The organism is Exiguobacterium sp. s189 (genome assembly GCF_018617615.1).
Taxonomy (GTDB): domain Bacteria; phylum Bacillota; class Bacilli; order Exiguobacteriales; family Exiguobacteriaceae; genus Exiguobacterium; species Exiguobacterium aestuarii_A.
In genome coordinates this window covers 57,672-112,651 of sequence record NZ_JACSKM010000009.1, presented here as the reverse complement: position 1 = coordinate 112,651, position 54,980 = coordinate 57,672, and the positions used below count along the sequence as shown (strand labels likewise).

The 54,980-nt window shown below is 45.9% G+C and carries 71 protein-coding genes and 1 pseudogene (2 of these 72 cut by a window edge); 56 read left to right on the top strand and 16 right to left on the bottom strand.

The genetic code is table 11. The annotated features are described in order from the left end of the window. The 3 genes in view from rimI to KNO99_RS11920 are tightly spaced (at most 14 nt apart) and all read left to right on the top strand, a layout consistent with a single transcriptional unit that may run on beyond the window. On the top strand, positions 1 to 235 hold the 3' portion of the coding sequence (gene rimI, locus KNO99_RS11930; protein ID WP_214748854.1) for a ribosomal protein S18-alanine N-acetyltransferase. Its footprint begins 227 nt before the window's first position; the window shows 235 of its 462 coding nt (coding positions 228–462); its start codon lies off the left edge, out of view; its stop codon occupies positions 233 to 235. Further along, positions 232 to 1,254, top strand: a complete 1,023-nt coding sequence (tsaD, locus tag KNO99_RS11925) for a tRNA (adenosine(37)-N6)-threonylcarbamoyltransferase complex transferase subunit TsaD (RefSeq protein ID WP_214748851.1) — start codon at positions 232 to 234, stop codon at positions 1,252 to 1,254. Before rimI ends, tsaD begins: the two co-directional genes overlap by 4 nt. Positions 1,255 to 1,268: 14 nt before the next feature. After that, complete coding sequence (locus tag KNO99_RS11920; protein ID WP_214748848.1) at positions 1,269 to 1,835, top strand: hypothetical protein; 567 nt, start codon at positions 1,269 to 1,271, stop codon at positions 1,833 to 1,835. A 42-nt stretch (positions 1,836 to 1,877) separates the two neighbouring features. Here KNO99_RS11920 and KNO99_RS11915 read toward each other — a convergent pair whose 3' ends face one another. After that, positions 1,878 to 2,861, bottom strand: coding sequence for a zinc-binding dehydrogenase (locus tag KNO99_RS11915; RefSeq protein WP_214748845.1), 984 nt, complete (start codon positions 2,859 to 2,861; stop codon positions 1,878 to 1,880). A 113-nt stretch (positions 2,862 to 2,974) separates the two neighbouring features. Here KNO99_RS11915 and KNO99_RS11910 point away from each other — a divergent pair, with 113 nt between their 5' ends. Then, complete coding sequence (locus KNO99_RS11910) at positions 2,975 to 3,838, top strand: LysR family transcriptional regulator (protein ID WP_214697062.1); 864 nt, start codon at positions 2,975 to 2,977, stop codon at positions 3,836 to 3,838. 26 nt (positions 3,839 to 3,864) lie between these two features. On the opposite strand, the gene KNO99_RS11905 is transcribed toward KNO99_RS11910, so the two are convergent. From KNO99_RS11905 to KNO99_RS11885, 5 genes are all read right to left on the bottom strand, one after another. After that, positions 3,865 to 5,028, bottom strand: a complete 1,164-nt coding sequence (locus KNO99_RS11905; RefSeq protein ID WP_214748842.1) for an iron-containing alcohol dehydrogenase — start codon at positions 5,026 to 5,028, stop codon at positions 3,865 to 3,867. A 3-nt stretch (positions 5,029 to 5,031) separates the two neighbouring features. After that, positions 5,032 to 5,325, bottom strand: coding sequence for a putative quinol monooxygenase (locus KNO99_RS11900; RefSeq protein ID WP_214748841.1), 294 nt, complete (start codon positions 5,323 to 5,325; stop codon positions 5,032 to 5,034). Positions 5,326 to 5,411: 86 nt separating this feature from the next. Beyond that, the gene (locus tag KNO99_RS11895; RefSeq protein WP_214748838.1) at positions 5,412 to 6,074 is read right to left on the bottom strand and encodes a type 1 glutamine amidotransferase domain-containing protein; all 663 of its coding nucleotides are present in this window, start codon (positions 6,072 to 6,074) and stop codon (positions 5,412 to 5,414) included. A 155-nt stretch (positions 6,075 to 6,229) separates the two neighbouring features. After that, positions 6,230 to 6,637, bottom strand: coding sequence for a hypothetical protein (locus tag KNO99_RS11890; RefSeq protein WP_026824457.1), 408 nt, complete (start codon positions 6,635 to 6,637; stop codon positions 6,230 to 6,232). Further along, positions 6,634 to 8,535: an ABC-F family ATP-binding cassette domain-containing protein gene (locus KNO99_RS11885; RefSeq protein WP_214748835.1), complete on the bottom strand. Its 1,902-nt coding sequence runs from the start codon at positions 8,533 to 8,535 to the stop codon at positions 6,634 to 6,636. Before KNO99_RS11885 ends, KNO99_RS11890 begins: the two co-directional genes overlap by 4 nt. A gap of 150 nt (positions 8,536 to 8,685) precedes the next feature. Between KNO99_RS11885 and KNO99_RS11880 the strand changes: the two genes are divergently transcribed. From KNO99_RS11880 to KNO99_RS11855, 6 genes are all read left to right on the top strand, one after another. Next, the gene (locus tag KNO99_RS11880) at positions 8,686 to 9,342 is read left to right on the top strand and encodes a redox-sensing transcriptional repressor Rex (RefSeq protein ID WP_214748832.1); all 657 of its coding nucleotides are present in this window, start codon (positions 8,686 to 8,688) and stop codon (positions 9,340 to 9,342) included. Continuing rightward, positions 9,342 to 9,560 carry a twin-arginine translocase TatA/TatE family subunit gene (gene tatA / locus KNO99_RS11875; protein WP_034770678.1) on the top strand — a complete coding sequence of 73 codons (219 nt, stop codon included), beginning with the start codon at positions 9,342 to 9,344 and terminating at the stop codon, positions 9,558 to 9,560. Before KNO99_RS11880 ends, tatA begins: the two co-directional genes overlap by 1 nt. 3 nt (positions 9,561 to 9,563) lie before the next feature. Further along, positions 9,564 to 10,352, top strand: coding sequence for a twin-arginine translocase subunit TatC (gene tatC, locus KNO99_RS11870; RefSeq protein ID WP_214742996.1), 789 nt, complete (start codon positions 9,564 to 9,566; stop codon positions 10,350 to 10,352). Positions 10,353 to 10,479: 127 nt separating this feature from the next. Next, complete coding sequence (locus KNO99_RS11865; RefSeq protein ID WP_214748829.1) at positions 10,480 to 10,773, top strand: hypothetical protein; 294 nt, start codon at positions 10,480 to 10,482, stop codon at positions 10,771 to 10,773. 34 nt (positions 10,774 to 10,807) lie between these two features. After that, complete coding sequence (locus KNO99_RS11860) at positions 10,808 to 11,098, top strand: hypothetical protein (RefSeq protein ID WP_214748826.1); 291 nt, start codon at positions 10,808 to 10,810, stop codon at positions 11,096 to 11,098. A gap of 172 nt (positions 11,099 to 11,270) precedes the next feature. Continuing rightward, positions 11,271 to 12,617 (top strand): FAD-dependent oxidoreductase, encoded by a 1,347-nt coding sequence (locus KNO99_RS11855; protein ID WP_214748823.1) that lies wholly within the window; start codon positions 11,271 to 11,273, stop codon positions 12,615 to 12,617. A gap of 36 nt (positions 12,618 to 12,653) precedes the next feature. Here KNO99_RS11855 and KNO99_RS11850 read toward each other — a convergent pair whose 3' ends face one another. Beyond that, the gene (locus KNO99_RS11850; protein ID WP_214748820.1) at positions 12,654 to 12,836 is read right to left on the bottom strand and encodes a PspC domain-containing protein; all 183 of its coding nucleotides are present in this window, start codon (positions 12,834 to 12,836) and stop codon (positions 12,654 to 12,656) included. 160 nt (positions 12,837 to 12,996) lie between these two features. Between KNO99_RS11850 and KNO99_RS11845 the strand changes: the two genes are divergently transcribed. After that, positions 12,997 to 13,470: a hypothetical protein gene (locus KNO99_RS11845; protein ID WP_214697041.1), complete on the top strand. Its 474-nt coding sequence runs from the start codon at positions 12,997 to 12,999 to the stop codon at positions 13,468 to 13,470. A 3-nt stretch (positions 13,471 to 13,473) separates the two neighbouring features. After that, positions 13,474 to 14,052, top strand: a complete 579-nt coding sequence (locus KNO99_RS11840; RefSeq protein WP_214748817.1) for an NADPH-dependent F420 reductase — start codon at positions 13,474 to 13,476, stop codon at positions 14,050 to 14,052. A gap of 37 nt (positions 14,053 to 14,089) precedes the next feature. Here the strand turns inward: KNO99_RS11840 and KNO99_RS11835 are convergent, their stop codons facing one another. After that, entirely contained in the window at positions 14,090 to 14,425 is a 336-nt protein-coding gene (locus KNO99_RS11835; protein ID WP_214697039.1) for a TM2 domain-containing protein, read from the bottom strand. Between the two features lie 104 nt (positions 14,426 to 14,529). On the opposite strand from KNO99_RS11835, the gene KNO99_RS11830 reads away from it, so the two are divergent. After that, positions 14,530 to 14,688: a hypothetical protein gene (locus tag KNO99_RS11830; protein ID WP_015880595.1), complete on the top strand. Its 159-nt coding sequence runs from the start codon at positions 14,530 to 14,532 to the stop codon at positions 14,686 to 14,688. Then, the gene (locus tag KNO99_RS11825) at positions 14,685 to 15,083 is read left to right on the top strand and encodes a hypothetical protein (RefSeq protein ID WP_214748815.1); all 399 of its coding nucleotides are present in this window, start codon (positions 14,685 to 14,687) and stop codon (positions 15,081 to 15,083) included. The genes KNO99_RS11830 and KNO99_RS11825 overlap by 4 nt, the downstream gene beginning before the upstream one ends. A gap of 36 nt (positions 15,084 to 15,119) precedes the next feature. Here the strand turns inward: KNO99_RS11825 and KNO99_RS11820 are convergent, their stop codons facing one another. Further along, positions 15,120 to 16,355, bottom strand: coding sequence for an MDR family MFS transporter (locus tag KNO99_RS11820; RefSeq protein WP_214748812.1), 1,236 nt, complete (start codon positions 16,353 to 16,355; stop codon positions 15,120 to 15,122). Positions 16,356 to 16,457: 102 nt separating this feature from the next. Between KNO99_RS11820 and KNO99_RS11815 the strand changes: the two genes are divergently transcribed. Further along, positions 16,458 to 18,083: an ABC transporter substrate-binding protein gene (locus KNO99_RS11815; protein WP_214748809.1), complete on the top strand. Its 1,626-nt coding sequence runs from the start codon at positions 16,458 to 16,460 to the stop codon at positions 18,081 to 18,083. Between the two features lie 11 nt (positions 18,084 to 18,094). Next, complete coding sequence (locus KNO99_RS11810; RefSeq protein ID WP_214748807.1) at positions 18,095 to 18,463, top strand: hypothetical protein; 369 nt, start codon at positions 18,095 to 18,097, stop codon at positions 18,461 to 18,463. 47 nt (positions 18,464 to 18,510) lie between these two features. Here the strand turns inward: KNO99_RS11810 and KNO99_RS11805 are convergent, their stop codons facing one another. Further along, positions 18,511 to 18,720 (bottom strand): YdiK family protein, encoded by a 210-nt coding sequence (locus KNO99_RS11805; protein ID WP_015880600.1) that lies wholly within the window; start codon positions 18,718 to 18,720, stop codon positions 18,511 to 18,513. Between the two features lie 16 nt (positions 18,721 to 18,736). Next, positions 18,737 to 19,432 carry a CPBP family intramembrane glutamic endopeptidase gene (locus KNO99_RS11800; RefSeq protein ID WP_084156048.1) on the bottom strand — a complete coding sequence of 232 codons (696 nt, stop codon included), beginning with the start codon at positions 19,430 to 19,432 and terminating at the stop codon, positions 18,737 to 18,739. Positions 19,433 to 19,645: 213 nt separating this feature from the next. Between KNO99_RS11800 and groES the strand changes: the two genes are divergently transcribed. The 3 genes from groES to KNO99_RS11785 all read left to right on the top strand — a co-directional run bounded on the left by groES (position 19,646) and on the right by KNO99_RS11785 (position 23,117). Beyond that, the gene (gene groES / locus KNO99_RS11795; RefSeq protein ID WP_214748804.1) at positions 19,646 to 19,930 is read left to right on the top strand and encodes a co-chaperone GroES; all 285 of its coding nucleotides are present in this window, start codon (positions 19,646 to 19,648) and stop codon (positions 19,928 to 19,930) included. Positions 19,931 to 19,969: 39 nt separating this feature from the next. Continuing rightward, a complete protein-coding gene (gene groL, locus KNO99_RS11790; protein WP_214697033.1) occupies positions 19,970 to 21,604 on the top strand; it encodes a chaperonin GroEL in 1,635 nt (544 codons plus the stop codon). A gap of 217 nt (positions 21,605 to 21,821) precedes the next feature. Further along, a complete protein-coding gene (locus KNO99_RS11785) occupies positions 21,822 to 23,117 on the top strand; it encodes a competence protein CoiA family protein (protein ID WP_214748801.1) in 1,296 nt (431 codons plus the stop codon). A 155-nt stretch (positions 23,118 to 23,272) separates the two neighbouring features. On the opposite strand, the gene KNO99_RS11780 is transcribed toward KNO99_RS11785, so the two are convergent. Further along, a complete protein-coding gene (locus KNO99_RS11780; RefSeq protein ID WP_214748798.1) occupies positions 23,273 to 23,557 on the bottom strand; it encodes a hypothetical protein in 285 nt (94 codons plus the stop codon). A gap of 259 nt (positions 23,558 to 23,816) precedes the next feature. Between KNO99_RS11780 and KNO99_RS15375 the strand changes: the two genes are divergently transcribed. Genes KNO99_RS15375 through KNO99_RS11770 form a run of 3 tightly spaced genes read left to right on the top strand, consistent with a single transcriptional unit; the run spans position 23,817 to position 26,737 of the window. Further along, positions 23,817 to 24,167, top strand: coding sequence for a hypothetical protein (locus KNO99_RS15375; RefSeq protein ID WP_251131049.1), 351 nt, complete (start codon positions 23,817 to 23,819; stop codon positions 24,165 to 24,167). After that, positions 24,130 to 24,858: an HNH endonuclease gene (locus tag KNO99_RS11775; protein WP_251131048.1), complete on the top strand. Its 729-nt coding sequence runs from the start codon at positions 24,130 to 24,132 to the stop codon at positions 24,856 to 24,858. Before KNO99_RS15375 ends, KNO99_RS11775 begins: the two co-directional genes overlap by 38 nt. Continuing rightward, positions 24,845 to 26,737 (top strand): DUF2075 domain-containing protein, encoded by a 1,893-nt coding sequence (locus KNO99_RS11770; protein WP_214748795.1) that lies wholly within the window; start codon positions 24,845 to 24,847, stop codon positions 26,735 to 26,737. The genes KNO99_RS11775 and KNO99_RS11770 overlap by 14 nt, the downstream gene beginning before the upstream one ends. Before the next feature lie 6 nt (positions 26,738 to 26,743). Here KNO99_RS11770 and KNO99_RS11765 read toward each other — a convergent pair whose 3' ends face one another. Beyond that, positions 26,744 to 27,016 (bottom strand): hypothetical protein, encoded by a 273-nt coding sequence (locus tag KNO99_RS11765; protein WP_214748792.1) that lies wholly within the window; start codon positions 27,014 to 27,016, stop codon positions 26,744 to 26,746. 618 nt (positions 27,017 to 27,634) lie between these two features. Between KNO99_RS11765 and KNO99_RS11760 the strand changes: the two genes are divergently transcribed. The 9 genes from KNO99_RS11760 (at position 27,635) to KNO99_RS11720 (ending at position 33,765) form a co-directional block, all read left to right on the top strand. Further along, positions 27,635 to 27,865, top strand: a complete 231-nt coding sequence (locus KNO99_RS11760; RefSeq protein ID WP_214748789.1) for a DUF2188 domain-containing protein — start codon at positions 27,635 to 27,637, stop codon at positions 27,863 to 27,865. Positions 27,866 to 27,945: 80 nt separating this feature from the next. Then, on the top strand, positions 27,946 to 29,331 hold the full coding sequence (locus tag KNO99_RS11755; RefSeq protein WP_214748786.1) for a hypothetical protein: 1,386 nt from the start codon (positions 27,946 to 27,948) through the stop codon (positions 29,329 to 29,331). Positions 29,332 to 29,448: 117 nt separating this feature from the next. Further along, positions 29,449 to 30,396 carry a sugar-binding transcriptional regulator gene (locus KNO99_RS11750; RefSeq protein ID WP_214748783.1) on the top strand — a complete coding sequence of 316 codons (948 nt, stop codon included), beginning with the start codon at positions 29,449 to 29,451 and terminating at the stop codon, positions 30,394 to 30,396. A gap of 4 nt (positions 30,397 to 30,400) precedes the next feature. After that, the gene (gene rpiA / locus KNO99_RS11745; protein ID WP_214748779.1) at positions 30,401 to 31,090 is read left to right on the top strand and encodes a ribose 5-phosphate isomerase A; all 690 of its coding nucleotides are present in this window, start codon (positions 30,401 to 30,403) and stop codon (positions 31,088 to 31,090) included. Next, positions 31,087 to 32,055, top strand: a complete 969-nt coding sequence (locus tag KNO99_RS11740) for a Gfo/Idh/MocA family protein (protein ID WP_214748776.1) — start codon at positions 31,087 to 31,089, stop codon at positions 32,053 to 32,055. Before rpiA ends, KNO99_RS11740 begins: the two co-directional genes overlap by 4 nt. After that, positions 32,039 to 32,560 (top strand): VOC family protein, encoded by a 522-nt coding sequence (locus KNO99_RS11735; protein WP_214748773.1) that lies wholly within the window; start codon positions 32,039 to 32,041, stop codon positions 32,558 to 32,560. The genes KNO99_RS11740 and KNO99_RS11735 overlap by 17 nt, the downstream gene beginning before the upstream one ends. Positions 32,561 to 32,738: 178 nt before the next feature. Then, positions 32,739 to 33,059 (top strand): nucleotide pyrophosphohydrolase, encoded by a 321-nt coding sequence (locus tag KNO99_RS11730; protein WP_214748770.1) that lies wholly within the window; start codon positions 32,739 to 32,741, stop codon positions 33,057 to 33,059. Further along, positions 33,056 to 33,250 (top strand): hypothetical protein, encoded by a 195-nt coding sequence (locus KNO99_RS11725; RefSeq protein ID WP_214748768.1) that lies wholly within the window; start codon positions 33,056 to 33,058, stop codon positions 33,248 to 33,250. The genes KNO99_RS11730 and KNO99_RS11725 overlap by 4 nt, the downstream gene beginning before the upstream one ends. Positions 33,251 to 33,300: 50 nt before the next feature. Further along, on the top strand, positions 33,301 to 33,765 hold the full coding sequence (locus KNO99_RS11720; protein ID WP_214748765.1) for a hypothetical protein: 465 nt from the start codon (positions 33,301 to 33,303) through the stop codon (positions 33,763 to 33,765). A 6-nt stretch (positions 33,766 to 33,771) separates the two neighbouring features. On the opposite strand, the gene KNO99_RS11715 is transcribed toward KNO99_RS11720, so the two are convergent. Then, complete coding sequence (locus tag KNO99_RS11715; protein ID WP_074032549.1) at positions 33,772 to 33,996, bottom strand: hypothetical protein; 225 nt, start codon at positions 33,994 to 33,996, stop codon at positions 33,772 to 33,774. A 128-nt stretch (positions 33,997 to 34,124) separates the two neighbouring features. Here KNO99_RS11715 and KNO99_RS11710 point away from each other — a divergent pair, with 128 nt between their 5' ends. Further along, on the top strand, positions 34,125 to 34,895 hold the full coding sequence (locus KNO99_RS11710; protein ID WP_251131047.1) for a nucleotidyltransferase domain-containing protein: 771 nt from the start codon (positions 34,125 to 34,127) through the stop codon (positions 34,893 to 34,895). Here the strand turns inward: KNO99_RS11710 and KNO99_RS11705 are convergent. Further along, on the bottom strand, positions 34,892 to 35,176 hold the full coding sequence (locus KNO99_RS11705; RefSeq protein WP_214748762.1) for a hypothetical protein: 285 nt from the start codon (positions 35,174 to 35,176) through the stop codon (positions 34,892 to 34,894). The two genes, KNO99_RS11710 and KNO99_RS11705, sit on opposite strands and share 4 nt — an antisense overlap. Before the next feature lie 73 nt (positions 35,177 to 35,249). On the opposite strand from KNO99_RS11705, the pseudogene KNO99_RS11700 reads away from it, so the two are divergent. Next, positions 35,250 to 36,296 (top strand): annotated as a pseudogene (locus KNO99_RS11700) (flavin monoamine oxidase family protein); the annotation flags it as partial. A 22-nt stretch (positions 36,297 to 36,318) separates the two neighbouring features. Here the strand turns inward: KNO99_RS11700 and KNO99_RS11695 are convergent. After that, positions 36,319 to 37,365 (bottom strand): Gfo/Idh/MocA family protein, encoded by a 1,047-nt coding sequence (locus KNO99_RS11695; RefSeq protein ID WP_214748756.1) that lies wholly within the window; start codon positions 37,363 to 37,365, stop codon positions 36,319 to 36,321. A gap of 138 nt (positions 37,366 to 37,503) precedes the next feature. On the opposite strand from KNO99_RS11695, the gene KNO99_RS11690 reads away from it, so the two are divergent. The 23 genes from KNO99_RS11690 to KNO99_RS11580 all read left to right on the top strand — a co-directional run. After that, positions 37,504 to 38,007, top strand: a complete 504-nt coding sequence (locus KNO99_RS11690; protein WP_214748753.1) for a heme-degrading domain-containing protein — start codon at positions 37,504 to 37,506, stop codon at positions 38,005 to 38,007. Further along, positions 37,973 to 38,734: a DeoR/GlpR family DNA-binding transcription regulator gene (locus KNO99_RS11685; protein WP_214748750.1), complete on the top strand. Its 762-nt coding sequence runs from the start codon at positions 37,973 to 37,975 to the stop codon at positions 38,732 to 38,734. Before KNO99_RS11690 ends, KNO99_RS11685 begins: the two co-directional genes overlap by 35 nt. A gap of 257 nt (positions 38,735 to 38,991) precedes the next feature. Further along, positions 38,992 to 40,080 carry a PTS fructose transporter subunit EIIC gene (locus tag KNO99_RS11680; RefSeq protein ID WP_214748748.1) on the top strand — a complete coding sequence of 363 codons (1,089 nt, stop codon included), beginning with the start codon at positions 38,992 to 38,994 and terminating at the stop codon, positions 40,078 to 40,080. A gap of 30 nt (positions 40,081 to 40,110) precedes the next feature. Further along, positions 40,111 to 41,016: an SDR family oxidoreductase gene (locus tag KNO99_RS11675; RefSeq protein WP_214748745.1), complete on the top strand. Its 906-nt coding sequence runs from the start codon at positions 40,111 to 40,113 to the stop codon at positions 41,014 to 41,016. Further along, positions 41,000 to 41,521, top strand: coding sequence for a PTS sugar transporter subunit IIA (locus tag KNO99_RS11670; protein ID WP_214748741.1), 522 nt, complete (start codon positions 41,000 to 41,002; stop codon positions 41,519 to 41,521). Before KNO99_RS11675 ends, KNO99_RS11670 begins: the two co-directional genes overlap by 17 nt. Before the next feature lie 15 nt (positions 41,522 to 41,536). Then, a complete protein-coding gene (locus tag KNO99_RS11665; protein ID WP_251131046.1) occupies positions 41,537 to 41,860 on the top strand; it encodes a PTS fructose-like transporter subunit IIB in 324 nt (107 codons plus the stop codon). A 61-nt stretch (positions 41,861 to 41,921) separates the two neighbouring features. After that, entirely contained in the window at positions 41,922 to 44,213 is a 2,292-nt protein-coding gene (locus KNO99_RS11660; RefSeq protein WP_214748739.1) for a formate C-acetyltransferase, read from the top strand. 12 nt (positions 44,214 to 44,225) lie between these two features. Beyond that, positions 44,226 to 45,050: a [formate-C-acetyltransferase]-activating enzyme gene (locus KNO99_RS11655; RefSeq protein WP_214748737.1), complete on the top strand. Its 825-nt coding sequence runs from the start codon at positions 44,226 to 44,228 to the stop codon at positions 45,048 to 45,050. 17 nt (positions 45,051 to 45,067) lie between these two features. After that, on the top strand, positions 45,068 to 45,748 hold the full coding sequence (locus tag KNO99_RS11650; protein ID WP_214748734.1) for a fructose-6-phosphate aldolase: 681 nt from the start codon (positions 45,068 to 45,070) through the stop codon (positions 45,746 to 45,748). Positions 45,749 to 45,872: 124 nt separating this feature from the next. After that, complete coding sequence (locus tag KNO99_RS11645) at positions 45,873 to 46,610, top strand: IclR family transcriptional regulator (protein ID WP_214748732.1); 738 nt, start codon at positions 45,873 to 45,875, stop codon at positions 46,608 to 46,610. Between the two features lie 17 nt (positions 46,611 to 46,627). Further along, entirely contained in the window at positions 46,628 to 47,803 is a 1,176-nt protein-coding gene (locus tag KNO99_RS11640) for an MFS transporter (RefSeq protein ID WP_214748728.1), read from the top strand. Next, positions 47,803 to 48,264, top strand: a complete 462-nt coding sequence (locus KNO99_RS11635) for a heme-binding protein (protein WP_214742961.1) — start codon at positions 47,803 to 47,805, stop codon at positions 48,262 to 48,264. The genes KNO99_RS11640 and KNO99_RS11635 overlap by 1 nt, the downstream gene beginning before the upstream one ends. 99 nt (positions 48,265 to 48,363) lie before the next feature. After that, entirely contained in the window at positions 48,364 to 48,813 is a 450-nt protein-coding gene (locus KNO99_RS11630; protein WP_214748725.1) for a hypothetical protein, read from the top strand. A gap of 13 nt (positions 48,814 to 48,826) precedes the next feature. Beyond that, a complete protein-coding gene (locus KNO99_RS11625; protein WP_214748722.1) occupies positions 48,827 to 49,285 on the top strand; it encodes a hypothetical protein in 459 nt (152 codons plus the stop codon). 9 nt (positions 49,286 to 49,294) lie between these two features. Beyond that, the gene (locus KNO99_RS11620; protein ID WP_214748718.1) at positions 49,295 to 49,798 is read left to right on the top strand and encodes a hypothetical protein; all 504 of its coding nucleotides are present in this window, start codon (positions 49,295 to 49,297) and stop codon (positions 49,796 to 49,798) included. Then, the gene (locus KNO99_RS11615) at positions 49,795 to 50,295 is read left to right on the top strand and encodes a hypothetical protein (protein WP_214748715.1); all 501 of its coding nucleotides are present in this window, start codon (positions 49,795 to 49,797) and stop codon (positions 50,293 to 50,295) included. The genes KNO99_RS11620 and KNO99_RS11615 overlap by 4 nt, the downstream gene beginning before the upstream one ends. Further along, on the top strand, positions 50,270 to 50,752 hold the full coding sequence (locus KNO99_RS11610; protein WP_214748712.1) for a hypothetical protein: 483 nt from the start codon (positions 50,270 to 50,272) through the stop codon (positions 50,750 to 50,752). Before KNO99_RS11615 ends, KNO99_RS11610 begins: the two co-directional genes overlap by 26 nt. Positions 50,753 to 50,820: 68 nt before the next feature. Next, positions 50,821 to 51,798, top strand: a complete 978-nt coding sequence (locus tag KNO99_RS11605) for a DMT family transporter (protein ID WP_214748709.1) — start codon at positions 50,821 to 50,823, stop codon at positions 51,796 to 51,798. Between the two features lie 12 nt (positions 51,799 to 51,810). Next, positions 51,811 to 52,236, top strand: a complete 426-nt coding sequence (locus KNO99_RS11600; RefSeq protein WP_214748705.1) for a DMT family transporter — start codon at positions 51,811 to 51,813, stop codon at positions 52,234 to 52,236. 12 nt (positions 52,237 to 52,248) lie between these two features. Then, on the top strand, positions 52,249 to 52,908 hold the full coding sequence (locus tag KNO99_RS11595; protein WP_214748702.1) for a Crp/Fnr family transcriptional regulator: 660 nt from the start codon (positions 52,249 to 52,251) through the stop codon (positions 52,906 to 52,908). A gap of 12 nt (positions 52,909 to 52,920) precedes the next feature. Further along, complete coding sequence (locus tag KNO99_RS11590) at positions 52,921 to 53,394, top strand: DMT family transporter (protein WP_214748698.1); 474 nt, start codon at positions 52,921 to 52,923, stop codon at positions 53,392 to 53,394. A gap of 650 nt (positions 53,395 to 54,044) precedes the next feature. Next, positions 54,045 to 54,515 carry a hypothetical protein gene (locus tag KNO99_RS11585; protein WP_214748695.1) on the top strand — a complete coding sequence of 157 codons (471 nt, stop codon included), beginning with the start codon at positions 54,045 to 54,047 and terminating at the stop codon, positions 54,513 to 54,515. Between the two features lie 58 nt (positions 54,516 to 54,573). After that, positions 54,574 to 54,980, top strand: the 5' portion of a protein-coding gene (locus KNO99_RS11580; RefSeq protein ID WP_214748692.1) for a hypothetical protein. It continues 85 nt past the right edge of the window; the window shows 407 of its 492 coding nt (coding positions 1–407); the start codon lies at positions 54,574 to 54,576; its stop codon lies off the right edge, out of view.

Here is a 54,980-nt window from a genome sequence, read left to right as displayed (position 1 = left end):
ACCTGAATTTCGTGGGCAAGGCATTGGTAATCAACTGTTAACGGAACTCGTCGCGTTCGCCAAGTCGAAAGAACTTGTCGGATTGACGTTAGAAGTCCGCGTGTCGAACGTAGGGGCGCAAAAACTGTATGAACAGTTTGGATTTATGCAAGCGGGACGAAGAAGACGCTACTATCAGGATAATAATGAAGACGCCTATATTTATTGGGCGAAGTTAGGAAGTGACTTAGAATGAACACATCACTGATTCTCTCGATCGAGTCGAGCTGTGACGAGACGTCTGTTGCGCTCGTCAAAGACGGAAAGACGTTATTGTCGAACGTCGTCTCTTCTCAAATTGAGAGTCATAAACGATTTGGTGGCGTCGTCCCTGAAGTGGCGTCTCGTCATCACGTGGAGCGCATCACGTATGTCATTGACGATGCGTTGAGCGAAGCAGGCGTGACGATGGAAGATGTCGATGCGGTCGCGGTCACACAAGGACCAGGTCTCGTCGGTGCCCTTCTCGTCGGCATCAGTGCGGCCAAAGCATTGGCGTTCGCCCATCAAAAACCGCTCATCGGCGTCCATCATATCGCGGGACACATTTACGCGAACGAACTCGTCGAAGAGATGGAGTTCCCACTCGTCTGTCTCGTTGTCTCGGGTGGACATACAGAACTCGTCTATATGCCAGAACACGGTGTCTTTGAAGTCATTGGTGAGACACGTGATGACGCGGCGGGTGAAGCGTATGATAAAGTCGCACGCACACTCAGCCTCCCATATCCGGGTGGTCCGGCAATTGACCGTTTAGCAGCTATTGGAGAAGATACGTACAACTTCCCACGCGTTCGCCTTGAACCGGGTAGCTTCGACTTCAGTTTTAGTGGATTGAAATCATCGGTCATCAACGCTGTACACAATGCAGAGCAACGTGGGGAGACGGTCATCCCGGAAAACTTGGCAGCGAGTTTTCAAGCAAGTGTCGTCGAAGTGCTCGTTGAGAAAGCGATTCGCGCCGTGAAAGAAAAAGGAGCGAAGCAATTGCTTGTTGCCGGTGGTGTTGCGGCAAACCGTGGACTTCGCGCAGCGCTTCAAGAAGCGACTGCTGCTGAAGGGATTCAACTTGTCATCCCACCACTCGATCTTTGTGGAGACAATGCCGGCATGATTGGGGTCGCGGCACATCACGCGTATGTGCGCGGGAAGCGCGATACACTAGCGATGAATGCGGTTCCTGGGTTATCCTTAGAAGAGAGCATGACAGTCTAGGGGGAAATAGAGACATGACGAAACGCATCATCATTGGAGGACTCATCGTACTACTCGTCGTCGCGACGTTTTTACAAGTACGAGAAATCATCCGCGCTTACAATATCGCCTATCAAGAGGAAATTGTGCCAGAAGAGACACGAGTGAAGTCGTTGACTGGAGAAGAGTCATTAGAAGGTATCGGTCGTGTGACCGGAGAGAATACGCTCATCGAGTCATTGTATGGTTACACGAGTGTCATCGACCAAGAACCAGAGCGTGTGATTGTCGTTGATCGCAATCTCGGTGTTCAGCCTAAAGCGAGCGATGCTTACTATGAAATTGAGCGTGGACGCGAGGCAACAGAAGAAGAGGCTGCGAAGTTTGATGATTTGATCGAGGAGCTCGACGAACAGCAACTGTTCGCACAAGTCATCTCGACACACGAAGCACGCTATGTGACGAATGACGAAAAGCCGATGACGTTCTATAAAGTGTTCACACGTGATGTCGACACGAACGAGGCGGTTTTCTTTATCGCTGAGGACGGGACGAAGCTCGATTTCCATACGGTAGGATTCCAACCGTTACGATACTTTTAAGATAAAGAGAGGCCAGCGTATTAAACACGCTGACCTCTTTTTTCATGCCTTCAAATTGGCAACAATCTTCCCGACGACATGTCGGTCCGAGAGTTCGACCAACTTCTTCGGGATATCCGCAAATGGAATTGTCTCTTGAATCATCGGTTGAATCTCACCCGCTGCAAGCAGTTCGAGCATGTGCGTACCGATGCGGACGATGTTTGCTTCGCTCACACGGTCTTGTTGATGATGAATCGCATTAAGTGCGACCTCATGGTAGGAGATGACACGTGTGAACGGTTTGATGACACTCATGTCAGGGGCTCCTGCGATATGGGCGATGTGTCCGTTGTAGGCGATGACTTGGAGGGAAGCGGTCGCCGTCTCACGACCGACGGGATCGATGACAGCATTGACACCATGACCGCTCGTCAGTTCCATCACCCGTTGTTGCCAGTCTTCTGTATTGTAGTCAATCGCCTCGTCGGCTCCGAGCTGTTTGACCCAGTCATGGTTACGCGCTGAAGCGGTCGTGATGACACGTTTTCCAAGATACTTCGCCAGCTGAATGGCAAAGCCACCGACACCACCGGCACCCGCGTGAATGAGGATCGTATCGATCGCATTCATCGGAAGTTTTTCAAAAATGGCTTGGTACGCTGTGAATCCAGCTGTCGGTAAAGCGACTGCATCAGCGAACGAAATCGATTCTGGAATCGGGACGACCATGTGCGCCTTGGCACGTGTGAACTCGGCGAAGCCACCCCATTCATTCCAGTTGCTGTGGTAGAGGACACGGTCACCGATCTGTACGTTCGTCACGTCATCCGCGACAGCGGCAATCGTACCCGCGACATCGAGCCCAAGGACGTGAGGGTATGACCATTCGGGTTTGCCATTGGTAGCCGTTTTGTAGTCAACGGGGTTGAGCCCTGCATATTCTCCCTCAATCAATACCTCACCGGAACGAAGCGTCGGTGTATCGACCTCCTCGATTTGCATCGTCTGCCACGTGTTCGGTTCATGTAGTAATAAAGCTTTCATCTAACATCCACTCCTTATAAATTTATTTATCGATTGATGATTTAAACGTTATTTGTCTTATGATTTACTGCCTTTTATACTGAAGGTAACGAATACAAAAGGAGTTTACACAGATGATTGATTTTGAATGGTATCGCAGTTTTATCCACGTGTACCAGCAACGTTCCGTGTCGGCAGCGGCGCGTGTTCGCTTTTTGACCCAACCGGCTGTCAGCCAACATATCGCCGCACTCGAAGCAGAACTCGAAACGTCCCTCTTCACACGAGCACCACGTCAGATGATTCCGACGGATGCGGGGAAGGAACTATACACGCAAGTGGTCGGCTTGATCGACCGTCTTGAAGAACTATCGCTTGAGATGAAATATGTCTCAGGGGAGCAACCGCGTCCCGTCCTCAAGTTCGGTGGACCGACCGAGTTCGTCACACATGAGATTATACCCGCTTTGCCGCTTGATGCTGCACAGTACATCGCAGATTTCGGGATGACAGCAGATTTAATCAAACGCTTAGCAGACGGGGAGCTCGACTTTGTCATCGCGACGAAGCGGATGGAGGAGCCTGGTATCCAATACGTCCCGATTGCCGACGAATCGTTTTTGTTAGTGGCGCCGAACGATTGGGAAATCCCAACCGATGAGTTAAAAGATTGGATGGATCGTCAGCCGTGGATCAGTTATGGACTGGAGCTTCCCATCATCCGTCGTTACTATCAGACACAGTTCGGGGAACGTCCAGACATCCGTCCGGAGATGATCTTACCAAACGTCGACGCGATCCTTGCGGCAATCGAATCGAAGTGTGGGATTAGTATCTTACCGAACTATTTGATTCGACACGCACTCGAGCGAGGAAGCGTTCAAATCGTAGCACCGGAGCGTTTTGCGACGAACGTCATTTATCTCGCGCATCGGACCGAGTCGAAGCATGACCCCGTCATCAACCAAGTCATCCAAGCGTTGCAGGATGCAAAATGAAGTAGGACCCACGTGGGCCCTACTTTTTATAATGCATTTTTTAGGATTGTCGCTACGTCTTGTTGACGGAGCGGGACGTATTGGCCAATTTGTTCGGCGACCATCGCCCGTTCTGCCATCAATTCGAGATGCGTGGCGTCAATTTCATAATCACTGAGACGTGACGGTGCACCGATCGATGTCCAAAAGTCTTGTAACGCCTGAACAGTCTCTTCGACGAGCACGTCATCCGATTTGTCGTTCATGTCAATGCCGAAGACGCGTTCACCGAGTTGAATGATGCGTTCAGGACGTCTCTTTCCGACATAGCGAAGCCATTCCGGGAAGAGAATCGCAAGTCCGCCACCGTGTGGGATATCGTAGACGGCAGAGACCGCGTGTTCAATCATATGAGTCGCCCAGTCCGTCTTCACACCCATCGATAAGGTCCCGTTTAAGGCAAATGTTCCGTTCAACAACATCGTTTCCCGTGCGTCAAAATCATTCAAGTTTTCAACGAGGCGAGGTGCCGTTTCCATCATGGTCCGTAAAATCGATTCCCCGAACCGTTCTTGGAGTAGGGCGTTCTCTGAAGCGTGGAAATATTGTTCGAAGACGTGCGACATGATATCGACGATTCCATATACGGTTTGGTTCGCCGGTACACTCAACGTATAGGTCGGGTCGAGTACGCTGAATTTTGGGTAAGTGAGGGGCGAGCCGAACGAGCGCTTATCTTGCGCCTCCCAGTTCGTGATGACGGCTCCACCGTTCATTTCCGATCCTGTTGCCGCCAATGTTAAGACTGTCCCAATCGGTAATGCATCTGTGACGGGGACTTGTCGTGTCACGATATCCCACGGATTCCCGTCATATTTTACACCGGCTGCGATTCCTTTCGCACAGTCGATGACGCTACCTCCACCGACAGCTAGGATGAGGTCGATTTGATGTTCATGGACTAAGTCGATCCCTGTTTGAACTGTCGTTAGACGTGGATTTGGTTCGACACCAGAAAGTTCGACGACGGTTACGTTCATGTCAGCTAATAGAGCGGTTACTTCCTCATAAAGCCCGTTCGCTTTGATGCTCCCTCCACCGTATAAGAGAAGGACGCGGTCCCCGTATCGTGGAATTTCGGTGCGGAGTGATTCAAGTTGTCCTTTTCCGAATAAAAGTTTGGTCGGGTTGTGATATTGAAAACGTTCCATTGGTTAATAAACCTCCTTGATTTCTTCTAAGTATTGAACGTCCCGACTAGCGAGAAGTGCCTCTGCTTCTTTGCGATACGTTTGATAGTGGGGTGAGGCGATATGCGCATCGAGTGCCGCCTTGTCGGTCCACTTTTCGTAAAAGACGAACGCGTCCGCGTTGCCTTCGACACGGTGTAACGTATAGAAAACACAACCTGCCTCCGCGCGTGATGGGGTGACGACTTGGCGTAAGTGTGTCTCAAGCGCGGACCCGAGACCGGGCTTCGCTTGAATCTGAGCTAAGATGGTAATCATCTTCATTCCTCCTCATCTATAAAACCCGCCTGTTCGAGAACAGGCGGGTCGTCCTCTTTCATCGATTGGCAACGAGAAAGAATTGATTAGTTTAACGTGTTGATGACGGCTTTTGCGACAGCAACGGTCGATTGTGGATTTTGGCCTGTTACCAAGTTTCCATCGACTTGAACGTTTTCTGTGAAGTTGTCTGCGAGCACGATGTTCGCACCGAGTTCGCGAAGACGCGTTTCAAGTAGGAACGGCATGTAGATATCAAGACCTGTCGCACGTTCTTCTTCATCCGTGAACGTCGCAATCGTTTTACCGTTCACGAGTGGTGTGCCGTCAGACAATGTCGCACCGACAAGACCAGCGGGACCGTGGCAGACGGCAGCAACCGTTTTGCCTGCTTCAAATAGTGAACGAATCGCAACATTCAACGCGTCGCTTTGTGGAAGGTCGAACATCGTTCCGTGACCACCTGGCATGAAGATGGCATCGAATTGATCGAAGTTTGTGATCGTCTTCAAATCGATTGTATCTTCGAGAAGGGGAGACGTCGCTTGAATGTCAGCCGGTACTTCTCCTTCTAAACTGCGTGCGTCGATTGGAGATTGACCACCGTTCGGGCTAGCGACCGTGATGTCATATCCTTGTTGTTTGAACTCGACGTATGCCTCACCAAACTCGGACAACCAAAGTCCAGTCGTGTGACCGTCCTTCATTTCTTTTGCGTTCGTCACGACCATTAATACATGTTTACTCATCTGTCATTCCTCCTAAGAAATCATCCGTTGTTTCGGTACGTGACTAGAATAACGCGCACTCTAACGAAAAACAAATTAAGAAAAATCACCTTATCTATAAATAAATTTATACATAAATGAAAAAACCGTCCCCTTCAAAAAAGAGGACGGACTGTTTACGCTTTCGGTTGTCGATAATTCTCCCGATGCCACGTATTGATACGGCTCACGATGAAGACGAGAAGGGCGAGGATCCACATGAAGAGCGTCTCTTCATAGAAGTGGGCCCACACGGATCCCGGCGCATAGAACGTATGAACGGTCACATCAACCGGCCAGACGACGATACGGATGAAGAGTGTGCTCATGAGCAGACCACTGAAAAGGCTGAGTAGAATCCCTGGCCACGTCTGAATGATGAAGCCGATCACGACCGGTAAAAAGTAAAAGAGAATAGACGGGACGATCGTTGGCTCCCCGCGGATGAGTTCAGATACGAACTCAGTCCCGGTTGGTACGATATAGGCCAGTCCCGTGAGAAACGCTTGAATGAACTCGATTCGCATGGCACGTGTACGCATCATGTATGGAGTTCCTCCCATTCCGCATAAAGTGCGGTGATGGATTCTTTCGCTGCGTCCGATTCGGTCGACAACTCCTGGGCACGGGCGAAGTCGTTGAAGACGTCCGGCTCACAAAGCAACTGTTCAATCTCGTCGAGGCGATTTTCATGTTGCTCGATTGCCAGCTCAATCTCTTCGATGCGCTGTTTGATGCGGCGCTCTTCTCGTTGTTGTTCTTTATCGGCACGCTGTTTTTTCACGACGACCTGCTTCGTCTCTTCACGGGCGAGTCGCGCGAGTTCTTCGAGTTCTTCTTTCTTCTCGACGTAGTACGAATAGTCACCGAGATACTCGTCGATGCCGTTCGGCGTGATTTCTAACACACGCGTCGCGAGACGATCGATGAAGTAGCGGTCGTGCGAGACGAAGAGAATCGTACCTGGATAGTCGAGAAGGGCGTTCTCTAAAATCATTTTCGAGTCGAGGTCCAAGTGGTTCGTCGGCTCGTCCAGGATGAGGAGGTTCGGTTGCTCGAGCTTCAGCTTGGCCAACGTGAGACGTGCGCGTTCGCCGCCTGATAATTCATGGACACGCTTCATGACATCATCGCCGCTGAAGAGGAACTGTCCGAGAAGACTCCGCACTTCTTGCTCGCGCATGAGCGGCCAGTCGTTCCAAATCTCGTCGATGACACGGTTCGCGTCCGACAAGTTCTGCTGCTCCTGATCGTAGTAGCCGATCTCGACGCCGGTCCCGTAGCGGATATCACCGGTAAGGGCGGCTTGTTGTTTCGTCAACACTTTGAGAAGTGTCGACTTCCCGACCCCGTTCGGACCGACGAGAGCGACGGATTCCCCGCGCTGTAGCTGGAAACGGAGATTTTGGGCAATCGGTTCTTCATACCCGATGGCGAGGTCACTCGCGCTCAACACATCGTTTCCGCTCTGTCGTTTGATGGAGAACGAGAGGACCGCACTGCGTTCGTCACCGTCCGGAGCATCGAGACGATCGACTTTCTCCAGACGCTTCCGTACGCTTTGCGCCCGTTTCGTCGTCGTCGCCCGGGCGATGTTTCGCTGAATGAAGTCCTGCATCTTGGCAATCTCTTCTTGTTGCGACTCAAACTGCTTCTTCTCTTGTTCGTAGAGAGCGGCCTTTTGTTCGAGATACTTCGTGTAGTTCCCGACGAAGCGGCGGCTCCGATGACGTGACAGCTCATAGACAACCGAGACGACGCGGTCGAGGAAGTAGCGGTCGTGGGAGACGATGAGGACGGCACCTTTATAGCCGCTCAAGTACTTCTCTAGCCAGGCGAGCGTCTCGATGTCCAAATGGTTCGTCGGCTCGTCCAAGATGAGCAGGTCGGGACTTTGAAGGAGCATCTTCGCCAAGGCGAGACGCGTCCGTTGTCCCCCGGAGAGCGTGTCGATCCGACGTTCGAAGTCGTCCGGATAGAAGCGCATTCCGTGAAGGACCGAGCGGATCGTCGCTTCATACTGGTAACCGCCGCGCTCTTTGAATGTGTGCTGTTCTTCATCGTAAGAGGAGAGGAGGCGTTCGTACGCAGCGGCGTCGTTTAGAATCCGTTCGGATCCCATGTCGGCCTCCATGCGACGGAGCGTCTTCTCTTGCTCGATCAAGTCCGTGAAGACGGTGAGCATCTCGTTCCAGATCGTCTCGTCGGATTCGAGCCCTGAGTCTTGGGCGAGATAGCCGATGGTGACGTCTTTTGGCTTCATGATGTCCCCGGAGTCATAGTTGTATTCACCGGCGATGACTTTCAAAAGCGTTGACTTCCCAGCCCCGTTTCGGCCGACGAGGGCGACGCGTTCGCCTTCTTGGATTTCGAGTTTGACGTTTTCTAAAATCGGCTCGACGCCGAAGGATTTGGATAAGTTATTGACTTGCAGTAGGATCAAGTGAAAAAACCCCTTTCTCTCTATTTAGTATACTGTATTTTTCAGCGATTTTAGGTATATTCGTTGAGTGGTCATGTGAATTCGTTTACAATCAAGGTGTATGAAATTCAGATTCGTTTGTAACGTGTCGTAAAAAGGAGGCTCTTTCCGTTGAGTCAAAACGAACCAAAGATTCCACAAGCGACAGCCAAACGGTTGCCACTATACTATCGATTTATTCAAAGCCTGCACGCGTCAGGTAAACAGCGTGTCTCTTCAGCAGAACTGAGTGAGGCGGTCAAGGTCGATTCGGCTACGATTCGCCGTGATTTCTCGTACTTCGGTGCGCTTGGTAAAAAGGGATATGGCTATAACGTGCAGTATCTGTTAGACTTTTTCCGAAAGACACTGAATCAGGACGAGATTACGAATGTCGCCTTGGTCGGGGTCGGTCACCTTGGGACGGCATTCGTCAACTATAACTTCCTTAAAAACAATAACACACATATCGTCGTCGGGTTCGACGCAGACGAGACAAAAGTCGGCACGACGATGTCAGGCGTCCCAATTCATCACGTCGATGAGATGGAAAAAATTATGAAGCAAAACAAGATTGACGTCGCCATTTTGACGGTACCTTCTGCCTATGCACAGTCCGTCGCAGACGACTTGGTCCGTTTCGGTATCAAGGGCATCTTGAACTTCACACCGGCACGACTTACCGTACCGGACACGGTTCGCGTCCATCACATCGATTTGTCGATTGAGCTGCAGTCACTCATTTACTTTATGCAACACTATCCAACCGCTGAGGGGGTCCATCAATAATGGAATTACTAGCATCATCACTCGTCGTCGGGATTCCGGGTGGGGCGAGTCTATTCATCATCGCCATCATCGCGCTCATCATCTTCGGACCGAAGAAATTACCGGAGTTTGGTCGCGCGGCCGGACAAACGCTTCGTGAGTTCAAAAATGCAACGAACGGCATGATGAACGAGCACGACGAGAACGACAAGAAAGCTATCGAAAAGAAAGAGCAGTAAGCCATGAATCATCAACCTGATCAAGAGCGGGAACTCACCGATCACTTGACAGAGCTGCGGAGACGACTGATGCTATCTGCATTTGTCGTCTTTGCCTTCTTTTTGATGGCTTTGCCGAGTGTCAAATATGTACTCGCGTACTTGCAAGAAGATCTCGTCGAACGCGGGCTCGAACTGAACGCCTTTGGGGTCGCGGACCCGCTCATGATTTACTTGAACTTGGCGCTCATCATCGGCCTGATTGCGGCGAGCCCATTCTTACTGTATCAAGTGTGGGCGTTTGTCGCACCCGGTCTGCATCCGAATGAACGGAAAGGTACCCTTGCCTATATCCCGATCATCTTCGGATTGTTCTTGATCGGCCTTGCGTTCGCCTACTACTGGTTATTCCCGCTCGTCCTCGATATCTCGACGGACCTCGGGCAAGACCTCGGACTCGAACAAATCATCGGGGCGAACAATTACTTCACGTTCTTGTTGCAACTGACGATCCCGTTCGGTCTATTGTTCCAATTGCCGGTCGTGACGATGTTCTTGACACGGATTGGTGTCGTGACACCATACTTCTTATCGAAGATTCGTAAGTATGCGTACTTCGCGCTATTCGTAGTCGCGGCATTCATCACACCACCGGATTTGACGTCGCACCTTATGGTGTCATTGCCACTCTTCTTCCTATATGAAATCAGTTTATCGATTTCACGCGTCGCCTACAAAGGGGTGTTGCGCCGGGAGAAAGAAGCGATGGTGCAAGAACAGATGGATTTAATGAAACAGATGAATGAGAAATGAGCATCGTTCCGTAAATGGGATGATGCTTTTTTTGTCGTGACGTATTGATAGAATGTGAGTGATTGAGATAAATTTCCATTTCATGTGCTACAATAAAATGAGTCACATATATGAGGGAGGATGCACGATGATTCGGGAGTATAGCGGAGAAGACCTTATAGTATTAGGCACGATGACAACCATCCTACTGCTTTTCTTATTTTTCTCTATCAAATCTCGATTGCGACGTCAATTCATCGTCTCGTCGTTGCTACTCGTAACTGGCTATATCTTGTTTCTTGTCGGAATGACAATCGTACGTGGTTGGGATGCACTCGGTTGGCTTGCATTAGGGTTGATCTTGTACGTACTTGGTATGATTCTTCACGTTGGCATTGTCATTTATCAGAGGCTGAAAAGTAGACGTGAGGGACAATCTTGAAAGCGTCTTTCCAATCAAGTTATGGAGGTAAAGGATGAATGACATCACCATTTTGCTCGTATTGCTGTTTGGACTCACACTGGGAGTCATCATTTCAACGTATCAAATGATCCGAACGAAAAAACAAAGGCCTTTTCCATTCATCTTAAATATAGTATTGGCCGTAAGTGGCTATATGCTACTAATTGGCAGTCTGACGTTTGGGTACGGCTGGGGAGCATTGTGGTGGGCGGTCGTCGGGCTTGCTATGAACGTCTTCGGTTTGATTGTGCATCTATTTCTCATAAGCTATCATCTATTGAAAAAGCGACGAGTCCGGTCATGAGAATGAGCGGATTTTTTCTGTTCAAACTTTAGACACTTATACGTGAAATAGTGAGCATAGTCGTTGAACCTTACATTGTGAAATAGTACACTAAGATCAAGAAATAAATGTGATATTTATCACAATATAAAAATGAAACGTACTGTCTAACATAAAAGGAGAGACGACTCATATGAAAATCGCAGTCATCGGATGTACACACGCAGGAACAGCAGCAGTCAAAGGTTTACTCGCCAAGCACGACAATCTCGACATCACCGTTTACGAGCGGAACGACAACGTCAGCTTCCTCTCGTGTGGGATTGCGCTCCACGTCGGTGGGGTCGTCCAACGTGCGGAAGAATTGTTCTACTCCTCTCCACGCGAGCTTGAAGAACTCGGAGCGACTATGCGCATGAAACATGATGTCTTGTCGATTGACGCCGAAGCGAAGACGGTCCACGCCAAGAATCTCGAGACGGGGGAAGACGTGCACGACACGTATGACCGCTTGATCGTCACGACGGGTTCATGGCCAATCGTCCCAACGCTCCCAGGAATCGAAATGAATGGAATCGAACTCTGTAAAAACTATGCGCACGCACAACGCATCATCGAGCGCGCGACAGATGCGACGAAGATTGCTGTCATCGGGGCGGGTTATATCGGAGTCGAACTCGTCGAGGCGTTCGAAACATACGGGAAGCATGTTACGTTCATCGATAGTGCCGACCGCATCTTGAACAAATATCTCGATAAGTCGTTCACGGATCCATTAGAAGCAGACATGACCAGTCGCGGAATCGACCTCGAACTCGGTCAGACGGTCGAAGCGTTCCGTGGTACAGATGGAAATGTCACACATGTCGTGACGGACAAAGGTGAATTCGAGGCGGATCTCGTGATCCTCTGCGTCGGATTCCGTCCGAACACAGGACTCTTAGAAGGACAGGTCGATATGCTCGGGAACGGTGCCATCATCGTCGATGAATACATGCGCACGAGCAACTCGGACATCTTTGCGGCAGGTGACAGCTGTGCCGTCTACTACAACCCGGCACGCACACATGCCTATATCCCGCTTGCAACGAATGCTGTCCGTATGGGAACGCTCGTCGCGGAAAACATGATGCAACCACGCGTTCGCTACCAAGGGACGCAAGGAACGTCAGGACTTCGACTTTATGACTGGAACATTGCGTCGTCTGGTTTGACGGAAGAAGCGGCATCCCTTTTCGGACTCGACGTAGAAAGTGTCGTCATTGAGGATGCATATCGTCCGGAGTTCATGCCGACCGCAGAGAAAGTCGAATTCAAACTCGTCTATGAGACAGGAACACATCGCATTGTCGGTGGACAAGTGTTATCAAAAGCGGATTTGACACAAGCGGTCAACACGCTCTCTCTTGCGATCCAAAACGAGATGACGATTGAAGAGCTCGCATACGTCGACTTCTTCTTCCAACCTCACTACAACAAACCATGGCACTTCTTGAACAGCGGAGCGCTTGAAGCGATGAAAGACAAAGTGAATGCTTAATAGAAAAACGCGGAAGCTAACGGCTTTCGCGTTTTCTTATAGATAGCGTGGTTCATCTTTCATCAAATTGGCAAGAAGGATGTAGATGAGAAAGTTAGCCGGCAAAAAAACGAATAGTAGCCGAATACCGAGTGAAGAGATGTTCACGTATTCAGCAATCCCACCGCATACTCCAGACAGAGAGCGGTCCGTCGCGGACTTACGAAGTGTACGTTGCATAGCAAAGCTCCTTTTGAGTTGATATGTAAATTTTACCATAATAAGTACATAAAACATCCTCACCGATTGATTTGTTAATGTAGATTATTTACAAGTTACTCGGGGAAAAAGGATAGGGTAAGTGCGCGTCATGTTTTCTACCTTAAAGGAGGAATGTTTCATGGCTAAAAAGGAAAAACAACCGTATCACATCGTCACGTTCACCTTTCCAGAAGAGGCGATCTCGTATCAGGCGTTCAGTAAGCTGAAAAAGTACCATTCGGATGGGCTCGTCGGTTTTGAACAATTGGTCGTCATCAAGCGTGAAGAAAACGGGGCGTTCTCGTTTGAGGATGCGGCGCAGCTTGCACCCGTCAACAAGTCGACGAAAGGTGCGCTCATCGGGATGGCGGTCGGAATCCTCGGTGGACCGTTCGGAATTTTGTTCGGGACACTCACAGGTGGTCTCATCGGCGGCACGAAAGACGTGAAGCATATGCAAGGCATTCAAGATACATTTAAACGGACGGTCGGTAACATCGAACCCGGTCAGACAGGTGTCATGGCTATCGGGGAAGAATTCGACCCATCGATTTTAGACGGGCTTGCAGAAGAGTATGGAGGAACGGTCACACGGACAGACGAGGAGTTGTGAGATATGAAACTCGGAATCTTAGGTGCCGGGAAAGTCGGGCGCACGCTTGGGGAGCAATTCGAACAGGCCGGTTATGAGGTGCTGTACGGGACACGGACGGAGCGGGAAGGGACGTTGACGTTACAAGAAGTCGCCTCAGCAAGCGATGTGCTCCTCCTTTGTACGCCGTTTGCGGCAGCGGTCGACCTGCTGCCGACACTTGATGGACTGAATGGGAAAGTGTTAATTGATGTGACGAATCCAATCGCCATCGAGTTTAACGAAGTTGAGCGACCGGACGGGGTGTCGGGTGCGGAGTATTTGCAGCGACTCGTTCCCGATACGAAAGTCGTCAAAGCGTTCAACCAGACGGGCGTCGAGAACTTAGGTAATCCGGATGGTTCTGTCATGTTCGTCGCAGGAGATGATGAAGAAGCGGTGCGACTTGTCGTCGAGCTATCGAACAAGATCGGTTTCGATACGCATCCGCTCCATGGGTTGAAGCTTGCCCGTGAACTAGAAGGGTTAGCGTGGCTATGGATTCATTATGCGGTGAAAGAACGGAAGACACGGGACTTCGCATTCTACTTAAAAGAACAGTGAAAAACGATCGGGGCGAGTAGCCTCGATCGTTTTTTGATTAGAACCCTGTGTAGCGGTCAGAGCGTGTTTGCAGTAGCTCGATCGTCTCACGTTCGATTTGTTCGACTTCGCGCTGTTGCCAACCTGGCATGAGGAACGCATCGACGAGTGCCCAGATTCCTGTGATGATGGCACCGAAACCGAGCGTCAAGACGACGAGGAGGACCATCGCAATTCCTGACCCAATCTTTTTGAAATAAAAGCGATGTGCACCGAGTGCACCGAGGAAAAACCAAAGTAAGTACGCGACGAGTAAGCTGCGCTTGCGCTTCTCGACTTCGCTGTTGACGAGCTGCATTTCTTCCGTCGTCAAATCCATGCGTGACACATTCATCGGATTTCAACTCCCTATCCATAATTGTTATAATAAGTTCGGACTCTAGTATATCGGAAAATGGATTTGTTTCCATGATTTCCTAAAAAGAAAAGAGGTTTGCTATGCTTTTTCCGATTTTGACGTTCATCGTCGCGTTTGTTCACGTCGTCGGTGGGGCGATTGCACTGTATCAGTATCCACAATATAAACGAATGGCCATCAGTGCCATCGTACTCGGATTCGTCTACGGTGGGTTGACTGTGGCTGTGATCGGGTTATGAAGTGGGGGGCAAATGGACCACTTCGTTCGCGTCTTCATATGCAGAGTGGCTATCAGTTGGGGACATATCTATTTTTAGGTCTGATCATCTTTGATTTACTTTTAGGTGACGTTCCGAGAATCTCATTTGCGATGTATGCCTTGTTCTTTTACTTTTGGCAACGAGAACGCGTTGAGAAAGAAGACAAGGCGCTAGCCGAAAAGATGAAGCAGCGGTCGAACGAGTGGACAATCACACTCGTCATCTTGCTTTGCTTCGTAGGCTATGCCGTCTCGCTCGGTTTACAAGAACCTTCTATTTCATTGCTCGAGCTGAGCATTTACGGCTTCTCGACAATCTTCTGCATCCGGGCGTTGACATTGATTTATGCCATGCACCAAGAACAGCTCGATTAAAACCCATCCCTTCGCATGAGAAAGGATGGTTTTGATTTAAGAAGCCGCTCGTCGTAGGACGAGCTTTTCTTTTACATAGATACCGCTATAGACGAGGAAGCAGCCGAAGCTGACCAACAGTCCGATATAGACGCTCATCATGAACGGTGTGAGAAGCGATCCGATCAAAATCGTCGAACGTGATAAGAAGTCGGCACCGGCGAACGACGTTCCGGCAAATGCTGAGTACGCACCACGTCGGTCTTCTGGCATCATGTTCGCCTTCTCCGTATTTAACACCGGAGAGTACAACAATTCCCCGAACGTGGCGATGAGCATGAAGCCGAGTAGAAGCAACATCGAGTTCGCACTCGTGATGACCGCGTAGCCGATCGTGTACAACGCGAGCCCGCCGAGAAGTGTGTACTTGTTCGAGAAGCGTGAAGCGAGACGTTGAATGAAGAAGGTCAACGCGACGACGATGAGCGTGTTCTCAATTTGGATGAGACTCATCATCCGTACCCCGTTGATCGTCCATGTTTCAAACGAGAGTGGTTCGAATGAATCGGCGAGCCTTACCGCGACATAACTGCCCATGGAGAACTCGGCAGCGAGAATACACATCGAGCCGAAGACGACTTTGACGAACGGGCGGTCACGCCAGGCGATTTGATAGCTTTGGAACACGTCGACGAAGACGAGCTTGAGCTTTTGTGAGGTCCACGTCCGTTTCGTGTCTTCAAGGAAAATAGCGTACGCAATCGGCAACATGCTCGATGTGAACGTCAAAATCCAAAACAGTAACAGCTGATTGCTGACATAGAGCCAGCCCCCGAGCGCCGTCCCAATCGTGATCGATAAGTTGATCAACCAGTAATCGAGCGCGTATACGGCTTTTCGGTTCTCCGGCGTCGTCGCATCGATGATGATCGCGCTCATCGCCGGCCGACCGAGGTTATTTGTGACCGTGAAGATTGTATAAGCAATCATGAAGATAATCATCTGGTCGAACTGGAGACTGAGCGTCATGACGAGAAACATGGATGCTGTGAGGCTAGCCGTCAACACAAGAAGTCGCTTCCGTGAAAATTTATCGGCGAGGTATCCCCCGATTAACCCGATGACGTATCCGAGACAGACGAGCGAGACTAAGAAGATGCCTGCAATCCATTCATTGAACGCTTTGACAAAGAGGAGTGCCATGAACGGCATGATGGCGAATGAGACCGAACGGTTGAAAAATGATGTCACGAGTCGAACTTTTATGGGTTTAGGTATATCTTTCCATTTCATATTGTCACCTTCCATTCTGTACCTGTATGATAAACAAGACAATGGATTTAAAAAATGGACGACATGGGGAAGTGATGTCCACTTTTAAGGGGGGAATGTGACGTGGATGCATATTTATTTCGATTGTGGAAAGAATGTCGGGACGGGGCTTACACGATTTCTGATATGGCGGAAGCCATCCATTTAAGCCCGAAACAGACGAAGCGCCATTTGGCACGATGGAAAGAGGAAGGATGGCTCACGTATACGAGCGGACGCGGTCGCGGGAATTTGACGCGACTTGAATGGCTGCGCCACGTGGAGCGCGACTTGGCGAAACAGCTACTCGAACGTATGGAGAAAGAGTCGGTCGAAGCGGTGACGAGTCAGTTGGAGTGGGACTGGTCACCTGCGCAGGCAGGCCGGTTCATGCGCCAGCTCGAGAAGAAGTTCGGTTACGTCCAAACATCGAGCGATGCGCTCATCATCCCGCGCCGTCGCAACTTTTTGACGACACATCCGCTCGAGGCGGCTGACATCCACAGTGCCCACCTCGTCCAGAACGTATTCAATCGTCTCTTCATGATTGACGCGACTGGAGAGGTCACGGGGGAACTTGCCCATCATTACGAATGGCAGGGAAGTACGCTCGTCTTGTTTCTTCGGAAAGGGGTCCGTTTCCATGACGGATCGCTCATGACGAGTAAAGACGTGACGAAAAGTCTGCGTATGCTCATTCAGTCGGATGCGTATCGCTATATGTACCGACACGTCCGTCATATCGCATCGAACGGCACGTATCGTGTCGATGTCACGCTCGACCGGCGCCGGAATTCCTACATCCCGAAACTGTCGATGATTCACACGAGTATCGCCAAAGGGAGCATCGGAACGGGGCCTTTTCAGCTTGACCGTCACGATAAGGAGAAAACGGTCCTCCTCGCGTTCGAGAATTATTTTGGGGTACGGGCGCTCTTGGATCGGGTCGAGTTCATCAAAGTGCCGGACGGATATGATCCGACGTATCGGATCTCGTCGCGGGATTCCAAGGAGACCGGACACATCTCAACACCGTCCGGGTTCGGACTTGTCATCTTAAACAGTCATCCGAATAGTGTGTTCGCCAATGAAGAGGCGCGGCATTATATGCATCGATTGATTGCGGAGATTCGTCCGGAAATCGGGACGTTGAATGAACGGAGAACGCCGAACGACCGAGGTTTTCTCGGAGCGATGAGCGAGACGTATCGCGTTCCTGAGGGAGCATCCGTCACGTTCGATCGTCCGATTCGAATCAAACAGACGGACTTCACGAACGATACGACCGACTGGATTGCGGAGATGTTGATGCGTCACGGCATTGCCTATGAGTTCGTGCCCATCAGTTTCAAAGATTCGATCCACGACAAAACGTATTATGAATATGTTGACTTGGTCGTTCACGGGGAAGTATTCGAGCGGAACGTCACGCTCGGGTTCGAACAATTTATGACGAACGAGTACTCGCCGCCGCATAAAGTGTTCCCTTACATGGAGGGGATAGCGGAACGGATCGAACAGTATGACGAGTTACCGTTTGAGGACTGGTTGCCCCTGCACCGCGAGATTGAGCGTGAGTTGAAAGAGAAGTCGTACTTCATCCCGCTCTATAACGAGGAGCGGACGATTCCGTTCCCGGTCGAGCTAAAGGACGTCTGTGTCGACTTGTTCGGTTATTTTGATTTTGCAAAACTATGGATTCCGTCGTAAGGAGGGGTATGGTGCGTAAGAAGTTACTCATTGGGTTCATGATCTTTTTTGTAGGACTGTTTTTATTCGCGCTATGGGATGGTGAGTTCGTCGCCTTGTCAATCACAGGTCTAGGGTTTGCGATTTATGGTTATCGACACGAAGAAATTGAAAAGCTTGAAGAAAAGGTGACGAAGAGAATCATGAGGCAAGTCGATGCGACACTCATGAACATCACGATTTACGGTTTGCTGGTCATTGGCGTGGTCATCAATTTCTTTATGGATGAACCACAAATCTCATTGATTGATGTCATTTATGTCGCATTAGGTGTGTTGTTCGGTCTGCGTGGACTGCTCATTCGGAGTGTCTATCAAGAGGAAATGCAGGTTCAATCGTAAGTGACAACGATAAGAAAAACCCCGAGTTCGTAAGACTCGGGGTTTCGTTATGCGGATTTGTCCGTGCCTTCTTTTTTGACTTTTCGGGCGAGTGCCAAGATTTGATACACTTTGAAAAAGTCGTAAGCGGCGACGGCGATGATGAAGTACGTCCAGAAGCTGAACCCATACTCTTGTACCGAGAAGTACGCGAGGACGGTGAACAACACACCGAACGAGAGACTGAAGAGCATCATCACTTTTAATTGTCGCGGCATAACTGCCACCTCATTTCTACATTAAAAATAGTACGAGCATCACGAGCGCGTTGTTGAACGCGTGGATGGCGATTGGCACGATTAATCGTCTCGTCTTCGCATACGCGTATGAGAACGCGAAGCTCATCGCGATATACACGAGGAACCGATTGTCTTGGTGGATGAGTGCGAATAGAATCGAACTGACCCCAAAAGCAATCCAGAACCCGAAGCGAGCGTTCAAGTTTCCGAACAAAATATGACGGAAGAGAATCTCTTCAATAATCGGTCCGAGCAAGACGACCGGCAAAATCATGAGTGGAATGACTTCCACCATCTCGGCGATATTTTGTGTGTTCATCGACTCGACCAGTTCACCAGAGATGGCCGTCTCAATCAAGTTCGCCACGATGACAAGTCCATATTGCATCAAAATCCCGAGCCCGATCCATTTGACCGTGTCGTTCAAGTTTGACTGGATGCCTTGCGCCTTGTATTGTTTCAAGTCCGGCCAGATGAGTAAAATCGACAGAACAATCGTCACACCGAATCCGATGGCGAGCCAGAGCCCGACGAACGTTTCTGTTAACCATTCCGGTCGCACTTCGCTAATCACGAGCGGGAACAGTTGGACGAACGCATATAGTAAAATCGGGGTGAGGTGCCGGAGACGAATGTTAGGCGCCATCGAAAAACGGGTATTTATCGATTGGTTTGAGTTTAATGTAGCCAATTCAACACGTCCTTAATCATAAGAATGAACCTACCTTTTTCTCATTGTAACAAATAAGTTCTCTTGACCGCGAGTAGGAGCATTTTTTGATGTTCCCCACTTGATTTTTTAATCGTCGCATACTACACTTATCAATGTTAGCACTCCTTTTAACTGAGTGCTAAAACCTTACGATACACATTACATCATTCATATTCGGAGGAGGGTTTTTCCATGTTAAAACCACTAGGCGATCGTGTCATCATCGAAGTCGTGGAGAAAGAAGAAAAGACGATCGGGGGCATCGTGCTTCCTGATACGGCGAAAGAAAAGCCGCAACAAGGGAAAGTCATCGCAGTCGGAACGGGCCGTGTGACAGACGAAGGCAAGCGTATCGCTCTCGACGTGAAAGAAAATGATTTGGTCATCTACTCGAAGTACGCAGGTACCGAAGTGAAGCATGATGGAAAAGAGTACTTAATCGTTCGCGAGAGCGACATTCTCGCAATCGTAGGCTAAGCACCATTATTCAAAAACTTTTTTAGGGGGAAATGAACGATGGCAAAAGATATCAAATTCTCAGAAGATGCACGTCACGCGATGCTTCGCGGCGTCGACGCACTCGCTGACGCAGTCAAAGTAACGATTGGACCAAAAGGACGTAACGTCGTCCTCGAGAAGAAATTTGGTTCGCCACTCATCACGAACGATGGCGTGACAATCGCGAAAGAAATCGAACTCGAAGACCGCTTCGAAAACATGGGCGCGAAACTCGTTGCTGAAGTCGCGTCGAAGACGAACGAAGTCGCAGGGGACGGTACGACAACAGCGACAGTCCTCGCACAAGCGATGATTCGTGAAGGGCTCAAAAACGTCACAGCGGGCGCGAACCCGATGATCCTTCGTAAAGGAATCGACAAAGCGGTGCGTCGCGCACTCGAAGAATTGAAATTGATTTCAAAACCGATCGAGTCAAAAGAAGCGATCGCACAAGTCGCAGCCATCTCGGCAGCTGACGAAGAAGTCGGCGAATTGATCGCAGAAGCGATGGAGCGCGTCGGTAACGACGGTGTCATCACCATCGAAGAATCACGCGGCTTCACGACTGAACTCGACGTCGTCGAAGGGATGCAGTTCGACCGTGGCTACCTTTCACCTTACATGATCTCAGATTCTGACAAGATGGAAGCGTCACTCGACAACCCGTACATCTTGATCACAGACAAGAAAATCTCGAACATTCAAGAAATCATCCCAGTGCTCGAGCAAGTCGTGCAACAAGGGAAGCCGATCTTGATCGTCGCAGAAGACATCGAAGGCGATGCTCTCGCGACACTCGTCTTGAACAAACTCCGTGGTACGTTCAATGCAGTAGCCGTCAAAGCACCAGGATTCGGTGACCGTCGTAAAGCGATGCTTGAAGACCTCGCGACACTAACAGGTGGTCAAGTCATCACAGAAGACCTCGGTCTCGATCTCAAATCAGCATCACTCGACATGCTCGGTCGCGCATCGAAAGTCGTCGTCACAAAAGACACAACGACTGTCGTCGAAGGTGCAGGGAACGAAGAAACAATCAAAGCACGCGTTCAAACGATCCGTAACCAAATCGAAGAGACAACGTCTGACTTCGACCGTGAAAAACTCCAAGAGCGTCTCGCGAAACTCGCAGGTGGCGTAGCCGTTGTTAAAGTCGGTGCAGCTACGGAGACAGAGCTCAAAGAGCGTAAACTCCGCATCGAAGACGCACTCAACGCGACACGTGCAGCAGTTGAAGAAGGAATTGTTGCGGGTGGTGGTACATCACTCATCAACGTCATCCCAGCCGTTCGTGCGCTCCTTGCAGAAGTGACAGCGGATGAAGCGACAGGTGTCAAACTCGTCCTTCGTGCACTCGAAGCACCGGTTCGTCAAATCGCGGAAAACGCGGGTGAAGAAGGTTCGGTCATCGTCGAGAAACTCAAGAACGAGTCAGTCGGTGTCGGCTACAACGCGGCAACTGGCGAATACGTCGATATGATCGCACACGGAATCGTCGACCCAGCGAAAGTGACGCGTTCAGCTCTTCAAAACGCAGCATCTGTCTCAGCGATGTTCCTCACAACTGAGGCTGTCATCGCAGACAAGCCAGAAAAAGATGCTCCTGCAATGCCTGACATGGGCGGCATGGGTGGAATGGGCGGTATGATGTAAGTCATGCGCCTTCACAGGAACCATTCATCAGCGAAAGCTGGTGGGTGGTTTTTTTGTTGTCAGTGATGATTCAAAATGATTAAAGTCAGTTAACTACTCTTCTCTGTCAATTATATTTTTAAAACACCCTATATGTTATATAATGGAATTAATAAAACTTAAAAGTAATATAATGTATTTTGTTAATTCATTTTAATTAATTAGGGAGGGATTGATTTTGCAGGAAGCGATATATGAGGGAAAGAGCGTAACTTTATCAGTTTTATTAGATGAAAAGCGAGAAATTCGTGAACTGAAAAAAAGTTCGGATAAAGGGGCGTTTAGCTGCCCGTATTGTAATGAAACACTTTTTATTAAGTCTGGAGATAAGCGAAAATATCATTTTTCTCACAAGAAATTAAAGTCATGTGAACTTTCTATTATCGATTCTGAAAGTGACAAATATCAGGAGCAGATTAAACGAGAGTCAAAACAGCATTCGGTTATAAAGAACTTTATTCATGATGAACTGAAAGCTCAACAAAAAATAAATAAGGAACTCGAAGTTGAATACGGTTTTGTTGCAAAAGCGATTGAAAAGTGGCGTTACTATCCTGATATTATCGTAAAAAATGTGGATAAAGAAATTGCGATTACGGTGCTTACCAATGTGACACAAAATCGAGATGAAAAATTGGCTAAGCAAATTATTAAACGGAATACATACTTCAAAGAAAAGGGACTTATACCCATTTGGTTCATTGAAAATACAGAACAGTCGATTGATTTAAGTCGTCATGTGATTCACCTTTGGGAAGCTGAGTTAAATCTGGCGATGAAAACTCCTGAAGACTTAATGTGGGAAACATTATTGAATGAAACAGCGCGTGATCAATCCTTATTCGAACTATTTGATTATCATCACCAAAATACTCCGAATTCTTATAAGGTTCGAAGTCTTTACTATATCCAATCTAAAGAAGATAGTATCCAATTCTCTGTTCGACGCTTTATTGAAGATGAGCACAAAAATCCATTCCGAGCATTTGCCTTAAATGGAGGATATGAAATCAGTCTATCTACTGCCTTGTTGACTACTCAAACATTACAACTAAGCGATCCTAAAATCGAAATGCAGCTAAGAGATTCCTTTCTACAAGAATTGAAGCAGAAGAAAAATGAATATATAGCGAAACAAAAAGAAATCGAAGACGCAAATAGAGCTGAATTACTAAACAAGCGTTACGATTCATCAAAACGCCAAGTTAGCTCGAAGAATTTTCTATCAAAACCCTATTTTCGAACGGCAATTTTAGAATATATCAAAACTTGTAGGTTAAGATTGATAAATGCTGACGATGTAGCAGAGTATCTAGTGCTCAATGGTGCTTCAAATGAGCCTTACAATACAGGACGCTACAAAATTTACTCAGACGTCTGTGCTTGTCTTGATCAATTAGTCGAAGAGAACGTAATTGAACTTTCGTCAACGGGCGGGCAACGAGATAGAACGTATGCTGTAAAAACTATATAAAATCATTAAAATGCCTAGAAAGAGCAAAGTATAGAAGCGAATCCGAAATGACGTGTTTGATAACAGACTCTGTTTGTTTGAGGGTATTAAATGAAAATTCAAATCACCTATACATTTCAATCTTGAGATGTATAGGTAACGTATTGTTTAAAACATTATTGGGCTTGTTTTCCTTCGAAAAGTCGTTGTAGAAAAAAGTTTTCCTTCTCTGAGCGAAGACCTTGAAGATACTCCAAATAGTCAATTTTTTGAATCGAACCAACGGAACGCTTTTTTGTTCCTGGCATTTCAGTGATGATTTCCATCACGTCGACCGTGGTCGAACCGCTAGGCATTACTAGATATCTTGCTACACTAATTTCTTTTCCTTTACCTACATGTCCATAGCGCACAACTGCTTTCCAATAGGACCATTCTGTAATCGCCTCATCAGTATTCATAACATCTCATCCCTTCTTCTAATGTTCATCGAATTGAAAACGAATATTTAACCAAGTCATTAAGTTGATTGTAGAAAAAGAACGATAATAAGGTATGTAATAAAATTGACTAAGGTTAATATTTTATGAGGTGTAGTCAAAAGTGCAACAGACAAAAGTTGAAAGACGAAAAATCAAGCAGTGGCCTCGTGTAGGATAAAGTTACGACGCACCTATATTAATTCATGATTTAATTTCTAACAGAGAAGGAGAGTTTGAAATGGCCACACCGATTACAATTTTTAAAAATAATCAGAGACTAAGGGAAGAGTCGAATATTCAATTAGCAGCAACATTCTTCTCAGACCTTTTAAATTTAAGTAAGTCGAAATGCTTTAACGCAATTGAGAGAGGCTATACATATAACATTCCATTTTTTGACCAAGAGGATGAGTATCGATTTATTGCTCCAAAGGATATTGCATTAAAGAGAAGGATTGAATTAGAAGAGAGAGACCATCATAATGCCCGTCGGATTTGGCTCATCCCAGCAAATCCGAATGAATATGACTTAGAGAGTGCTTTCGGTCGATATGATTTTTTTACATTGGAGACGGTCCTTCAACTATGAAAATGGGGACATCCTATTTATCAATCTGTCTGGCCATATTCAGAAAGTACGTTATAAAGTTGAAGTAATTGAAGGGGTTGTGCGCTCTTCAGATGTGAGTTATGATCGTACATTTCGGAAAGGTGAAGTTCAGTTTGAGGATTCTAAAGAATTGGACTGGTCTCGCATTCGTTTGTTAGACGAAGTAGACACTGACCTATTGTCTTTAGAATATTTGCGAGAATATGGGCTGAAAGGGAATATTCAAGGATCGATGAAGTTGACGGGAGAATTGAAAGACTACATCACTTCGTTTTTCGACAAAGATTTAACAGCTGGGTATTATGCAGACGAAGTACCAGAATCATTAGAAGAAAGAAAACGAAAAGTCGTTACAGTTAATACGTATGAACGTAATCCGCTTGCATGTAAAAGGTGCATGGAGTACTACGGGGTGAGCTGTCAGGTTTGCCAAATCGACTTCGAAAAAATATATGGTGAAGTCGGTAGAGATTTTATTCATGTGCATCATATTAAACCACTTCATGACATAGGACAGAATTATGTGGTAGATCCAATAAATGACTTAAGACCGGTTTGTCCAAATTGCCATGCGATGCTACATCGAAAAGAAGGTGGCGAGTACTTAACGATTGAACAGCTGAAAAATAGAATAAAATCTAACCTTGGAGGAAATCATGATCATTTATAACGAACCGAAGTACATGTTTGTAGAGCACATTTTAGAAAAAGAAATTAGTTATATCCTTAGCAAAAACATCGAAGAAAAAATGAATCGACGCGTTAGTGCTTCCGAGATGACTTCCTGGGAAAACTCACTTTCAGAAATGATGCGAGTCATTCGAGGAGAATCGATACCTGATGACGTTAATATTCTTCTTGAGTTTAATTTACCATCAACTCAAAAACGAATTGATTTCATTATTGCGGGGAAAGATGTGGATGGTCAAAAGAATGCGATTATTATAGAGCTAAAGCAATGGACGAAGGCTGATCTCGCTGAAGGAGATGGTATTGTTCAAACCGCATTTCACGGGAGAACCCAATCGACCGTCCACCCGTCTTATCAAGCTTTATCGTATCGCCGGTACTTAGAAAATTATCTCGAATCAGTAGATCCGATCGAGTCTGATATAACACTTGATTCATGCGCTTATTTACATAATTATATTCGGTCAAGGAAACATGAAAATGAACCTTTATTGAATGATCGATACAGCCATTATTATAAGGAAGCACCGATTTATTTCAAAATGGATGACCTTCGTTTAGCTGATTATGTAACGAAACGAGTCGGTGCCGGTCAAGGGTCAGAAATCGCGTCAGAAATTGAGACAGGAAAACTGAGACCTTCCAAAAAATTAGTAGAAACATTAAATCTAATGTTTGAGGGGAACGAAGAGTTCATTTTGTTAGATGAACAGAAAGTTGCCTATGAACAGATTTTAACGATTTATACTGAGCATGTGTTACATACGGACGAGAAGCATGTTGTATTAATTAAAGGTGGACCAGGGACTGGGAAATCTGTAATCGGTTTAAACGCTTTAAAGGCACTAGTGAATGAGCAGGCATTAGTCGAGTATATAACGCCGAATGCAGCTTTCCGAGAAGTCTTACGAAAAAAACTAGTAAGACAAAAGAGCATGATTGAAATTCGAGATATGTTTAAAGGTTCCGGCTCTTACGTAGATACTCAAATGAATAAAATTGACGTATTAGTTTGTGATGAGGCGCATCGATTAAAAAATCATGGACATATGCAACGAAAAATTAAAGGAGAGAATCAAGCGACTCAAATTATTCGGAGTGCGAAAATGAGTGTTTTCTTTATTGATGATGAGCAAATGATTTCGAAGAAAGATATTGGGTCATATTCATTGATTAAAGAGGAAGCCAAGAAGCAAAATGCTATTATTCACGAATTAACATTGGATTCTCAATTTCGATGCGGTGGATCAGGTAACTATATTGAATGGATAAATAGATTTTTTAATAATGAAGAGGATATTGAATTAGACGGGTCATATGACATTCAAGTGCTAGACTCACCACAGGAATTAATTGATGAGGTCGTGTCGAAACGTGACGGTCGCGTTACGGCAGGGTATGCATGGAGTTGGACGAAAGAACGATTAAACGGACAGCTTGTTGCAGATGTACAGATTCCCGAGCATGATTTCGCAATGCCTTGGAATGATTCAAAACGTTTAGACTGGGCTATTCATCCAGATGGACGTGAACAGATTGGGTGCATTCATACAGTACAAGGATTAGAAATGACATATGCAGGAGTAATCATCGGTCCTGATTTAGGTTATGATCCACAATCAAGACAATTGATTGTACGGCGAGAAGAATTCAAAGATAGTGGGGCTAGACCGGCAAAACCGAAGAAGAATGAAATGGACGCTCTTGAGCGGCTCGTGAAAAATACGTATCGCACATTAATGACTCGGGGGATGAAGGGGTGTTATGTGTATTGTTGTGATCCTGAACTTCAAAAGTATTTTAAGCAGCGGATAGCTTTTACGAGTAATGAATATGAAAATGTAACTAGAGAAGTTTGACTCTAGTTACATTTTTCTTTCGGTTAAAAAGTTAGAATGATCAATCAAGTAGACGTGGACAGGTTTTGATAATGACTCAAACGTATCACTATCAATAATAGTGTCTCTAGAAAGCAACACAATATATCTTCCATCACCATTTGGATACTCTGAGTAGTAATCCACAATATCTAAGGGATGGAATACATGTTTTATCTGACGACCATTTTTAAATTCAAAAGGAAAATTTATTTCGTTTGTAAATGAAAACGGAATCATTAATTTGTTGGCATTAAACATGAAGGAAGATCTCATTTCAATTAAAAGGACAAATTGAGCAAGCTACGTTCAGTCGATGAACTTGCTAAAACGTATTGCTTTATTTCAAGAAGAAGTACTATCTATGAAACGAAGGGTTATTTTTTTACAGGCAGCAAATGAAGGACGAAAACTAGAGACACTATTAATTACTGAATCAAAGAAGTCAAATCAATCATTATTAAGGATTGTGACACATTAGGATTTAGCAAATTTTGAATAGTTGTGTTCTTTAATAAACTATATATTGTGTTCAATTATATAATTTTATTTATTTTAAAACTATATATAGAATATCCGCTTTATTTTTTCTGGATATAGTGGTACGTTGATAATACGAACGAATGATCTGTTTTTATAGAAGGCGGTGATAGATTGAAACGTATCACGGTAAAAATTAATCGAAAAATTTTAAAAAGAAATATTCGGGCAGTTGAGAAAAAAATTAATCGTGAGATAAAAAAGAAATAAAAAAAGTCAAGTGAGTTTTGCAGAACTCGCTTGACTAGCTATAAAAAGACTAGTTTATTTTATCAGATAAAACTTTGAATATAAATAGATGATTCGTTCGTAATCTATTATCAAAGGAGATGATATTCAATGAGTAAAGGAAAGAATCAACATGTGACTCCACATAAGGATGGCGGCTATCAAGTGAAAGGTGCTGGAAATCAAAAAGCAACAAAGACATTTGATACACAGCGAGAAGCGATTAACTTTGGAAGAAATATTGCTATGAACCAACAGTCTGAGCTCGTCATTCATAACAAGCAAGGGAAAATTCGTGAAAAAAACACTTACGGATTTGATCCATATCCACCGAAAGGCTAAAAATAGTTGAACTTGAATGGTGTGTCTGATGGCACATCATTCTCTGTACAGTTAAGGGAATTTTATCATAGGAGGACTTTATGCAAACAAGTGAGTATATTTTACGGAACTTTCGCCGTGGAGAGTTAATTATTTTATATTACAGCGATGTGCTGAAACTATTTCCACATTTTGAATATAACGTTCAAAAGTCGATTAAAAAATACAATTTGCTTGAAAGTGAGAATACGTCAACCTCGCCTTCCTATACATGTGCAATCCCTTCTAATTTGGAAAAGTCTTTTGGACAACTATATAATGATGCACTTACTGAATTTAAGTTTGATATTCCAATCTCATTGAATTCTAATGAAGAATTGAAGTGCCATTTGTGCAATACGAAATTAAAGAGACAGAAAGTAAAGATGACAAAACGGAAAAATGATAAATTTTTCTTCATTGGAGTAGATTGTGCCAAGCAGTACGCGAATGAAGAGTATCGAAAATCGATTGATGCTGAGTATCGTCTACTACGAGAAGTTGAACTCAATGACATATTGGGGGACATTCTTATGAAAGTAAAATTGGCAGAACAAGAATATAAGTCATCTATTTATCAAATGCCAGTTTTTCTTCAAAATCAGCTAAGAGAATCACAGATAGCAGTATCAAAAAGAACGGAAAAGTTAAAATCGAAAAAACAGCCTATTCAAAAAGAAGAATCAGCTGTGAGAGTTATAGAAGATCATCTAACTCAAATACTGTTTATTTATGATGACTTTACAAAACATGTGCGATACGCACCACGTGCAAATACATACAAAATTACAAAAGCAATGCATCATGAGATGCAAAAGAATAAATTCTTTATAGACAAAATGTTAGATCATCCGATTACCAATGGTTATTTACCGATTAGGTATTGGTATCAAGTGAATGAACCCGAATTTTCTCAAGATATCATAAACCAATTGATGCAATCCGAGTTTTTAAAACACTATGATTTTCAGTACAACTTAACGAAACGTCTCTACAATTTGTTACCTAAGAGTAATCAGGCAAACCAATACGGTGAGGTCGAGATTACCCATTATTCTTTTGTAAACTTGTTGTTAAAAGGGAAGAAAAATCAATTAATCTTTAGTGATATTTTATCTGCTTCTCGCTTTTATAAGTTGAACAGTATCATTCGATTTTTGACTAAAATACAGCCACTACTTCATTCGAAAAAATATGAACTACTATTTTATTCAAAACGAGATCATGAGCTTTATCTCAAGAAAAGTGGTTCAAATTCCTATTATAAAATTGAATGGTCCATTAACGTAGAACGACAATTAAAGAAATTGTGGTTAAATCCTTCTAAGATGGATTTAGAAAGTATTTTGCCTGCAAAAATGCGAGAAAAGCAATGGCGCACAGCAATAGAATTTTTACTAGAAGCAGAAAGAAGAGAAGAGACTCAGTTGATCCGTTTTAATAAATAGATTAAGTACGAACCCCGCGTCACGACATCGATCGTGACGCGTTTTTTGTGTCTTTTTTATCTTGATTTGCACAATTGTTCATTAAATTGTACATTTGTGCAAAAGGGGTGTGGCTGAATGTCAGAAGAACTGAAAAGGCTTTACGAAGTAGCGCACTTGTATTACGAACAGAATCAAACACAACACCAAATTGCAGAGACGCTCGATGTCAATCGGGCGACCATCAGTCGTATGTTGAAACGGATTCGGGAATTAGGAATCGTGAAGTTCAAAATCGATTATGATCGCTATCAATCGATTGACGTGGCAGTCCAACTGAAAGAGCGGTTTGGTCTAAAACATGTCATCCTTGTACCTGAAAAGTTAGGACAACGTGAAGAGACGTTACAACGTATGGGGGAAGCGTGCGCAACATACGTCGAGTCGATGGTGACCGAGGACGATGTGATCGGCTTTTCTTGGGGAACAGCACTCGCTGCCGTTGTGGAAGCATTCACACCGAAAGAAGCGTATTCAACTATCCAATGTGTGCCACTCATCGGTGGACCGGACGGAAAGCTCGAAAGTCGTTTCCATGCGAACACGTTAGCGTATGACGCCTCACGGAAATGGCGTGGACGTTCTAAACTTATCGACGTTCCTGCTATTTTACCGAATGCCGCCATCAAACAAGCATTGACGCAGTCAACACATGCTCAGGAAGTCGTGGAGCTGTGGGGACGGATGAACATCGCCCTCTTTGGAATCGGTTCGGCCCAACTGAACCAGGAATCCAACTGGTTGGCCTTCTATGGTCAAACGTTTACCGAAGAAATGAACGAATTCCAAATCATCGGAGATCTTTGCTCGCACTTCTATAATCAAAATGGAGAGACCGTGACCACTTCGTTATCGGATCGAACAGTCCATATTGAGTATCAACAACTCGCTAAGGTGCCGCTTAAAATCGGAGTGGCCTATGGAAGTGAGAAAGTAGAGGCGATTCGAGTCGCCGCCGAGCATCGATTGATTGATGTCATCGTGACAACTGAACGCACGGCCCAACAACTGTTACAGGGGGAATGAACAGATGGATGTGAAAGAGAAGTGTGCGGAAGCCGCGCTCCCTTGGATTGAATCGGGGATGACAATCGGTCTTGGGGGTGGCAGTACGATTCAACACCTCATCAATATGATTTATGCGAATGAACTGGACGTGACAATCGTGACACCTTCTTTTGTCACACGACGTGCTTGTCTGGAAAAAGGGCTTCGGGTTGTCGAGACGGGGGATGTCTCGCTGATTGACCTTGCTTTTGACGGTTGTGACCAAGTTGATACACGACACCACGCCTTAAAGAGTGGAGGCGGGATTCATACGGAAGAAAAACTCATTGCGACAATGGCGCAGCGGTATGTACTACTAGTGGATGATTCTAAATTTGTTGAACGATTGACGTTTGATCATCCGGTTGTCTTAGAGGTTCTTCCACAAGCATTCACTTATGTGAGCGAGAAAGTCCGAGAGCTCCCATGGGTGGAATCTCTACAAGTTCGTCAAAGTTTGAACAGTGATGGGGCCTTGGTGACCATGAACGGAAACCGATTACTCGACGTGGTCGTCCACCCGTCTGAAGATCCAATTGAGGTGCATCACCAGTTATCTCAAGTACGTGGCGTGGTTGATACGTCCTTGTTCACAGATGTCGTCACGCACGTCATCGTTGCATCGGATCACGATACAGTCGTCTATTCAACAGAAACGGGGGAAGTGAAATGAAGCGATGGGGAATCATTGGACCAGGTGCGATTGCGACAGAATTCGCTCAAGCACTCGCACAATCAGATGGTATTGCCTACGGGGTATGGGGACGAGATGTAGAAAAAGCTGAACAATTTGCGCAAGAATATGGTGTGAGACATGTGTACCAAACGTTAGATGAGATGTTGTCTTCACCTGACATCGACATCGTCTACGTGGCGACACCTCATCACCTCCATTATTCGATGATGAAACAAGCCATCGCACATGGAAAACATGTCCTTTGCGAAAAAGCCATCACACTAAACAGTGAAGAGCTGGAGAACATTCAACGTCTGGCTGATGATCAAGGGGTGATTGTGCTCGAAGCGATGACGATTTATCATATGCCGCTCTTTGAAGAGTTGAGACGGCGTGTTCAGGAAGGTGCAATCGGACGAGTCAATATGATTCATGTGACGTTCGGCAGTTATAAAGAAGATGATCCGTCTAACCGATTCTTCAATCCAGAATTGGCTGGGGGTGCGATGCTCGATATCGGAACGTACGCCTTATCGTTCGCTCGAAATTTCTTAGACGAAGAAGTAGTGGACGTGTTGACGACAATGAAGCCATACAAAACCGGGGTCGATGAACAATCAAGTACGATCCTTCGTACGGATTCTGATCAAATGGTGAACATTACCCTTGCGATGCGCACGAAGTTACCGAAGCAAGGCGTAGTCGCTGGAGAAGACGGGTACATTACCGTCAATTCGTTTCCTCGTGCAACGGAGGCGACCATCACGTATACGAAAGATGGCTCGGTTGAGACCGTTCAGCTTGGGGAGACGGAGCAGGCATTACGCTATGAAATCGACGCGATGCATCGTGTCATTTCTGGTGAATCTGACGAGACGCGACTTTATTCACGGGATGTTATGACGTGGATGGATCGGATCCGTCAACAATGGAAGGGGACTCATCATGAACAGAGGAATTGATCACATCGGAATGACGGTGCCTTCTATTGAGGAGGCAACTACTTTTTTGAAAGATGCGTTCCACGCTGAGATTTGCTACGACGTACAACGTCCAGAAGATGAGCCGATGGAAGGGAAAGAGGCGGAGCAGCAACTGGACTTACCAGACGGACAACAAATTATCCATATGCGGCTGCTTCAAATCAAATCAGGACCGTCTATCGAGTTATTTCAAGTCGCAAGAGTAAATGAAACCGAACCGACAGGAATCTCATCGTACGGTTTACATCATTTCGCGATTTATGTGGATGATATGCAAGAGGCGGCTCAGCGCTTTGAACGTGCAGGTGGACAGTTGTTGTCGAAACCGCATCCGTTAGCCGGTGTCGAAGACAATGGGAATAACCAAGGTGTGTATGGGAAGGCACCATGGGGATCGCTCATCGAGCTGATTGCCTATCCGGATGGAATTGATTATCCTACGTCGAGTGAACAGGAGCGTTGGACACCGGCGGAACATAAATGAGTGTATATGAAAAGAATCGCCCGTTCTCAGGCGATTCTTTTTTAGTCCGTATTATTTATCATTTACAAAAATTATTAGGAGCATATGTGAACAGAAAAAAGCATAATAAAGTGCCATCTTTTGGTAATATGGAATTATGTTTAATGAGAGCAAAATTGTGAATGAGGACGTGGAGAACATGAACGAAGTGCAACGATTAATGGACGAGGTCATTAAATTCCGTGATGAGCGTGACTGGGCGTTTCATCATAACCCGAAAGACTTGGCACTCTCCCTATCGCTTGAGGCGAGTGAGTTACTTGAAGTATTCCAGTGGATCTCGAGTGAAGAAGCGCTTGAGACGAAAAAGATGGAGATGGAAGAGGAGCTTGCTGACGTGTTGATTTACGCGTTGACATTCGCTCATGCTGCTGACATCGATGTTTCAAAAGCGATTGAAGACAAGCTTGTGAAAAACGCAGTGAAGTATCCGATTTTGAGTGCAGAAGATTCACGATGAAGTCGAATCATCGATTGCTATTCGTCATGTATCTTGGAGCAGGCATATTGAGTTTGGTTCTCTTTCTTGCGATCCCCTTATTCCACATAGAACGTGCAAACTGGATGAACGTCATGTTCCCACTATTAACAATCATTTGGTTTGCGAATGCGTTTGTGCATTGGAGACGGATGAAGCAGAATAAAGCTTAATTAAATCGATTGTAGCCATAGAAAATCAATTGAGTGAAAAGGAGATAACGATGTCACACGAGGAACGTCTAGATGAGTTAAGTCGAAGCCATATTCATGCCATTCATTTGAGTTTCATTTTTTCCGTGATTTTTATTATGAGTGGATTGCTGGTTTGGTGGTTAGGGTGGCTCACCGCTATTCAAACATTGTTTGGAAGTGTATTGCTCGCTCCACTCCTTTTGATGCTTCCGATGTGGAAACGCACACAGACGTTGCTACGTTTCAATGAGGACGTTGCATATCGTCATATCGTGTGGCTTGAGTTGATTTGCGCGCTGATTGTCGTGCTTTTAAATATTGGGATTGCGATTGCAATCATCGTTACCGAAATATATAGCTTCACGATTATTTCGTTCTTATCGATGTTCGTTGTGTCGATGATATCCAGACATGTTGATCAGCGGATGAAGCAACATGACCCGGAACATGTGACCTATTCAGATATGGCTCGATATAAGACAAAACGCAGTTGACCTGAGTCAGCTGCGTTTTGTGTTCGAGTCCAATTGTTGTTCGATTCGATCGAGACGTTCAATTAACACTCGAAACTGTTCAGTGTTTTGACGCTCCAATTCAAGTTTTTCTGCTGCGCGTTTTTCAAATCGATTGACCACTTTGACAAGCCATACAATTCCGAAGACAATGGCGATGATGGGTAAGAAAAACGCAAGACTTGCGAATAATGAACTGATGATGATATTCACGAGAACTTCCTCCTTTACCTGTACACTCCATTATACTTCCAAATACATCCATCGTGACAGGGGCGACAGTAGCATTTTATATCAGACATTCGGTAGGCTAAGCACATAGAAAAGAGGTCTTGATCAGAATGAATTCAACAAATCGACAGCGTTCTTTGAAGTGTCCGACCCGACTTGGAACGGACGAGGCAGGTTACGTCATGAACCAAACATCCATCCATCACGTGCAACCTGAATTTGAAGTGGTGCTCTTCAAAGCAATCGAATTGGTGAAAGAAGCATTCGATGAACAGCTACATAGCATATACCTATACGGAAGCATCGGTCGCGGGACGGCTGTTGCTGGTAAATCGGATCTCGATTTGACGGTGCTCGTGCATGAGGATGTCGATGCAACGGAATTGGTGGAGCAGACGGAGCAATTACTAACGGAACATCCGGAAGTCATCAAAATCGACTACGATATCGGTCGTCTGGATGTGGCACTGGATTCAGCGAACCGTTTTGAATGGGGCTTTTGGCTAAGACATCTTTGTACGTGTGTTTACGGGGAAGATGTTTCGACTCAATTCCCACTCATGAAGCCGGACGCTCTTGTAAGTGAGGCATTGAACCAGGATTTAGTTTCCGCCATTGAAACAGCTAAGTCCAAATTACTTCGTGGACAGATGTCTCATCTGGAGAAGCGCTCCATCGTGAAGCGTGTCATTCGAGGTTGGTATTTGACCATTAACGTGAAGGACAAGAGTTTTGCGACGACTGTAGAAGCGTGCTTGGCGATTCTAAAACTCTATTTCCCGGAAGATCTGCGAGTAGAGGAAGGGGAAACACTATTGAGACAAGATGACATCACAAATCAACAGCTTCTAGACTATTTGAATAAAATAGACTGGAATTAACGATGTCTTTCCTCAATCGGGATGTAACCGTTCGGTCGTCTTCGCTTTACGTCCGTCTCAAAGTAGAGTTGGGGCGTGTATAGAGCGCTCATTACGTAAAGGACGATAACAGACTCGACTAAAATCGACCATTGAATGAAATCGAATAAAAATAGAAACCATATAGAGTGTGAAACGAGACACATCGCCCAAGTCATCCCATTCTCTGTCCGAATAAATCGGTACAGGATGCGCATCAATACGATATAAGGGAAGAAGAGATAATAGAACATATTTTTCAATTGATGTCGTCCTTTCTAGAACAGATCCAATCATCTAACTCAGTATAATCGAGGAGAGACGGACGACAAAGGAGAATTTACAATGAAATCAATCGCCATTATCGGAGCTGGTGTCAGCGGGCTTTATGCCGCGACCAAACTCCACCAAAAAGGATATGACGTCACAGTCTTTGAGGCACGTGAGCGAGTCGGAGGACGCATCTTCACGAAGGAAGGCTATGACCTAGGACCGACATGGTATTGGCCGGATACGGAGAAGACGATCTCGGAACTCGTAGATACACTCGGACTCGAGTCTTTCCTTCAACATACGACAGGAGAGATGGTGCTCGAACGCCAGACGACGACTGCGCCGGAACGACATGTGTTGCCGGAGGAAAGCATCGTCCGATCGAAACGTTTAGTCGGTGGGATGACGAGTTTAGTGGAAGCCCTATACGCGAAGTTACCCGCTGACATCGTACATCTCGGACATCGTCTCACGTCCATCGACCGACAGTCAGACCAACTCCAATTGACGTTCCAAAATGGGTCGGTGCATCACACGGATGACGTGATTCTTGCACTTCCTCCACGCCTTGTCGCCAATCTAACAATCGAGCCTGAATTGCCAGCTTCGACACGGAATGCACTCAAAACGACTCCGACGTGGATGGCATCTCAGGCGAAGGCGCTGATTGTATACGAGACACCGTTCTGGCGAGAAGAGGGTCTGTCTGGCTTTGGGATGAGCTGGGTCGGTCCGCTCCAAGAGATTCATGACGCCTCACAGATTGACGGTCAAGGGGCGCTATTCGGATTCTTCCGTCTGTCACCGGGAGAACGAGAAGCGCTAGGGGAAGGACAAGTGAAGACACGTGTCATCGAACAACTAGAGAAGTTATATGGTCCAAAAGCGAATGACTTCTTGCGATTTCACTACATGGACTGGTCGGCAGAATCTGAGACGGCGACATCTGACGACCTCATGCCGCTCACGGCATTCCCGGCCTATGGTCCAATCGAGCTCGGAGACCGCCTCCATTTGATCGGTTCGGAGACGGATGCGCAGTTCGGAGGACATATCGAAGGGGCGTTACGGTCGGCAGAGCGAATCGCCCAACTAATGACTGAAGAGTAAAAACGGTTTGAGGTAATCCACCTCAAACCGTTTGTGGTCGTGCACTTAAATAAGCATTATGAATAACGATTTGTGCTTTGTAAGCATCTTCAAACGTGGCTGCAATTGGAGATGGTGTATTAGTAATTACCGCGTTCGAAAATGCAAGTAAAGAGGCTGTGTGAGCATTTTGGAAGAAGCCGAGACTGGCCCGGAGTGGCGGGAAATGAACACTTTCTAGTAATTCGTTAGAAGGGAACAATGATTTCGTTGAGCCACTCTCAGCATCAAACCAATCTACTTCATAACCGTTCTTCAAATTGACACGAAGACTTCCCTTTTCTCCAAACACCTCGAATATGTCGCGTGAATCTTGTTCGGCTGAAATTCGTGATACCTCAATTTCACCGGGAATCGAATTGGCGATGACATGACACTGCGCATACTCATCGACCTCACTTCGCTCTTTAAAATGTGTATGCGTATGTGCTTTCACCTCAGTGATGTCGCCAACGATGTATTGAACGAGATCGACGAGATGCACACCGAGGTCCAACAAGGCGCCACCACCACTTTCTTTAGTCGTTCGCCATACACCGGATTTTTTGTCACTCAAATAACTATAGTGGTACGTTGCTGTTTTAAAGCGAATCATACGTCCGATTGTCCCGTTTTCGAGCTCTTCTTTCAATAGCTGGACAGCGGGGAGAAAGCGATACATAAGCGCGACTGCATTCGGGATTTGATGGATTTTTGTTAATTCGACCATTTGCTTAGCATCTTCTAAGGTGTGGGCCAGTGGCTTTTCGCAATAGACCGGTATTTGATATTCAGCTGCTAACTCAACATAGTCTCGGTGATACTGATTTGGCGTGCAAATGTCGATGAAGGCGGGGCGCGTCATAATCATTTCTGAAAAAGTGTCAAAAGCATGAATGTTTGGCAAAGTTGGTGGAGAAGATGGAGACAGGATAGAACGGACGGATAACGTATAAGGAAGTCGGTGCTGCAAATTTGCTTGTGAAACACTTAACATATGTGTTTTGGCGATTGAGCCAAAGCCAATGATAGCGAATTGAACGTCTTTCATCATACACCTCATTATTGTTATTTATTGTTTGTTATCGTTGACAATTGTTTCGATGACATCGTACAGTCTAATTGAATCAGTGTCAATCCTAAAAAATATGAAATCAGGTGAGGTATGAATTCTTCAGAAGAAGTATTGATGGACCAAATAGTGCATCAGGAAAAGCAGCTCGTCTTCTCGCGCTTTTCGAGTGTGGATGCGATGAGGATTGGTCATTGGATGTATGAACGGGCTGTAGAGCAAGAACTCAATATTGCGATTCGGATCACTGTAAATCGTCGTCAATTATTCTATTGGTCTGCAGATGGGGCTAGTCCGGATAATGAAAAATGGATTTCACGAAAAGAGAACGTCGTGTATCATTTTTATAAGAGTTCTTACTACATGTCTTTATTGATGAAACAAAAGCAGGCAAATCTTGCGGTGAAATATGGGGTTGACCCAAATGAACATGTCGCCGCAGGGGGGGCTTTTCCGATAACATTGAGCGGAGTTGGCGTTGTAGGAGCCATCACTGTCTCTGGTTTGTCTCAACAGGAAGATCATCAGTTCGTTGTGGATGCGATTGAGACATTCTTGAAAAATTGTGAAGGAGGAATTGATTTCTATGCTAGCGGAAGAAAGGCATCGACGTATCGTTGAAATGACGAATTCAGCAGGGGCTGTCAAAGTAAAAGAGTTGAGTGGTCTATTTCACGTGACTGAAGATTGTATTCGAAAAGACCTTGCGCAATTGGAGAAAGCGGAACTATTGAAGCGAACATACGGTGGTGCGGTACCGATTCGAGTCAACACACACACGTTTGAAGTAGTACGACGAAAAGAGAGTAATCTGGAAGCGAAACGTAAAATCGCTCAGAAGGCGATTGACCTCGTTCAAAACGGGGACACGCTCTTTTTGGACATCTCGACGACAAACATTGAGATTGCAAAAGAGATTATTCGAGCAGGAAAACGTGTCACGATTGTCACGAACATGCTAGATGTGATTCGTGAATTTAATGGTAGCGAGTCAGCACGCCTCATTTCGATAGGAGGGCACTTGAATACGCATTGTGATGGCTTTATCGGCAGTTTGTCGATTCAATCGATTGCGGAATATAAGTTCGACCTCGCTTTTCTTGGAACAGTCGGAATGGATGTGTTCGACAATAGTGTCTATACGTATGATGCAGAAGATGGGATGACAAAAAAAGCAATTATTCATTCCTCGAGAAAGACCTATCTCGTCGCCGAAGTTGAGAAATTTAATCGGGATGGGAACTACAAATTTGCTTCTATCGATCAATTTGAAGCGATTATCACGGATGAAAAAACAGACGAAAAGATTGAACGTACACTTGCGAAATCGAATGTCGTCCTAATTTGAACATGAGAGACCCTCGAAGGAAAAACCTTTGAGGGTCTTTTGTCACAGGTCAAATTCAATAAGTTGTCAAATAAAAATATGTGATTATGTGTTGTATTTCACAATAAAAGATAATATGATTTCAGTGTAAAGTAATAAAAAACAATAATAAACAATAAAAATATTTAGAGGAGGTGCCTCGTTTTTTTAAACGCCAAAATGTAAGGGCTTTCTTTTGTGGACACTAAATCATTATCGAATTAAGGAGGAGAAATACAATGAATGCTGCTTGGAATGAATTTATCGGCATTTTTAAAGAAACACGCAAGCACTTAATGACCGGGGTATCGTACATGCTTCCGTTTGTCGTTGCAGGCGGAGTAATTTTAGCTGCATCAGTCGCACTGTTCGGTGAAGGAGGGGTTCCGACAGAAGGAACGTTATTGAATGATTTGTTCAATATTGGTGCGCAAGGATTATTCTTTATGGTTCCGATTCTCTCTGCTTACATTGCGTTTTCAATTGCTGACCGATCTGGTATAGCACCAGGAGCTATCGGAGGTGCGATTGCAAGTTCGACAGGAGCTGGATTCTTAGGAGGAATCGTATCGGGATTACTCGCTGGACTCGTATGTTACTACATTAAAAAGATTAAACTGCCTAAAGCGTTTGCTTCTCTTATGCCAATCATTATCATTCCGATTTTAGGCACGTTGATCACAGCATCATTTATGTTCTTTGTTGTCGGAGCACCAATAGCAGGTGTCATGGACTATTTAACGCAGTTCTTAACAAACCTTAGTGACAGCAACAAAATTTTAATCGGTATCGTCTGTGGGCTCATGACCGGATTTGACTTAGGCGGACCTGTCAACAAGGTGTCCTTCACCTTTGCGGTCGCGACTGTAAGTGCAGGAATTTATACGTATGCCGGTGCTTCAGCGGTTGCGGTTTGTACACCACCTCTCGGTTTGGCTCTTGCGACATTCATTGCAAGTCGCAAATTTACAGTAGAGGAACGTGAAGCAGGTAAAGGTGCGTTTGCAATGGGCTTGGTCGGGATCACAGAGGGTGCAATTCCATTTGCCGCGAATGATCCACTTCGAATTATTCCTGCTACGATGCTTGGGTCGGCAGCAGGCGCTGCATCCGCATATATGTTTGGTGTGACATGTCAAGTCGCTTGGGCGGGATTAATTATGATTCCGGTTGTTGGGAATGTCCTTGGTTTCTTGATCTCAGTTGCGATTGGTATGGCAGTGACGGCTGGGGTGGCAATCGCATTGAAAAAAGATGTGGTACTGGAAGCGCCGAAAGCAGATGACAGTAACGAGGAACTTGATTTCGACATCGAATACATCAGTTGATGAAGTGACAGTGAGAAAGGAAGTACATGTATGAAAAAGATATTACTGACAGGTGGAAAAGGGTTCTTTAGTAAGCGACTTGCCTCCTTCTATCACGATGACTATGAATGGGTTATTACGGATAAAGAAGAGCTGGATATTACAGATCGTCAGAGTGTATTTGCTTTCTTAGAAGAATTGCGTCCGGATTACGTGATTCATGCTGCGGCGATTGCGGTAACAGATTTTTGTAATGAACATCCAGAGGTAGCTCACCGCATCAATGTTCAAGGCGCAGTCAATGTTGCAGAGGCCGCTAAGGAAGTATCAGCAAAGATGATTTTTCTCAGTACCGAACAAGTTTTTAATGGGAACCGTGAACCAGGTCCGTATCGTGAGGACGATTTAGCTCAACCCGATACGGTTTACGGTCAAAACAAATTGGAAGCGGAAGAGCATTTGAAGCAAATTATCGATGAGTTATGGATTATCCGCTTCACATGGATGTTTGGTTTTCCTGAGCGACAACAAAGTATGGTGAATAATCTGTTTTGGGACACGATTGTTAGTGTGTTAAACGATGAACCTATTTCCGCATCAAAGCGAGAGTTTCGTGGTATGACATACGTCTATGACATGATTTCGCAATTTGAAAAAGTATTCACTTTACCTTATGGGACATACCATTTTGGAAGTGAAAATACGATGAGTCGATACGAAGCGGTCGAATATTTACTAGAGACAATGGGACTAGGAGATCGCGCGGCGTCTCTTTTAATAGAAGATAAAGAGAAATATCAAGAACTTCCTCGAGACATCCGCCTAGATGCATCGAAAGCTAAAAAATTTGGAGTCTCGTTTTTATCGACGCAACAAGCGATGCGTTTAGCGATTGAAGACTATGGTCTCGTAATCAATAAAAATAAAGCAGGTGGAAAACATGGCATTACTCATTAACCAAAACTTGATTCAATTGGACCTTGATGTGGAGACGAAAGAAGACGCGATTGAACAAATGTCAAAACTCGTCCTGTCGGAGAATCGATTGAATACGTATGAATCTTGCGCATTTCTTCTTGAAGAACGGAGTGCTCAATGTAATGAAACGAAAGATCAGTGCTACAACACATTTTTAAATAACGTATTGGAACGTGAAGCTCTTAGTACGACTGGGATTGGCTTCGGAATTGCGATTCCGCACGGCAAATGTTGTGCAGTGTCAGAACCTACTGTCGTATTTGCGAGATTGAAAAAACCATTAGACTGGCAATCACTTGATGGCGATCCTGTCGAGGCAGTGTTCCTTCTTGCTGTTCCTAAAGCAGCAGCGTCGAACGAGCATTTACGGATACTCGCCGCATTATCAAGAAAATTAATGCATGATGACTTTAAAGAAACACTTCGTACAGCACAAGACAAAACAAAACTTGAGAGCTTCTTGACGGAAGCACTAACAGCCTAAAAGGAGGAATATATCATGAAATTAGTAGCGGTAACAGCGTGTCCATCTGGAGTGGCACATACGTATTTATCAGCAGAAGCGTTGAGCATCGCAGCAAAGAAAGCAGGAATCGAGATTCTCGTTGAAACACAGGGGTCAATTGGAATTGAAAATGAACTAAAAGCAACTGATATCGAGGCAGCGGACGCAGTCATTCTAACGAATAATGTGGCCATCAAAAATGAAGAGCGTTTTAAAGGAAAACCAATCGTTCGTTTGAGTGCCGGAGACTGTATCAAAAAAGCAGATGCAATCATGGCTCAACTCGAGAAAAAATTAGGGTCGAAATCGATGGCATAAGAGAGCGGGGAGGGAGGTGGCTCTCTCCTTCTCTTTATTAAGGAAGATGAGGTGAAACGACGTGAATCAACGCATAGAGAAATTAAAGCAAGAATTGTTTCGTGAGAAGCGATATGTCTCAATTGAGCGTGCTCTGTTATATACAGAAAGTTATCGTGAGACAGAGGGAGAACCGATCATACTGAGACGAGCGAAAGCGACAGCTCATATATTGAATAACGTGAATATTTCAATCCGTAATCACGAACTGATTGTCGGGAATCGGACCGTATTGCCTCGTTCGGGAATCATTTCTCCAGAAATGGATCCATACTGGATTTTAGAAGAGCTTGATACAATCCATGTTCGTCCACAAGATCGATTTGAAATAAGTGAAGAAGATAAAGAAATTTATCGAAATGTTCTGTTCCCGTATTGGAAAGAACATTCAATGAAAGATTTCATCAATGGTCAAATCAATCCGACGGTGAGAGAAGCTGTCTCCCGTGATATTTTTAAACTCAATCAAACTGACAAGGGACAAGGTCACATCATTATGGACTTCCCTTATATTTTAGAACGAGGCATCGGATGTATTCAGGATGATCTTCGTGCAAAAAGTGAAACGCGTTCGAAAGTATTTTATCAAGCAAGTCTTCTCATTTTTGAGGCTATGGAACACCATATTTTGAGATATGCAGATGAATCGGCACGTTTGGCAAATGATGCAACTGAGGATCGTAAGAAAGAGTTGCAAGAAATTGAACGAGTCTGCAGAAAAATAGCAGTACAACCACCGGAAACCTTTTTAGAGGCGACTCAGTTACTGTGGTTTGTTTGTCTTGTCGGTCAGTATGAGTCGAACGCCTCCTCCTTATCACTCGGTCGAATGGATCAATATTTATATCCATATTATGAGCACGATGTGGCAAAAGGGATGTCTATTGAAGCGATTAAAGAAATTTTAGAATGCTTCTTTGTAAAAACAAACGATGTCGTTCTCATTCGTAGTGAAAACAGCGCCAAGTATTTTGCAGGTTTCCCGACCGGATATACAGTGGCGCTCGGAGGGCTGACAATCACAGGTCGTTCTTCTGTTAACGCATTGTCTCATTTGTTCCTAGAAGCATATCGAGACATTCAGCTCCCTCAGCCGAACTTGTCAGTTCGAACAAATGAATGGATACCGAGAACATTTTTACGAGATACAGCACAAACGATTCGGCTAGGTACAGGAATTCCACAATTATTTAACGATGAAGTGATCGTCCCTGGATTTTTATCAAAAGGAGTAGCTCTTGAAGATGCACGTGACTATGCCATTGTTGGTTGTGTAGAAATCACGATTCCTGGAAAAACATACGGATTACACGATATCGCTTTATTTAACTTGTTAAAAGTGATGGAAATTTCCCTTCACGAACTGCGTGGGAAACCGGATATTACGTTTGAAGATGTGATGTCACGAATTGAATTCAATATTGATCATTATGTTGCGCTCGTCACCGAAGGATCAAACATTGTCGATATGGGTCATCGTGAGTTCGCACCGACACCATTTTTATCGACACTTATTGAGGGGTGCCTTGAGAAAGGTCTTGATGTGACGGAAGGTGGTGCCACATACAACTTCTCAGGAATTCAAGGAATCGGACAGGCAAATTTAAGTGATTCACTGTATGCGCTACAAAAACTTGTCTTTGAAGAGAGACGAATCACTTTTGACGAATTGCTCGATGCATTGGAACAAAATTTTGAGTCACCTGAACAAGAAGAGTTACGTATTCGCCTCATTCATCGCTACAACAAGTATGGAAACGACCACGATGAGATTGATGATATTGCAGCGAGCGTTTTTCGGCATTATGCGAAGCAACTTGAGCGGTACAAAAATGCACGAGGTGGTGTTTTTACAGCCGGCGCTTATACAGTATCGGCTCACATTCCGCTCGGTGAGGCCGTAGGTGCGACACCGGACGGACGAAAAGCGCGCGAACAGTTAGCCGATGGTGGGTTGTCACCGATGGTCGGACGCGATCAGTTAGGACCGACAGCTGTGCTGAAAACGGTCAGCAAACTGGATAACTATTTAACGGTGAATGGTAGCCTGCTCAACCTGAAGTTTACACCGTCTGCACTTCAAGATGAATCGGGGCTTGAGAAGTTTAGTGATTTCTTAATGGCGTTTACAAAGTTGAAAATTCAACACGTTCAATTCAACGTATTGACGAAAGAAACGTTATTAAAAGCTCAAGCTAATCCGCAGGACTATACAGGGCTCATCGTTCGAGTTGCCGGGTACAGCGCCTTCTTTGTCGAATTGGACAAAAAATTACAAGACGATATTATCGATCGGGCAGAGCACGTTTTATAAGGAGGGAATTCGATGAAAGGGTTGATTTTTAACATTCAACGTTACTCCATACACGACGGGAGCGGGATTCGTACACTAGTTTTCTTTAAGGGTTGTCCGCTCAAGTGCCCGTGGTGTGCCAACCCTGAATCCCAAACACTTGAACCGGAACAGGCGATTATTGTAGATCGCTGTATCGATTGTCGACAATGTAGTTTCAACGAGGCGGATTGCCCTACAGGTGCTTGGACAACATTCGGAAAATATATGAGTGTAGAAGAAGTCATTGAAGAGGTAGAAAAGGATTACATGTTTTTTCGGACGTCAGGTGGCGGCGTGACCTTGTCTGGTGGAGAAGTGTTGGCACAGTGGCCCTTTGCAGTTGAGCTTTTGAAAGGTTTGAAAAAAAGAGGGATTCACACGGCGATTGAAACGAGCGGACAAGGGCCAACCAAAGGGTTAGAACAAATGGTGCCATATTTAGACACGGTGCTATTCGACTTTAAAATATGGGATGTTAATCGTGCAAAAGAAATGTTACATGCTAACGTCCCGCTTATTCAACGAAACTTTGAATTACTGATTGCACGAGGAATGCATGTCATTCCGAGATTTCCCCTCATTCCGGGCTATACGATGGATTCGACAAATGTAAGCGCCATTTCGGCGTACTTATCACAGTTCTCATTGCCAGAGGTACATTTGCTCCCATTCCATCAATATGGTCGGAGAAAATATGAATATTTAGATCGTGAATATGAGTTGAAAGAAGTAGAACCGCCGACAGACGAAGAGGTACGTAGAATTCAACAGACAATGAATCAACATGAATTCGACGTTGTTGTCGGTGGATTGTAAATTTAGGAGGAACCCACATGTTATATTATTTAGATACTGCATCCATTGAACAAATCAAAAAGGCATTTGACTATTATCCGATGGCAGGTGTCACGACAAACCCGACAATCATCTCAAAAGAGAAGACGGCATTTCTTCCTTTGTTACAGGAAATTCGTAGCGTAATTGGAATGGAAGCTGATCTTCACGTCCAAGTTCTCGGTCAAACGGCGGAGACAATGGTTGCCGAAGCGAAATATTTAAAAGAGAAAATTGGTGGAGAACTTGTCATTAAGATTCCGGTCATTCCGGAAGGGATTAAAGCGATGAAGTGGCTGTCACGTGAAGGGTTCCGTATTACAGCGACAGCCATTTATACGGCTGATCAGGCACTGATGGCTGCGATGGCAGGCGCGGAATTCCTCGCACCGTACGTCAACCGAATCGATAATATTAGCGGGAATGGCGTTGCTGTCGTTCGCCAAATTCAAACGATGCTTAACCAACATGAGCTCGATGCGAAAATACTCGCAGCATCATTTAAAAATAATCAACAAGTTCATGAAGTCGCGCTAGCGGGTGCACAATCTGTCACGGTGAATGCTGACATCATGGATCAGTTGTTGGCCCACCCACTTACGACATCGAGCGTTTCCCAATTTGTATCGGATTGGGAAGCTGTATATGGTGAGAGTACCATCATCGACCCAGTCCGCTAATCTTTACTACACCCGTCAACATAATGACGGGTTTTTATTATGGTTTCATATATCGAAACTTTTTTGGGTATCTTTGAAGTAACAATACATTCTGCTTATGATAAGCGACATGAGGTGATTCAACATGGAAGCATACATGGTGACCACACTGCAAAAAGGACTACATTTGATTGATTTGATTCGGGTGAATGAATCGATGACATTGACCGAGCTGATGCGAGCATCCGGCTATAACAAGACGACGACGTTCCGTCTCCTGTATACGCTCGAGCAGTTGAACTATGTGGAGAAGACGGAAGACGGCTATCGCCTAGGTAACAAGCTCGAATCGGTCGAAGCACCGATTGATACGGTGACGAACTGGTATACCGTGCCTCCGCTCCAACAGTTGAGTGAAGAAACTGGCGAAACGGTATATGTCGCCATCTTGCATGGTACAAATGTCGTCAACACACAGGTCGTGGATGGAACGCATTCGATTCGAAGTCACACGGAAGTCGGAGAACGTTCGCCGGCGCATCAAAGCGCGCTCGGAAAAGCGATTCTCGCTTTCTTGGACGAGTCGTCGTTACAGCGTGTCATGACGGAACTCGAACTTGTTCAAAAGACGGCGCACACGTTCGTCGATCGTCAGTTGTTGACCTATCATCTTCGTGCCATCCATGAACAAGGGTACGCAGTTGATGACGAAGAAGCCGAAATCGGACTGCGTTGTATCGCGGTCCCGATTATGCGTGACGGTCATGTCATCGCCGCACTCGCCATCTCGGGTCCGAGTTCACGGTTGACGAAAAAGCGTGACCGTCAGCTCAGTAAAGTCCTTCAGCAGTATAGTCAAGCCATCACCTCCTTCATTCAATAATTCAGGAGGAATTCATTATGACGAAACAGATGTACCGCGCCTTGTTCGCGTTGGCCATCAGTGCCTTCGCCATTGGGACGACCGAGTTTGTCATCGTCGGTCTGCTCGAGACGGTCGCGGATGATTTAGCCATCTCGTTGACGACGGCTGGGAGTCTCGTCTCCGGTTACGCACTCGCATTGGCCATCGGGACACCGATTTTAGCGGTCGTCTTCAGCGGGATGAACAAAAAACGCTTGCTCGTTTGGTTGATGGTCGTGTTCACGATCGGGAATGCCCTCGGCGTCATCGCACCAACCTATGAATGGTTGATGGTGTCTCGTGTCGTGACTGCTGTCGCACACGGATTATTCTTCGCCATGGCGACGATTGTGGCGACACGAATCGTTCCACCCACGAAGCAAGGGACTGCCGTCTCCATCATGTTCACAGGTCTCACGGTCGCAACGATTTTAGGCGTTCCGCTCGGGACTTGGGTCGGTCAGTCGTTCGGTTGGCGCACCACGTTCGGTGTCGTCGCTGCGCTCGGTGTGATTGGATTAATTGCGATTCTCACATCTGTGCAACAAGACAAGCAGCAGACCGAAGAAAAGACAACCCTTCGTGATATCGGAGCGCTCGTGAAGAATCCTCATATATTAGGAGCACTCACAATGACGATCCTCGGGTTCGGGGCGACGTTCGTCCTGTTCACCTACATGGCACCAATCTTATCGGGTGTCAGTGGGTATGCGAGCTCGAGCATCACGTGGATTCTGTTACTATACGGCGTGTTTGTTGCTATCGGGAATATCATCGGAGGACGAATCGCAGATAAGGAGCCGCTCAAAGGCTTACGTTTCGTCTTTCTTGCTCAAGCAGTCATTTTAGCGCTGCAATACGTCCTATTACCGGAGAAATTCTTGGCGCTTGTTGCCATTTCACTTCTCGGACTCGTAGCGTTCATGATGTCAGCCGGTGTACAGACACACATCGTTCAGCTCGCGGAACGATACGTCCCGTCGGCGAAAGGAATGGCATCGGCATTAAACATTTCGGCATTCAATATTGGGATCGCCCTCGGTTCGACGCTCGGTAGTGTCGTCCTCGCCGTCTCAGACGTATTGAATACCGCCTTTGTCGGAGCAGGGATGGCGTTACTCGCGTCACTTCTTGCGATGGTCAGTTACAACAAACAAAAGGAGAGATTATGATGAATACAACACAACTTCAAGCACAAGAGGAACAATTGACACTTTCAACGTTCGGACACGAGGAAGCACTTCAACTCGGTCAGACGATTATCGATTTGGCAAAAGAGGATGGGGTAAACGTCGCCGTTCATATCGAAAAGAACCGTATCCCGGTCTTCACGCATTTGATGGAAGGAACGACAGAAGAGAATTACATGTGGTTGTTCCGGAAGAAAAGGGTGACGGACCACTATCAACGTAGCTCGCACTTCATCGCGAAGCGTTTTGAAGAGTCGGGTCTTTCACACGATACAAATTCACTGTTACCAGCGAACGACTATCAGGCCATCGGAGGAACGCTTCCGATCCGCGTGAACGGTGTCGGGATGATCGGTACGGTGACAGTCGCAGGCTTAACACCAGAGCTCGATCATGAGTATGCGGTTAGAGGAATGGAGCGTTATCAAGCCAAACAAGGATGAGTGAGAAGGGAGAGCGATTAGGCTCTTCCTTTTTAATTTGTAAAATAACGGAACTTTTCTCATGCTCATCCCGTATAGTGGAAGAAGAGGTGAATTAAGATGAACAAAGAAGAACGACTACATACAATCAAACAATCAAATCGAAAGCGACTCCTGCAACGCTTACTCTTAGCGCTTCCGGCAGGTCTTGCGGTTTACTTCCTCATGCGAACGGACGGGAACATTTGGATTGGGTTCGCCATCATCGGTGGGGTGTTACTTGCGACGCGTTACTTCTTTTCGAATGAAGCAGAGGCGATCAGTCAATTGTCGGAGCAAGCACAGGTGAAACGTGTCGTGACACTGCAGTATCATCTGGACTTCCTCTTTATCGCATTGCTCGGACTGGTGAATCCGTTGGCCATTCGAATCATGGAATGGTCTTGGATTCCTGTGGTTCTCATCGGTGGGGCATTGTTTTATATCTTATGGGCTCAAGAGAAGCTCGATCAACAAATCCGCTGGCTCGACCCGGAACAACCGACACGTCGTGAGATTCGACGATTCTGAAAGGATGAATGAAGTGAACAAACAAGAACGGATCAATACGATTTATCGTTATCAACAGCGTTGGCTTTTGTTGCGCTCAATTCTTGCAATCCTAATAGGAGGACTTGTCGTTCTCACGCTTCAGTCTAACGGAGAACCGATGTACACCATCCCGTTAGCGTTCACACTCACGATTATGCTTTACGTCATCGGACGAGAACGTCGCTTCGTCAGAAAGTTAACGAATGTGGAACAAGCCAAACGGATCATCGATTGGCAGTATGTATCGGAAATGGGGCTACTCGTCTTATTAGCCATCCTCTTTCCATTCATCGTTCTAATCGGTTGGCCGGGATGGTCGCTATTCGTCGTCTTCTTAAGTGGAGTCATCTTATTGCACTTCGTACAGAAGATGCTCGACAGACAGATTTCCGAGTATGACGCGGAACAACCGATGCGCCGCGAAATCAAACTCGACTTCGTAAAAGACTGAGGTGACACCATGGACAAAGCCGAACGATTTCGACAGATTGAGCAGTTTGAGAAGCGCTTCACCCGTCTGAATATAATCGTAAGTGCAGTCATGTTAGGCGTATCGATTTATTTTCTGTCGACATGGAGTCCGTATAGCATTCTCCTGCCAGGTGTCGCACTTTTTTATGCGACATGGCTTGAATGGAGAAAGATGATATTACAGCAATCCTTCAACGAATCGACACGCTATCATCGTCTATTACGAATGAATTTTACTGTCATGTTGATCAGTTTGATGTGGTATCTGATTTTGATTACGATGCATTTCAACGGAATCGATCTCTTACCGTGGATGAGTTGGACGCTCCTCATCGGCGGATCGTGTCTCATATTGATTCCACGTTGGATTGACCGAAAGCAGTCCGCGCTTGATGAGCACCACGTCACATCTGGCGAATGGACCCGGTCAAATCGTGAGCGTTTGAAACGTGCGTTAGATGATTTTTCAAGGAAAGGTCGTAAAGAGTCATGATAAAACAAGAACGAATTCAATATATCGGGGCATATCGGAAAATGCATCAAAATGCGAGCATATGGCTCACAGCGGCCCTCATTGTCTGTAACAGTTTCGTCCTCGGTTTTGACACATGGTGGATATGGGGGATCGGGTCGACGCTAGCAGCGACTGGACTCATGTATCTCACACGTCAAGAAAGTAAACAGTTGCAAACCATGACGTCCGGAAAAGCCCAGTCGCTCACGAAGCGTTTATATCGCCTCTATTCTTACTGGATTGGAGCGGTCACAGGAATGGTCCTTCTCAGTCGCCTTGAGGTTTCATCAATCGGTCTAGGCTTCATCGTCCTGGGCATCATTGGTCTAGGTATCGTCCTGCTAGCATGGACCCACTATCAGACCGTCCGGCAATTACGACAAGCCGACCCGGACCAACCGACACGGGATGAGGTGACGAAGCACTATCGATCTTACGAAGGGAGTACATATGCTGACGAAAGAAAAGCGAATTGAACAGTTGCTCAAACAGGATGACAGTCATTGGCGTTGGCGGTGGGGCGTCGCCATCGCGACCGTCGTGATGACATTCCTCATCGCTGCGCAGTACAGACTGTACGCTCCGCTCATCGTCTTCATCAGTTTTTTTCCGTATCTCTGTCTCGAGTGGCGGAAGACAAAACTGCTTCTTACCTTTAACGAGGATGCCCGTTATCAACGTCTGGTGTATACAGACTTTGGGATCCAGTGGCTCTGCTTCGTCTCGACCATCTGCCTACTAGCCGCCTATTATGCTGATTCGTTGTCGCCCGTCGTTGCTATTGCCGGGTTATTCGGGATCGGTGGGCTGTCGATTTTGGCACCATACATCATCAATCAAAAGCTTCACAAGTTCGATGTGCATCACGTACTTGGGAAAGAATTGCGTGAAGCACGCGATCAGCGTTTTCATGAGTCCAAAACGAACACCTGAAAAGGGTTCGTTTTTTTATTTGAGGACATCGGTCCTTTTCTTCTTGGGTGTCGAGGCGTAAGCTGACAATGTATAGAGAACTAGTAGAAGAATCGAGGAAGACGTTCATGTTAGCTATTTTGATTGGATTGACGATTGGGATTTTGCTACCGATGCAGACAAGTGTGAACTCTCGTTTGCGCCAAGTGGTCGGCTCCCCGTTCGTCGCATCGTTTTTATCGTTTACCGTCGGGACCATCTTTTTATTTCTGTTACTCCTTTTGACCGGACAGTCATTCGGGTTTGATAGCTCGGTGATTCAGGAAGGTCCAGGGTGGATGTGGATCGGTGGACTGTTAGGTGTTTTATTTTTAACGGGGAATATCTTGTTGTTCCCGAGGCTCGGAAGTGTCCAGACGGTCATCATGCCGATTTTTGGACAGATTTTAATGGGGTTGTTGATTGACCATTTTGGTTGGTTCAACTCCGTTGAGCATCCGATCACGGCGTTACGCTTGTTCGGGGTCGTGCTCGTCTTACTTGGCGTCATCGGAACGGTGGCTTTATCCGACTGGCTCAACCGCCGAAGAGGCAAGCTGGTCGTCTCCATGGAAACGGACACCGGGAACCTGAACCTTTGGCGACTGTTTGGAATTTTCACAGGAATGATGAGTGCCACGCAAACGGCCATTAACGGCTATTTGGGAACGGTGCTCGAATCGGCTCTGAAAGGGGCATTGGTCTCTTTCGTTGTCGGTACGATGGCGCTCTTACTCATCTTGCTCGTCTCGCGTCAACCGATTCCGCTCGGACGATTGAAAGGTCAACCGTGGTGGATCTGGCTCGGTGGGATCATCGGGGCGCTCTTCATCGGAGGAAACGTCCTGATCGTTCCGATTGTCGGGACGGGGATTGCTGTCATCATCGTCATTGTCGGACTGTTATGTGGAAGTTTACTGATTGACCGCTTCGGTTGGTTCGGAGCGAAGAAGAACCCGGTCACCGGTGTTCAACTCGTGAGCTTGATCGTCATGGTGCTTGGGATTGTATTGATTCGTCTATCTTAAGGGGGGAAAACGATGCGAGGAGTGTTGTTTGCAATCAGCGGAGGCTTCTTTTTGACGTTACAAAGTGTTGCGAATGCGCGAATTAGTTCACAGATTGGGACGTTTCAAGCGGCGACGTTGACACAGTTCACGGGATTCATCGTCGCGCTCCTCGTCATGTTGGCGTTACGCGACCGCACGTATATCGAGATGCGTCACGTGAACCCGCTCTACTTATCAGGTGGGGCGTTTGCGGCGATTATCTTGTTCAGTAATATGACAGCCGTCCACGAGCTCGGGGTCACGCTCACAATTTCCTTGTTCCTCATCGCACAGCTGGCACTCGCGCTCGTCATCGACTGGCGTGGATGGTTCGGAATGGTGCGTCGGAACTTGAACGGGATGCAGTTGTTCGGGGTGTTCATGATGATTGCGGGGGTCATTTTATTAAAATGGTAGGGGGAAACGTATATGGTTGAGGCGTATGTGAAGCAATTTGAATTAGACGTTTTGCCCGTTGCTGCGCAACAAGAATTGAAACTTGTCCGATACGAGCCGGGAGACGTCATTTGTACGCAAGGCGATGAAGCGGAGCATCTCCGTTTCTTAGTGAAAGGGAAGATTCGCGTCTCTCATACTTCCGCTACCGGTAAGCGACTCGTCCTTTCTTTCAAATATCCACTCGATTTGATTGGGGACATCGAATATATTCAACGGACCCCTTATTTGAATACGGTTGAAGCTGTCACAGAAGTTGAGATGCTCGTCATCCGATTCGAGGATTTAGTACGTCACGCGCACGAAGAAGTCGCCTGGTTACATTATTTATTGGAAGAAATCACGCGAAAGTTTGAACGGAAGTCGCAGTCCCTCAGCTTCAACTTGTTCTATCCTGTCGAAGTACGTTTGGCGAGTTATTTATTGTCGATGACGCCAGATGACCAAACGCTAGGTTCGACTGTCGATCAATTGACGGATATCGCTGATTTGATTGGGACGAGTTATCGTCATGTGAACCGGACGCTTCGGCGTTTCGTCGAGGCAGGATTGATTGAACGAAATCGGCGGATGATCACCATCATCGACCGGGAAGGGTTGTTGGAGATTGTCGGGGAGAGTATTTATGAATAGGAGGGGAGAACCATGGCGATTGGGATGATGCTTGCTGTCATCGGCGGAATGCTCGTCTGTGTGCAAAATACGTTTAACGCCAACGTTAAAAAGCGTGTTGGTGCGTGGGCGACGACGACACTCGTCCTTGGACTCGGATTTTTGGCATCGCTCCTGATTGGTCTATTCCAAGAAGGGAGTGCCTTGTTCCGAGTAGAGGAGATGGAGACATGGTACTGGTTCAGCGGAATCCTCGGCGTCGGGGTCGTCATGAGTGTGACGCAAGGTGTCGAGCGGCTCGGACCGAGTTATGCCATCTCAATCGTCATGGTGTCTCAAATATTGTTCGCGCTCCTCTGGGATACGTTAGGATGGTTCGGCTTGACGTCCGTTCCGTTCACCTGGAAGACGGTCGTCGGGATTGTGTTGATCGTCGGAGGGGTGCTCGTGTTTCAGTTGAGTGGGAAGGGTAAACCAACTCGCGCGGCGGTGAACCGTGCGAGTTAAACGTTAAAAAGAAGTTCCACATTTTGAACAAGTTTGTCCATGTTGCTGTCGATTCATTTGAGTATGACAGGTCGGGCACATCACCGTTGATTTCTGTTGCGTTGATTGACCAGAGGTAATCCAAACTTTTGATGCATTTGGAAAAACTCGAATCAAGAGAGCGATCACGACCGCAATACAAAGTAGCGAAAGAATCAAATACATGGTATGTCCTCCTTTTTCAAGTGCTTGCTCACTATTCTTTACGTGATATGCGCAAAAAAGTTTCATATGCATGATAAATCTGATAATGAACAGTGCATAAACCTTCGTTAAGTGTGGATATGGCCATCCTATTTATACGACCTAGAGAGTGGGTTGAACAAATCCTTTTTTAGAAAGACACGTATACGTTAGAAGAACAGAATGGAAAGGGTAATCATATGCAACGAGTGATGGACATGGCATGGGCAATCTTGAATCTAGGGTTGTTGACGATGATTGGAGTCTTTTTTATTTCGATTCCTTCGCCGAGACTCAAATTGATCAGCATCTGACAATCGTCGGGTGCTTTTTCCTTTTTAATGGGAAAACCTCGAAAGTTTGCTTATGGATTGTTAAGATATAGATATCGGTGAATTGGATGATTTTTACTGTTGGAGGTGTGTGTGGTGTTACGGGAAGAACGGATGGAGTATCTGTACGACAAATCATGGACTAAAAAGGGTCCGCTCCTGGTGATTGTCATCGGTATAGTGACAGCGCTTTGGTTATTGTTCAATGATTCAAGGATGAACCTGTCCTTGTTCATCTTTTGTGCGGCGGTGTTCATGCCACTTCTGGTGGCGACGTGGCATAAAATTCAGTTGTTTTTACAGTTCAATGACTCATCTATGTATCAGCGCTTTATCTATTTGAAAGGGGCGGTTCAGTTCGCTCTCTTGATTGGAACTTTAGCGCTTTTGGCGCTGTATGCACTGAAATACATATCGCTTGATACATTAAGCCTTGTCTGTGCGACGTTGATTGCGAGTTGCCTCATTCTTGAGTCATGGGTCGACTGGAAGATTTTAAAGATTGATGACGAACATGTCGTCGAGAGTTTATTGGGGTTGATGAATCGGGAGAAGCGTAAGGGATGAAACGAATCGAGAATAGGTTTCGTACATAAAACTAACGAGAACACTCGAGGGGGATTCGATGGTAGACCATGAAGTTAGATTAGAACAAATGTTGAAAGATGATGAGAAACGAAAGAAGCAAATGGTGATTCCATTAATCGGCGTCATGTTGCTCTTCTTTTTATATTTTTGGAAGACGGATATTCTCTTGCTCCTTCCAATGGTTGTAGTTGGACAAGTTCCCATCATTTATCATGCATGGCATCGCATGAAACTGTTACTTTTATTTAATGAGGAGGCACAATATCAACAGCTCGTCCGGTACGAATTCGGATTGACATTTGCTCAGCCAGCCCTTCTTTTTCTATTGATTTTAAGTGTGGAATTAGGATGGATTACGTTGCTCACATTCATCGTTGCTGCCTTTGCCGGGATTATAAGTTTGTTGCTGTTAAGTGTTCGCTTCGACCGCAAGCTAAAAGAAAT

Coding starts and splice junctions, on each gene's coding strand:
- KNO99_RS11620 (WP_214748718.1), top strand. CDS start 49,295: ATGGACAAAGCCGAACGATTTCGACAGATTGAGCAGTTTGAGAAGCGC.
- groL (WP_214697033.1), top strand. CDS start 19,970: ATGGCAAAAGATATCAAATTCTCAGAAGATGCACGTCACGCGATGCTT.
- KNO99_RS11750 (WP_214748783.1), top strand. CDS start 29,449: ATGTCAGAAGAACTGAAAAGGCTTTACGAAGTAGCGCACTTGTATTAC.
- KNO99_RS15375 (WP_251131049.1), top strand. CDS start 23,817: ATGGCCACACCGATTACAATTTTTAAAAATAATCAGAGACTAAGGGAA.
- KNO99_RS11680 (WP_214748748.1), top strand. CDS start 38,992: ATGAATGCTGCTTGGAATGAATTTATCGGCATTTTTAAAGAAACACGC.
- KNO99_RS11655 (WP_214748737.1), top strand. CDS start 44,226: ATGAAAGGGTTGATTTTTAACATTCAACGTTACTCCATACACGACGGG.
- KNO99_RS11905 (WP_214748842.1), bottom strand. CDS start 5,028: ATGGAACGTTTTCAATATCACAACCCGACCAAACTTTTATTCGGAAAA.
- KNO99_RS11730 (WP_214748770.1), top strand. CDS start 32,739: ATGAACGAAGTGCAACGATTAATGGACGAGGTCATTAAATTCCGTGAT.
- KNO99_RS11835 (WP_214697039.1), bottom strand. CDS start 14,425: ATGAATGTGTCACGCATGGATTTGACGACGGAAGAAATGCAGCTCGTC.
- KNO99_RS11605 (WP_214748709.1), top strand. CDS start 50,821: ATGTATAGAGAACTAGTAGAAGAATCGAGGAAGACGTTCATGTTAGCT.
- KNO99_RS11920 (WP_214748848.1), top strand. CDS start 1,269: ATGACGAAACGCATCATCATTGGAGGACTCATCGTACTACTCGTCGTC.
- KNO99_RS11685 (WP_214748750.1), top strand. CDS start 37,973: ATGCTAGCGGAAGAAAGGCATCGACGTATCGTTGAAATGACGAATTCA.
- KNO99_RS11865 (WP_214748829.1), top strand. CDS start 10,480: ATGATTCGGGAGTATAGCGGAGAAGACCTTATAGTATTAGGCACGATG.
- KNO99_RS11635 (WP_214742961.1), top strand. CDS start 47,803: ATGAATACAACACAACTTCAAGCACAAGAGGAACAATTGACACTTTCA.
- KNO99_RS11820 (WP_214748812.1), bottom strand. CDS start 16,355: ATGAAATGGAAAGATATACCTAAACCCATAAAAGTTCGACTCGTGACA.
- tsaD (WP_214748851.1), top strand. CDS start 232: ATGAACACATCACTGATTCTCTCGATCGAGTCGAGCTGTGACGAGACG.
- KNO99_RS11915 (WP_214748845.1), bottom strand. CDS start 2,861: ATGAAAGCTTTATTACTACATGAACCGAACACGTGGCAGACGATGCAA.
- KNO99_RS11610 (WP_214748712.1), top strand. CDS start 50,270: ATGCTGACGAAAGAAAAGCGAATTGAACAGTTGCTCAAACAGGATGAC.
- KNO99_RS11845 (WP_214697041.1), top strand. CDS start 12,997: ATGGCTAAAAAGGAAAAACAACCGTATCACATCGTCACGTTCACCTTT.
- KNO99_RS11910 (WP_214697062.1), top strand. CDS start 2,975: ATGATTGATTTTGAATGGTATCGCAGTTTTATCCACGTGTACCAGCAA.
- tatA (WP_034770678.1), top strand. CDS start 9,342: ATGGAATTACTAGCATCATCACTCGTCGTCGGGATTCCGGGTGGGGCG.
- KNO99_RS11825 (WP_214748815.1), top strand. CDS start 14,685: ATGAAGTGGGGGGCAAATGGACCACTTCGTTCGCGTCTTCATATGCAG.
- KNO99_RS11690 (WP_214748753.1), top strand. CDS start 37,504: ATGGACCAAATAGTGCATCAGGAAAAGCAGCTCGTCTTCTCGCGCTTT.
- KNO99_RS11850 (WP_214748820.1), bottom strand. CDS start 12,836: ATGCAACGTACACTTCGTAAGTCCGCGACGGACCGCTCTCTGTCTGGA.
- KNO99_RS11855 (WP_214748823.1), top strand. CDS start 11,271: ATGAAAATCGCAGTCATCGGATGTACACACGCAGGAACAGCAGCAGTC.
- KNO99_RS11890 (WP_026824457.1), bottom strand. CDS start 6,637: ATGATGCGTACACGTGCCATGCGAATCGAGTTCATTCAAGCGTTTCTC.
- KNO99_RS11710 (WP_251131047.1), top strand. CDS start 34,125: ATGAATTCAACAAATCGACAGCGTTCTTTGAAGTGTCCGACCCGACTT.
- KNO99_RS11590 (WP_214748698.1), top strand. CDS start 52,921: ATGGCGATTGGGATGATGCTTGCTGTCATCGGCGGAATGCTCGTCTGT.
- KNO99_RS11760 (WP_214748789.1), top strand. CDS start 27,635: ATGAGTAAAGGAAAGAATCAACATGTGACTCCACATAAGGATGGCGGC.
- KNO99_RS11595 (WP_214748702.1), top strand. CDS start 52,249: ATGGTTGAGGCGTATGTGAAGCAATTTGAATTAGACGTTTTGCCCGTT.
- KNO99_RS11650 (WP_214748734.1), top strand. CDS start 45,068: ATGTTATATTATTTAGATACTGCATCCATTGAACAAATCAAAAAGGCA.
- KNO99_RS11630 (WP_214748725.1), top strand. CDS start 48,364: ATGAACAAAGAAGAACGACTACATACAATCAAACAATCAAATCGAAAG.
- KNO99_RS11670 (WP_214748741.1), top strand. CDS start 41,000: ATGGCATTACTCATTAACCAAAACTTGATTCAATTGGACCTTGATGTG.
- KNO99_RS11615 (WP_214748715.1), top strand. CDS start 49,795: ATGATAAAACAAGAACGAATTCAATATATCGGGGCATATCGGAAAATG.
- KNO99_RS11840 (WP_214748817.1), top strand. CDS start 13,474: ATGAAACTCGGAATCTTAGGTGCCGGGAAAGTCGGGCGCACGCTTGGG.
- KNO99_RS11755 (WP_214748786.1), top strand. CDS start 27,946: ATGCAAACAAGTGAGTATATTTTACGGAACTTTCGCCGTGGAGAGTTA.
- KNO99_RS11900 (WP_214748841.1), bottom strand. CDS start 5,325: ATGATTACCATCTTAGCTCAGATTCAAGCGAAGCCCGGTCTCGGGTCC.
- KNO99_RS11830 (WP_015880595.1), top strand. CDS start 14,530: ATGCTTTTTCCGATTTTGACGTTCATCGTCGCGTTTGTTCACGTCGTC.
- KNO99_RS11860 (WP_214748826.1), top strand. CDS start 10,808: ATGAATGACATCACCATTTTGCTCGTATTGCTGTTTGGACTCACACTG.
- KNO99_RS11720 (WP_214748765.1), top strand. CDS start 33,301: ATGTCACACGAGGAACGTCTAGATGAGTTAAGTCGAAGCCATATTCAT.
- KNO99_RS11735 (WP_214748773.1), top strand. CDS start 32,039: ATGAACAGAGGAATTGATCACATCGGAATGACGGTGCCTTCTATTGAG.
- KNO99_RS11805 (WP_015880600.1), bottom strand. CDS start 18,720: ATGCCGCGACAATTAAAAGTGATGATGCTCTTCAGTCTCTCGTTCGGT.
- KNO99_RS11775 (WP_251131048.1), top strand. CDS start 24,130: ATGATTTTTTTACATTGGAGACGGTCCTTCAACTATGAAAATGGGGAC.
- KNO99_RS11895 (WP_214748838.1), bottom strand. CDS start 6,074: ATGAGTAAACATGTATTAATGGTCGTGACGAACGCAAAAGAAATGAAG.
- groES (WP_214748804.1), top strand. CDS start 19,646: ATGTTAAAACCACTAGGCGATCGTGTCATCATCGAAGTCGTGGAGAAA.
- KNO99_RS11665 (WP_251131046.1), top strand. CDS start 41,537: ATGAAATTAGTAGCGGTAACAGCGTGTCCATCTGGAGTGGCACATACG.
- tatC (WP_214742996.1), top strand. CDS start 9,564: ATGAATCATCAACCTGATCAAGAGCGGGAACTCACCGATCACTTGACA.
- KNO99_RS11695 (WP_214748756.1), bottom strand. CDS start 37,365: ATGAAAGACGTTCAATTCGCTATCATTGGCTTTGGCTCAATCGCCAAA.
- KNO99_RS11600 (WP_214748705.1), top strand. CDS start 51,811: ATGCGAGGAGTGTTGTTTGCAATCAGCGGAGGCTTCTTTTTGACGTTA.
- KNO99_RS11765 (WP_214748792.1), bottom strand. CDS start 27,016: ATGTTTAATGCCAACAAATTAATGATTCCGTTTTCATTTACAAACGAA.
- KNO99_RS11740 (WP_214748776.1), top strand. CDS start 31,087: ATGAAGCGATGGGGAATCATTGGACCAGGTGCGATTGCGACAGAATTC.
- rpiA (WP_214748779.1), top strand. CDS start 30,401: ATGGATGTGAAAGAGAAGTGTGCGGAAGCCGCGCTCCCTTGGATTGAA.
- KNO99_RS11770 (WP_214748795.1), top strand. CDS start 24,845: ATGATCATTTATAACGAACCGAAGTACATGTTTGTAGAGCACATTTTA.
- KNO99_RS11780 (WP_214748798.1), bottom strand. CDS start 23,557: ATGAATACTGATGAGGCGATTACAGAATGGTCCTATTGGAAAGCAGTT.
- KNO99_RS11640 (WP_214748728.1), top strand. CDS start 46,628: ATGACGAAACAGATGTACCGCGCCTTGTTCGCGTTGGCCATCAGTGCC.
- KNO99_RS11725 (WP_214748768.1), top strand. CDS start 33,056: ATGAAGTCGAATCATCGATTGCTATTCGTCATGTATCTTGGAGCAGGC.
- KNO99_RS11645 (WP_214748732.1), top strand. CDS start 45,873: ATGGAAGCATACATGGTGACCACACTGCAAAAAGGACTACATTTGATT.
- KNO99_RS11675 (WP_214748745.1), top strand. CDS start 40,111: ATGAAAAAGATATTACTGACAGGTGGAAAAGGGTTCTTTAGTAAGCGA.